General features: G+C 37.9%; 52 protein-coding genes and 1 other RNA gene (1 of these 53 running past the window's edge). 36 read left to right on the forward strand and 17 right to left on the reverse strand.

What is annotated here, in order from left to right; genetic code table 11:
* The 3 genes from I6F65_RS10555 to I6F65_RS10565 all read right to left on the reverse strand — a co-directional run.
* On the reverse strand, window positions 1–215 hold a 215-nt coding region (locus tag I6F65_RS10555), incomplete at its 3' end, for a transposase domain-containing protein (protein WP_197112787.1).
* A 117-nt stretch (window positions 216–332) separates the two neighbouring features.
* Window positions 333–1,601, reverse strand: coding sequence for an HlyC/CorC family transporter (locus I6F65_RS10560; protein WP_024610202.1), 1,269 nt, complete (start codon window positions 1,599–1,601; stop codon window positions 333–335).
* 61 nt (window positions 1,602–1,662) lie between these two features.
* Window positions 1,663–2,469 (reverse strand): inner membrane protein YpjD, encoded by an 807-nt coding sequence (locus I6F65_RS10565; RefSeq protein ID WP_024610201.1) that lies wholly within the window; start codon window positions 2,467–2,469, stop codon window positions 1,663–1,665.
* Between the two features lie 249 nt (window positions 2,470–2,718).
* Here I6F65_RS10565 and ffh point away from each other — a divergent pair, with 249 nt between their 5' ends.
* The 6 genes from ffh (at window position 2,719) to tyrA (ending at window position 7,965) form a co-directional block, all read left to right on the forward strand.
* Window positions 2,719–4,098, forward strand: a complete 1,380-nt coding sequence (ffh, locus tag I6F65_RS10570; RefSeq protein WP_024610200.1) for a signal recognition particle protein — start codon at window positions 2,719–2,721, stop codon at window positions 4,096–4,098.
* A 260-nt stretch (window positions 4,099–4,358) separates the two neighbouring features.
* Window positions 4,359–4,607 (forward strand): 30S ribosomal protein S16, encoded by a 249-nt coding sequence (gene rpsP, locus I6F65_RS10575; RefSeq protein ID WP_002962192.1) that lies wholly within the window; start codon window positions 4,359–4,361, stop codon window positions 4,605–4,607.
* Between the two features lie 17 nt (window positions 4,608–4,624).
* A complete protein-coding gene (rimM, locus tag I6F65_RS10580) occupies window positions 4,625–5,161 on the forward strand; it encodes a ribosome maturation factor RimM (RefSeq protein ID WP_010554631.1) in 537 nt (178 codons plus the stop codon).
* Window positions 5,161–5,928 (forward strand): tRNA (guanosine(37)-N1)-methyltransferase TrmD, encoded by a 768-nt coding sequence (gene trmD / locus I6F65_RS10585; RefSeq protein ID WP_197112789.1) that lies wholly within the window; start codon window positions 5,161–5,163, stop codon window positions 5,926–5,928. Before rimM ends, trmD begins: the two co-directional genes overlap by 1 nt.
* Before the next feature lie 33 nt (window positions 5,929–5,961).
* The gene (gene rplS, locus I6F65_RS10590) at window positions 5,962–6,321 is read left to right on the forward strand and encodes a 50S ribosomal protein L19 (RefSeq protein WP_007581406.1); all 360 of its coding nucleotides are present in this window, start codon (window positions 5,962–5,964) and stop codon (window positions 6,319–6,321) included.
* A 510-nt stretch (window positions 6,322–6,831) separates the two neighbouring features.
* Complete coding sequence (gene tyrA, locus I6F65_RS10595) at window positions 6,832–7,965, forward strand: bifunctional chorismate mutase/prephenate dehydrogenase (protein WP_024610199.1); 1,134 nt, start codon at window positions 6,832–6,834, stop codon at window positions 7,963–7,965.
* Between the two features lie 98 nt (window positions 7,966–8,063).
* Here the strand turns inward: tyrA and I6F65_RS10600 are convergent, their stop codons facing one another.
* Window positions 8,064–9,221, reverse strand: coding sequence for a chorismate mutase (locus I6F65_RS10600; protein WP_024610198.1), 1,158 nt, complete (start codon window positions 9,219–9,221; stop codon window positions 8,064–8,066).
* Between the two features lie 366 nt (window positions 9,222–9,587).
* Here I6F65_RS10600 and I6F65_RS10605 point away from each other — a divergent pair, with 366 nt between their 5' ends.
* Window positions 9,588–12,593: an EAL domain-containing protein gene (locus tag I6F65_RS10605; protein ID WP_197112791.1), complete on the forward strand. Its 3,006-nt coding sequence runs from the start codon at window positions 9,588–9,590 to the stop codon at window positions 12,591–12,593.
* 17 nt (window positions 12,594–12,610) lie between these two features.
* Here I6F65_RS10605 and I6F65_RS10610 read toward each other — a convergent pair whose 3' ends face one another.
* Window positions 12,611–12,940, reverse strand: coding sequence for a stress response translation initiation inhibitor YciH (locus tag I6F65_RS10610; protein WP_197112793.1), 330 nt, complete (start codon window positions 12,938–12,940; stop codon window positions 12,611–12,613).
* A 135-nt stretch (window positions 12,941–13,075) separates the two neighbouring features.
* On the opposite strand from I6F65_RS10610, the gene I6F65_RS10615 reads away from it, so the two are divergent.
* The 4 genes from I6F65_RS10615 (at window position 13,076) to I6F65_RS10630 (ending at window position 17,258) form a co-directional block, all read left to right on the forward strand.
* Window positions 13,076–13,381, forward strand: a complete 306-nt coding sequence (locus I6F65_RS10615; protein WP_024610195.1) for an STAS domain-containing protein — start codon at window positions 13,076–13,078, stop codon at window positions 13,379–13,381.
* Window positions 13,381–15,030 (forward strand): fused response regulator/phosphatase, encoded by a 1,650-nt coding sequence (locus I6F65_RS10620; protein ID WP_197112795.1) that lies wholly within the window; start codon window positions 13,381–13,383, stop codon window positions 15,028–15,030. Before I6F65_RS10615 ends, I6F65_RS10620 begins: the two co-directional genes overlap by 1 nt.
* Window positions 15,031–15,327: 297 nt before the next feature.
* On the forward strand, window positions 15,328–15,987 hold the full coding sequence (locus I6F65_RS10625) for a GAF domain-containing protein (RefSeq protein WP_197112804.1): 660 nt from the start codon (window positions 15,328–15,330) through the stop codon (window positions 15,985–15,987).
* Window positions 15,988–16,067: 80 nt separating this feature from the next.
* Complete coding sequence (locus I6F65_RS10630) at window positions 16,068–17,258, forward strand: amino acid aminotransferase (RefSeq protein ID WP_024610192.1); 1,191 nt, start codon at window positions 16,068–16,070, stop codon at window positions 17,256–17,258.
* A gap of 82 nt (window positions 17,259–17,340) precedes the next feature.
* Here I6F65_RS10630 and tyrP read toward each other — a convergent pair whose 3' ends face one another.
* A complete protein-coding gene (tyrP, locus tag I6F65_RS10635; RefSeq protein WP_197112806.1) occupies window positions 17,341–18,543 on the reverse strand; it encodes a tyrosine transporter TyrP in 1,203 nt (400 codons plus the stop codon).
* Between the two features lie 212 nt (window positions 18,544–18,755).
* On the opposite strand from tyrP, the gene I6F65_RS10640 reads away from it, so the two are divergent.
* Entirely contained in the window at window positions 18,756–19,652 is an 897-nt protein-coding gene (locus tag I6F65_RS10640) for a DMT family transporter (protein ID WP_166114311.1), read from the forward strand.
* A gap of 13 nt (window positions 19,653–19,665) precedes the next feature.
* Here I6F65_RS10640 and I6F65_RS10645 read toward each other — a convergent pair whose 3' ends face one another.
* Entirely contained in the window at window positions 19,666–20,544 is an 879-nt protein-coding gene (locus I6F65_RS10645; RefSeq protein WP_197112808.1) for an OmpA family protein, read from the reverse strand.
* A 207-nt stretch (window positions 20,545–20,751) separates the two neighbouring features.
* On the opposite strand from I6F65_RS10645, the gene rnt reads away from it, so the two are divergent.
* On the forward strand, window positions 20,752–21,450 hold the full coding sequence (gene rnt, locus I6F65_RS10650; RefSeq protein WP_197112810.1) for a ribonuclease T: 699 nt from the start codon (window positions 20,752–20,754) through the stop codon (window positions 21,448–21,450).
* Here rnt and I6F65_RS10655 read toward each other — a convergent pair.
* The gene (locus I6F65_RS10655; protein WP_197112812.1) at window positions 21,434–23,059 is read right to left on the reverse strand and encodes a DUF342 domain-containing protein; all 1,626 of its coding nucleotides are present in this window, start codon (window positions 23,057–23,059) and stop codon (window positions 21,434–21,436) included. The two genes, rnt and I6F65_RS10655, sit on opposite strands and share 17 nt — an antisense overlap.
* A 280-nt stretch (window positions 23,060–23,339) precedes the next feature.
* Here I6F65_RS10655 and ssrA point away from each other — a divergent pair.
* From ssrA to I6F65_RS10735, 16 genes are all read left to right on the forward strand, one after another.
* Window positions 23,340–23,696, forward strand: a transfer-messenger RNA (tmRNA) gene (gene ssrA / locus I6F65_RS10660).
* Window positions 23,697–23,911: 215 nt separating this feature from the next.
* A complete protein-coding gene (locus I6F65_RS10665; protein ID WP_197112814.1) occupies window positions 23,912–25,123 on the forward strand; it encodes an integrase domain-containing protein in 1,212 nt (403 codons plus the stop codon).
* Window positions 25,116–26,165, forward strand: a complete 1,050-nt coding sequence (locus I6F65_RS10670) for a hypothetical protein (protein ID WP_197112816.1) — start codon at window positions 25,116–25,118, stop codon at window positions 26,163–26,165. The genes I6F65_RS10665 and I6F65_RS10670 overlap by 8 nt, the downstream gene beginning before the upstream one ends.
* A gap of 312 nt (window positions 26,166–26,477) precedes the next feature.
* Window positions 26,478–26,687, forward strand: a complete 210-nt coding sequence (locus I6F65_RS10675; RefSeq protein WP_165721340.1) for an AlpA family transcriptional regulator — start codon at window positions 26,478–26,480, stop codon at window positions 26,685–26,687.
* Window positions 26,684–26,884 (forward strand): hypothetical protein, encoded by a 201-nt coding sequence (locus tag I6F65_RS10680; RefSeq protein ID WP_165721341.1) that lies wholly within the window; start codon window positions 26,684–26,686, stop codon window positions 26,882–26,884. Before I6F65_RS10675 ends, I6F65_RS10680 begins: the two co-directional genes overlap by 4 nt.
* A gap of 138 nt (window positions 26,885–27,022) precedes the next feature.
* Window positions 27,023–27,643 (forward strand): inovirus-type Gp2 protein, encoded by a 621-nt coding sequence (locus I6F65_RS10685; protein ID WP_197112818.1) that lies wholly within the window; start codon window positions 27,023–27,025, stop codon window positions 27,641–27,643.
* A 578-nt stretch (window positions 27,644–28,221) separates the two neighbouring features.
* The gene (locus I6F65_RS10690; RefSeq protein WP_197112820.1) at window positions 28,222–29,145 is read left to right on the forward strand and encodes a restriction endonuclease; all 924 of its coding nucleotides are present in this window, start codon (window positions 28,222–28,224) and stop codon (window positions 29,143–29,145) included.
* 1 nt (window position 29,146) lies between these two features.
* Complete coding sequence (locus I6F65_RS10695) at window positions 29,147–31,336, forward strand: type I restriction-modification system subunit M (RefSeq protein WP_197112822.1); 2,190 nt, start codon at window positions 29,147–29,149, stop codon at window positions 31,334–31,336.
* Entirely contained in the window at window positions 31,336–32,379 is a 1,044-nt protein-coding gene (locus I6F65_RS10700; protein WP_197112824.1) for a YhcG family protein, read from the forward strand. Before I6F65_RS10695 ends, I6F65_RS10700 begins: the two co-directional genes overlap by 1 nt.
* The gene (locus tag I6F65_RS10705; protein WP_197112826.1) at window positions 32,372–33,757 is read left to right on the forward strand and encodes a restriction endonuclease subunit S; all 1,386 of its coding nucleotides are present in this window, start codon (window positions 32,372–32,374) and stop codon (window positions 33,755–33,757) included. Before I6F65_RS10700 ends, I6F65_RS10705 begins: the two co-directional genes overlap by 8 nt.
* Window positions 33,750–34,757 (forward strand): virulence RhuM family protein, encoded by a 1,008-nt coding sequence (locus I6F65_RS10710; protein ID WP_197112828.1) that lies wholly within the window; start codon window positions 33,750–33,752, stop codon window positions 34,755–34,757. Before I6F65_RS10705 ends, I6F65_RS10710 begins: the two co-directional genes overlap by 8 nt.
* Window positions 34,758–34,872: 115 nt before the next feature.
* A complete protein-coding gene (locus I6F65_RS10715; RefSeq protein ID WP_231613150.1) occupies window positions 34,873–38,097 on the forward strand; it encodes a type I restriction endonuclease subunit R in 3,225 nt (1,074 codons plus the stop codon).
* A gap of 207 nt (window positions 38,098–38,304) precedes the next feature.
* Window positions 38,305–38,784 (forward strand): hypothetical protein, encoded by a 480-nt coding sequence (locus tag I6F65_RS10720; RefSeq protein ID WP_166111017.1) that lies wholly within the window; start codon window positions 38,305–38,307, stop codon window positions 38,782–38,784.
* On the forward strand, window positions 38,777–39,016 hold the full coding sequence (locus I6F65_RS10725) for a hypothetical protein (protein WP_197112830.1): 240 nt from the start codon (window positions 38,777–38,779) through the stop codon (window positions 39,014–39,016). The genes I6F65_RS10720 and I6F65_RS10725 overlap by 8 nt, the downstream gene beginning before the upstream one ends.
* A gap of 276 nt (window positions 39,017–39,292) precedes the next feature.
* Window positions 39,293–39,862 (forward strand): hypothetical protein, encoded by a 570-nt coding sequence (locus I6F65_RS10730; protein WP_166111023.1) that lies wholly within the window; start codon window positions 39,293–39,295, stop codon window positions 39,860–39,862.
* Window positions 39,863–40,021: 159 nt separating this feature from the next.
* Window positions 40,022–40,291: a hypothetical protein gene (locus I6F65_RS10735; RefSeq protein ID WP_166111026.1), complete on the forward strand. Its 270-nt coding sequence runs from the start codon at window positions 40,022–40,024 to the stop codon at window positions 40,289–40,291.
* 464 nt (window positions 40,292–40,755) lie between these two features.
* Here I6F65_RS10735 and I6F65_RS10740 read toward each other — a convergent pair whose 3' ends face one another.
* From I6F65_RS10740 to I6F65_RS10750, 3 genes are all read right to left on the reverse strand, one after another.
* The gene (locus I6F65_RS10740) at window positions 40,756–41,859 is read right to left on the reverse strand and encodes a hypothetical protein (protein WP_206018147.1); all 1,104 of its coding nucleotides are present in this window, start codon (window positions 41,857–41,859) and stop codon (window positions 40,756–40,758) included.
* Window positions 41,860–42,030: 171 nt separating this feature from the next.
* Complete coding sequence (locus tag I6F65_RS10745; protein WP_166111029.1) at window positions 42,031–42,327, reverse strand: hypothetical protein; 297 nt, start codon at window positions 42,325–42,327, stop codon at window positions 42,031–42,033.
* Between the two features lie 2 nt (window positions 42,328–42,329).
* A complete protein-coding gene (locus I6F65_RS10750; protein ID WP_197112832.1) occupies window positions 42,330–43,364 on the reverse strand; it encodes a YHYH protein in 1,035 nt (344 codons plus the stop codon).
* A gap of 191 nt (window positions 43,365–43,555) precedes the next feature.
* On the opposite strand from I6F65_RS10750, the gene I6F65_RS10755 reads away from it, so the two are divergent.
* Window positions 43,556–44,314: a sulfite exporter TauE/SafE family protein gene (locus I6F65_RS10755; RefSeq protein ID WP_197112834.1), complete on the forward strand. Its 759-nt coding sequence runs from the start codon at window positions 43,556–43,558 to the stop codon at window positions 44,312–44,314.
* 51 nt (window positions 44,315–44,365) lie between these two features.
* Here the strand turns inward: I6F65_RS10755 and I6F65_RS10760 are convergent, their stop codons facing one another.
* The 3 genes from I6F65_RS10760 to mnmC all read right to left on the reverse strand — a co-directional run bounded on the left by I6F65_RS10760 (window position 44,366) and on the right by mnmC (window position 47,588).
* The gene (locus I6F65_RS10760) at window positions 44,366–45,001 is read right to left on the reverse strand and encodes an SDR family oxidoreductase (RefSeq protein WP_197112836.1); all 636 of its coding nucleotides are present in this window, start codon (window positions 44,999–45,001) and stop codon (window positions 44,366–44,368) included.
* 184 nt (window positions 45,002–45,185) lie between these two features.
* A complete protein-coding gene (locus I6F65_RS10765) occupies window positions 45,186–45,509 on the reverse strand; it encodes a hypothetical protein (protein WP_197112838.1) in 324 nt (107 codons plus the stop codon).
* A 66-nt stretch (window positions 45,510–45,575) separates the two neighbouring features.
* A complete protein-coding gene (gene mnmC / locus I6F65_RS10770; protein WP_197112840.1) occupies window positions 45,576–47,588 on the reverse strand; it encodes an FAD-dependent 5-carboxymethylaminomethyl-2-thiouridine(34) oxidoreductase MnmC in 2,013 nt (670 codons plus the stop codon).
* Between the two features lie 181 nt (window positions 47,589–47,769).
* On the opposite strand from mnmC, the gene fabB reads away from it, so the two are divergent.
* Window positions 47,770–48,981: a beta-ketoacyl-ACP synthase I gene (gene fabB / locus I6F65_RS10775; protein ID WP_024610177.1), complete on the forward strand. Its 1,212-nt coding sequence runs from the start codon at window positions 47,770–47,772 to the stop codon at window positions 48,979–48,981.
* Window positions 48,982–49,113: 132 nt separating this feature from the next.
* The gene (locus I6F65_RS10780; protein WP_024610176.1) at window positions 49,114–49,623 is read left to right on the forward strand and encodes a GNAT family N-acetyltransferase; all 510 of its coding nucleotides are present in this window, start codon (window positions 49,114–49,116) and stop codon (window positions 49,621–49,623) included.
* A 41-nt stretch (window positions 49,624–49,664) separates the two neighbouring features.
* Here the strand turns inward: I6F65_RS10780 and I6F65_RS10785 are convergent, their stop codons facing one another.
* Window positions 49,665–50,051, reverse strand: coding sequence for an MmcQ/YjbR family DNA-binding protein (locus tag I6F65_RS10785; protein ID WP_024610175.1), 387 nt, complete (start codon window positions 50,049–50,051; stop codon window positions 49,665–49,667).
* A 195-nt stretch (window positions 50,052–50,246) separates the two neighbouring features.
* On the opposite strand from I6F65_RS10785, the gene yeiP reads away from it, so the two are divergent.
* Window positions 50,247–50,819, forward strand: coding sequence for an elongation factor P-like protein YeiP (gene yeiP / locus I6F65_RS10790; RefSeq protein WP_008168547.1), 573 nt, complete (start codon window positions 50,247–50,249; stop codon window positions 50,817–50,819).
* A gap of 110 nt (window positions 50,820–50,929) precedes the next feature.
* Here yeiP and I6F65_RS10795 read toward each other — a convergent pair whose 3' ends face one another.
* Together I6F65_RS10795 and I6F65_RS10800 are read right to left on the reverse strand one after the other, a co-directional pair.
* The gene (locus tag I6F65_RS10795) at window positions 50,930–53,185 is read right to left on the reverse strand and encodes an EAL domain-containing protein (protein ID WP_197112842.1); all 2,256 of its coding nucleotides are present in this window, start codon (window positions 53,183–53,185) and stop codon (window positions 50,930–50,932) included.
* Window positions 53,186–53,238: 53 nt separating this feature from the next.
* Window positions 53,239–55,962, reverse strand: a complete 2,724-nt coding sequence (locus I6F65_RS10800) for an insulinase family protein (RefSeq protein WP_166111049.1) — start codon at window positions 55,960–55,962, stop codon at window positions 53,239–53,241.
* Window positions 55,963–56,152: 190 nt separating this feature from the next.
* Between I6F65_RS10800 and sixA the strand changes: the two genes are divergently transcribed.
* The 3 genes in view from sixA to I6F65_RS10815 are tightly spaced (at most 25 nt apart) and all read left to right on the forward strand, a layout consistent with a single transcriptional unit that may run on beyond the window.
* Window positions 56,153–56,623 carry a phosphohistidine phosphatase SixA gene (sixA, locus tag I6F65_RS10805; RefSeq protein WP_166111052.1) on the forward strand — a complete coding sequence of 157 codons (471 nt, stop codon included), beginning with the start codon at window positions 56,153–56,155 and terminating at the stop codon, window positions 56,621–56,623.
* Between the two features lie 25 nt (window positions 56,624–56,648).
* The gene (locus I6F65_RS10810) at window positions 56,649–57,005 is read left to right on the forward strand and encodes a RidA family protein (RefSeq protein WP_197112844.1); all 357 of its coding nucleotides are present in this window, start codon (window positions 56,649–56,651) and stop codon (window positions 57,003–57,005) included.
* Window positions 57,006–57,012: 7 nt separating this feature from the next.
* Window positions 57,013–57,671, forward strand: partial view of an SDR family oxidoreductase gene (locus I6F65_RS10815; RefSeq protein WP_197112846.1) — the 5' portion only. Its footprint extends 79 nt past the window's final position; the window shows 659 of its 738 coding nt (coding positions 1–659); its start codon is at window positions 57,013–57,015; its stop codon lies off the right edge, out of view.

Genomic DNA, 57,671 nt, shown 5'->3' on the forward strand with positions numbered 1-57,671 from the left:
ATACTCCACAGTGGGTCTTCACGATAAAACGACATACAAATGACTGTCCAAACGGCCATCTCAACAGGAAGCCTTCTTTTTCTTATCGTCGCGACACCAGCTGTTTCTGCGCATTGTTTGATAAACTCAGGGCATAAAAAATCACTCAGCTGACCTAAGCCTTCTGAATTGGGTGCGTAGCTATTGGCTAGAGAAAGTGCGGTAGTGAGTTGCAAAATAAAAGGCTCCTAAATAAATTCAGAAGCCTTTATAAACTAACCAGAAGATCGGTCAATGGATCGTTAAATATTTCTTAACTGATCGGCATTAGCCATTGGGCTCCTTTTTTAGTTTTAATGCTTTCGTTTATTAGGCAGTATTTTAACCTGTTTTATCATGTTCTCTTTTACTTCGAGTACTTCAACAGGATAACCCGCAATACGTAAACTGATATTAGCATCAGGGATGTTTTCTAGGTATTCGATAATTAGTCCGCTAAGTGTTTTAGGTCCATCAAGTGGGAAATCCCAGCCCATCTCTTTATTTAAATCACGAACGTTTGCACCGCCATCAACAATACACGAACCATCTGTTTGAGTTGTAACCTCTTCACTAGGTGTACGTGTTTGTGTTGTTGTGAAATCGCCTACCACTTCTTCCAAAATATCTTCGAGTGTTACAAGACCTTGAATGTCACCATATTCATCAACAACTAAGCCAATACGTTCTTTGGATTGTTGAAACTTTAATAGCTGGGTGTTTAGTGACGTACCTTCTGGAATAAAGTAAATTTCACGTACGGCACGTAGTAACGAAGGCTTATCAAATTGCTCTTTTGTAAGTAAACGAAGTGCGTCGCGTGAGTGAATGAAACCTACAGCATCATCAATATTATCTCGGTAGAGTAATACACGAGTGTGTTGTGAGTATGTAAGTTGTCTGCTAATTAATTTCCATTCATCGTTAATATCTATCGCCACAATTTCATTACGTGGGATCATAATATCTTCAACGGTTACTTGTTCTAAATCTAAAATCGAAGTTAGCATGCTTTGATGGCGAGCAGGAAGTAGGGCACCTGATTCGTTAACCACTGTTTTTAATTCTTCTTTACTTAAGCTGTGCTCTTCTATTTGTGCTGTTGTTATACCAAACAATCGTAATAAACCATTCGTTAACCAGTTAATAATAAGCACAAATGGGAATAATATTTTTAATAGACCTTTTAAAACAACAGAGCTTGGAAATGCCACCTTTTCAGGATACAAAGCTGCAAGTGTTTTTGGTGTTACCTCAGCAAATATAAGTATAACGAGAGTTAATACCCCGGTCGCAATAGCAATACCTAAATCACCATACAAACGAATACCAATAATAGTAGCTACTTGAGCTGCAGCAATATTGACTAAGTTGTTACCAATTAATATTAAACCTATAAGCCTATCCGGACGGCTAAGTAGTTTACTGACTCGTTTAGCTGCACGATGATCTTGTTTAGCAAGATGTCGCAGACGTATACGATTGATTGACATGATTCCGGTTTCTGAACCCGAAAAATAAGCAGAAAAAAGCACCAATAAACCTAAGATGATAAACAGGGTACTTGTCGATATGTCGTCCAACGATGGATCCTTTTCTTATAAATCAATGCGTATTAAGCTAGAGTGAGCAAGCAGAGTCAAGTTAAAACTTATTAAGTACTACTTCTTGTATGAAACGGCTACCAAAATAAGCAAGTGTGAGGATAAATGCTGCGACCATGATGGTAATAACGACTGGTTTTCCTCTCCATCCTTGTTTCATATGTCCTAATGCAGCTATCGCAAAAATTGCCCATGCGATTAATGACAATATCGTTTTGTGTATAAACTCTTTTGCAAACATTCCATCAAGAAATATAAACCCTGACAACAATGCTAAGGTAAGCAATATAGTGCCCAAATTAAGTAATTGATATAATTGGCGTTCAACTACCATTAGAGGAGGTAGATGACTATGCACTATAGCAAGGTCTTTACGTTTTAAGCGTTTATCAATAAAGTAAAACTGTACACCATATAAAGTAGCAATGATTAAAATACAGTAAGCAAGTAAAGATAATGAAATATGAGTAACGAGACCTACTTCAACATTAATACTTTGCAATAAAATATGGTGAGGAATAAATAAGCTGGCAATACTTAACAGAGCTGCAAAAGCATATACCACAGGCAACAGTAACGTAGCCGGAAACTTTAACGAGACGGTTGTAACTGATACAACAATGACCCAACAGGTTAATAAAGCCACATTAACAATACTTAAATCTTGACCGTCGGAACGAAATACAGAATTTACCAACAACAGCATATGCGCCACTATTGCAACCGTACTTAGTATTACAGTTACTTTTTGGCTAGGACCTTGTTTATGAAACAGTCGTGATAGCACGTGAGACGTTGCTAACACATAAAATAAACTGGCAATAATAGTTAAACTAATAATCAGCATTGTGCTTGGCCACTTAATTTGAGTCAAAAAAATCTTGTTGTTATACAACCATTGTATTTTATAGCAAAGCAAATGGATAGACCTTAAAAAAAGAAACTCAACTAGCTGCACTTGAACACTGTATTGTCCGGCACCATTTACGGTATACTGTTTTTAATTCAAATTTAATAATATCAATCTCATCAATTAAGTGTCTGCATATAAAGACCTTTGATTAGGTTTGATATAACGTCTTATCGGAACCGATTCATGTTTGAGAACCTCCAAGAACGATTAGGTAAAACCTTAAAAAATATCAGTGGTCGTGGCCGCCTGACTGAAGATAATATTAAAGACACTCTTCGTGAAGTGCGTATGGCTTTTTTAGAAGCCGATGTGGCGTTGCCTGTTGTACGCGATTTTGTAAAACAAGTTAAAGAGCGTGCTGTAGGTGTAGAAGTTACAAAAAGCCTAAGCCCTGGCCAAGTATTTGTAAAAATAGTACGTGAAGAACTCGAAAAAGCCATGGGTGAGGCTAATGAAGAGCTAAGCCTAAATGCACAGCCGCCAGCTGTTGTTATGATGGCCGGTTTACAAGGTGCAGGTAAAACAACCAGCGTAGCTAAACTAGCGAAGTTTTTAAAAGAACGTAAGAAAAAATCTGTACTTGTAGTGAGCGCCGACGTGTACCGTCCAGCGGCAATCAAACAGTTAGAAACACTTGCAGAAGAAGTTGGTGTTGATTTTTTCCCAAGTGATATATCGCAAAAGCCAGTAGATATTGCTACAGCAGCAATATCTCATGCGAAAAAGAAATTTATTGATGTTGTATTAGTTGATACAGCCGGTCGTTTACATGTTGATAGCGACATGATGGACGAGATTAAAGATCTTCACAAAGCAATCAATCCAATTGAGACCTTGTTCGTTGTTGATGCAATGACAGGTCAAGATGCGGCAAATACAGCAAAAGCATTTGACGAAGCATTACCACTTACCGGTGTTATATTAACAAAAACCGATGGTGATGCACGTGGTGGTGCTGCTTTATCTATTCGTCACATTACGGGTAAGCCTATTAAGTTCATGGGTGTTGGTGAGCGTACTGATGCACTAGAACCTTTCCATCCAGACCGTATAGCGTCGCGTATTTTAGGCATGGGTGATGTACTTTCATTAATCGAAGAAGTCGAGATGAAAGTAGATAAAGAGCAAGCTGCCAGAGTTGCTGAAAAAGTATTTAAAGGTGCAGGGTTTACCCTTGATGATTTTGCTGATCAATTAAAGCAAATGAAAAGCATGGGTGGCATGATGTCTATGCTCGATAAGCTTCCAGGTATGTCTAACTTACCAGATGCAGTTAAAGGTCAAATGGGCGATAAAACATTTATTCAAATGGAAGCCATTATTAGCTCGATGACTAAAAAAGAACGTGCTCGCCCAGAAATCATTAAAGGTTCGCGTAAAAAACGTATTGCAGCAGGCTCTGGTACACAAGTACAAGAGATTAATAAGTTGCTTAAGCAATTTACGCAAATGCAAAAAATGATGAAAAAAATGAAAGGTAAAGGCGGCATGACCAAAATGATGCGTGGTATGAAAGGCATGTTACCACCTGGAATGATGGGTGGCGGTGGTCCTAAATTTTAAAAAGTACCATTAAGTTACTTTTTAAAATAATAGCGAATCATATTTAAAGGAGCAAATAGCTCCTTTTTTGTTGAATAAATTATGCATGTAATACACCTTTAACCCTTATTTGTCGTTGAGATCACGGTTTAACCTACTAAACTGCCTTTTAGGTTCACTTCTTACTTGCGTTATTGCCAAAAACTCGTACAATTCCCCAGCTCCCCATTCTGGGGAGTAAATCTTATTAATGAAAACAGTCAATCTTTATAGAGGACGGTATGGTAACTATTCGTTTGCAACGTGGTGGCGCTAAAAAACGCCCTTTCTATCAAATTGTGGTTGCGGATAGCCGTTTCTCGCGTGACGGTCGCTTCATCGAGAAAGTAGGCTTTTTTAACCCAATTGCTTCAGGTCAAGAAGAAAAAATTCGTTTAGATTTACCACGTGTTGAACACTGGGTAGGTCAGGGCGCATCTCTTTCAGATCGCGTAGCTAAGTTAGTAAAAGACGCTCGTAAAGCGGCTTAATAGGCGTAAGTGTAACCATGAGTCAAGAGAACACCTCATCAATAATTGTCGTAGGAAAGCTCGGTGCCCCATATGGTATAAAGGGCTGGCTTAAGGTACATTCATTTACTGATGATCCCGTAGGGATCTTCGATTTCAGCCCGTGGTTGATAGGGCAGCAAGGTAAATGGCAGTCCTTAGAAGTGGTCGACTGGCGTCGCCACAACAAAGGCTTTATCGCTAAATTTGCGCAGGTAAACGACCGAGACGAAGCAATGGCTTATACCCATGCTGAAATCTCAATGGATGCAGCGCATTTACCAGAACTCCCGCAAGGTGAGTTCTATTGGCGAGATCTCATTGGCATGTCTGTTGTAACCGATAAAGGTTATAGCTTAGGTATTGTTGATGACCTGATGGAGACAGGATCAAATGACGTACTGGTTGTGAAAGCAAACAGTAAAGACGCATTTGGTCAAGCTGAGCGTTTGATTCCTTTTTTAACTGATTCAGTTATTAAAGAAGTTAAATACGACGCAAGAGAAATTACCGTAGACTGGGATCCTGGTTTTTAATGACGCAAATTAGTTCATTATGGGTAGGGGTGATAAGCCTTTTTCCAGACATGTTTGACGCTATTACAGACCAAGGTGTTACCGGTCGCGCAGTAAAAAATGGCTTAATTGATTTTAACTGCTGGAATCCACGAGACTACGCTTTAGATAAGCATAGAACCGTAGATGACCGTCCTTACGGGGGCGGACCTGGTATGTTAATGATGGTTGAGCCATTAAAAAAAGCGATTGCCGAAGCTAAAAAAGCAGCTGGTGATGGTGCTAAAGTAATTTATATGTCCCCGCAAGGGCGCAAACTTGATCAGCAAGGCGCTAGCGAACTCGCTAACTCTAAAAAACTGATTTTGATTGCCGGTCGCTATGAAGGTATAGATGAGAGAATAATAGAGTCATACGTTGACGAAGAATGGTCAATTGGTGATTTTATTTTGAGTGGTGGTGAACTACCTGCCATGACATTAATTGACGCAGTAGCGCGATTGGTGCCAGGTGTGTTAGGTCATAACCAGTCAGCAGAACAAGATTCATTTTCGGATGGCTTGTTAGATTGTCCACACTATACACGACCAGAAACATTGGACGACAAACAGGTGCCTGCTGTATTGCTCAGTGGAAACCACCAAGAGATAGCAAAATGGCGGCTTATGCAGTCATTAGGTAGAACTTGGCTACGACGTCCTGACTTGTTGCATAACCTAGCTCTGACTGAGGAGCAAGCGGTATTACTCGCGAAATTTCAGCAAGAGTACCAAAAAGCTTGTGGCTAGAAGACAGTTACACCTAGGAAAGTGAGAAACATAATGGCAAAAGTAAACCAAAATATTATTAAAGCGCTTGAAGATGAGCAGCTTAAAACAGACGTACCTGCATTTGGCCCTGGTGATACAGTGGTTGTACAGGTAAAAGTAAAAGAAGGTGCAAAAGAGCGTCTACAGGCCTTTGAAGGTGTTGTAATCGCTAAGCGTAATCGTGGTCTTCACTCAGCATTCACAGTTCGTAAAATTTCGAACGGTGAAGGCGTTGAGCGTGTATTCCAAACGCACAGCCCTCTTATTGATAGCGTAACAGTTAAGCGTCGCGGTGCAGTTCGCCGTGCTAAGCTTTACTATCTACGTGAGCGTTCTGGTAAATCTGCACGTATTAGAGAAAAGCTTAACTAATACGCGTTATTTATCAACGCAAAAAAACGGGTTGCATCCTTTGGGATGCAGCCCGTTTTGGTTTTTATAAATAAATTTATAATTAATAAAGTAGTCACATTAAACTGTATTTATATTAGTTGTATTTAATACCAGTTTTATTCCTGCATTAGATGTTCTAAAAAATTAAATAGCTCACCGCATTAAAAGTCACTTATTTACTCAACCTAATAACATCATAAGTATCTAGTTATGATTTAAGAGGTGTAGAGCCCAAAATATAACTGCTTTATATAAAACTACTTAAAGATTGTAAGCTTTAATCTGTAGAGCCAATATTTCAATTTAATTAGAATTATAAGTAATAACATCCATTAAATACGGCTTTGCCTTTTTACCTCACTTTTTGTTTACTAAACTAGATCTGCTCTTTTAACAGCTAACGTATCCTGTTAGTATTTATCGTATTGATTAGTTTACTTATATGTAAATTTAAATTTACGATTTAATGTTTTAAGGTGGGACAAGAACGTGGCAGATATTATAGATTTAGCCCAGTTAAGAGATGGTATAGATGAATGCGATACTCAACTGGTTGCCTTACTTGCAAGACGTAATGGAATCACTCAAAAAATAGGTGCGTTTAAACAACAAACGGGTGCGCCATTGCATGATCCAGAGCGAGAAGCTCAGTTATTAGCAGCAAGACGCCAAGAAGCAATAAATCAAAATGTAAGCCCAGATTTAGTTGAAGATATACTTAGACGAATGATGCGCGAAGCGTATCAAAATCAGCAGTCTAAACTTGCTTGTGTTGCATGTGATCTTTCACCAATTGTTATTGTTGGTGGGGAAGGTGTTATGGGTAAATTGTTTGCTAAACAATTTGAGCGTTCTGGTTATGAAGTAAAATCCCTCGATAAACATAATCAATCACAAGCAGTAGATATTTTAAAAGGTGCAAAGCTCGTTTTAATTAGTGTGCCAATTAACTCATTAGAAAAAGTGGTTAACGATTTACCTAAACTCGACGATGATTGTCTATTAGTAGATATTACATCGGTTAAACAAGCGCCAATAAAAGCATTAAAAGCAGCACATAGTGGTCCCGTTGTTGGACTTCATCCTATGTTTGGTCCAGATATATCACATTGGGTAAAACAAACTGTAGTGGTTTGTGAAGGACGAGACCCTAGCGCAGCTAAAGGGTTATTAAATCAGTTACAGGTATGGGGTTGCCAACTTGTAGAGCTGAATGCAAAAAAACACGATGAAGCAATGCAAATAATCCAAGTAATGCGCCATTTAACAACGTTTGTTTACGGACAGTTTTTAGCAAAGCAAAGCCATACACTAGAAGAGTTACGCAGCTGTTCGTCACCAATTTATCAGCTTGAATTAATGATGGTAGGGCGTTTGTTTGCTCAATCTCCAGAGCTGTATTCAGATATTATGTTGGCGCAATTTGACGATGTCGAAAATTTACTCGCGCAATACCAAGATACATTTGCACAAACGCTGGATAAACTAAAAGCAGGAGATAAAAGTGCACTTATTGATGCTTTTGCTGACGCTAAGGTATATTTTTCAGATTCAACTGAGCACTTTTTAACACAAAGCAGAAGCCTATTAAATAAAGCTAATGATGCAAAAGTGCTTGATTAAATTGGTAAGCTAATAGTATTGCTAACTCGTTTGAGTTATTAAAAAGGTCTATTTATTACAAATAGACCTTTTTAGTATGCGGCAATGCTATATAGATTCTAAGTATTAACGCTAACTGCTTGGAGTGATTCACTCTGGTAACACCCAAGTATACGAACGTATTGCGTGTATTCTTTTAGCTCTTCTAGGGCTTCTTTTACTTGGCTATCGGCTAGGTTTGCTTCTAAGTCCACATAAAACACTTCTTCCCATGGGTTACCAGGCATAGGACGAGACTCAAGCTTAACCAAGTTTATTTTGTGCTGTTTAAAAATCATTAAGGCATCAGCCAATGAACCAGCTTGTTGCTTTGTTGACATAATTAAACTTGTTTTAGTTGGTATCTGATTTGAAACTTGTAAAGGCTTACGAGAAACAACAATAAAGCGACTATGATTTTCGCTTTGATTCGCAAGGTTTGACTTAATTACTTCTAACCCTACGTTTTTACCAGCCTGTGCAGAGCCAATTGCTGCACTATTTGGTGTAGTTAATGCCGACTGTAGTGCGCTTGATGTTGAGTCGCAGGTTTCGTGTTGTAAATCGCCAAGCCCTTGTAAAAAACGGCTACATTGCGCAAACGGCTGAGGGTGAGCGAATATTTTAGTAAGTTGACTTAGCTCTGTGTTTGGTACCGTTAGAAGGCAGTGTTCAACACTATGAGTTACTTCACCTACAATCGAAACTTGAGCATGTTGTAATAAATCAAATACTTCATTGATACTACCTGAGCTTGTATTTTCGATAGGAAGTAACCCAAAGTCAGCTTGACCGTTCTCTACTTTACTCGTTATTTCGTCAAACGAGGTACAGCCAATTTCAATGAGTTTTCCTGGGCGACGGCTAAAATATTTGTGACATGCTAATTGACTATATGAACCTTGACCGCCTAAATAAGTAACACGATGGGTTTCAGTAAGTGCATCTGGGTTTAAGTTTTTTTGCAGCATCGCTTGTTGATGTAAAACAGAGTCTTCCAAAATAGTTTGAAAAACATTGTTTACGTAGTAAGCATCTAAACCAAGTGATTTACCGTAGCCAATTAGCTTTTCTAATAATGCAAGTTCACGTGCTTCATCGCGAATTGGTTTGTTATTGGCAATTTTGTATTCAACCACACCGTGACTAATCCGGCGACGTTTAGCTAATAACACAAGCAGGTCGGAGTCTATCTCATTTATATCGTGTCTTAGGGTATTTAATACATCATTTGTCATTTTGGTTTCCTCATTCCAAAAAAATAAGCCGTGATTACACAGCAAAAACAAAAAAGCCTCCCAGTTGGGAGGCTTTACTATTCGATTGATTTTATCTCACAAACAGATCAGCCTCTTTTATATAAAGAAGCTAAAAAACGAAAAAAATATGTTTGAGTAAATAATATTCATCGTAGCAATGTATGTAGAGTTGCAAGTAATGTCAATAAAGAGTTTGTACTTAAATAATACGTTAAGTCATATTTATTTTTTAACGAGTGTGATTTTTTAAAAAGTTAACAAAAAATTTATAATTAAGGTCTGGATCTGGTATATTTCCTAACTACAAACTCAAATAATAACAATTACTAATAATAAGGTTCGCCTGTGGTGTATCGACGCCCTCCATCGCGTTTTGGATTGAATTCTTTAAGTGTAAAATTATCGCTGCTTATTTCTGCAATTTGTTTGATTGCGGGTGTGTGTGCTGCTGCTTTAATGCTTAAATCAGAAGAAAAGCAACTCGTATTTGAAGAGCACGAAGTACTAAAAAGCTCTACTGATTTATTAATAAACCAATTTAATGAACGCATTAAAACAAAAGAAAATATTGCTCAGCAAGCTAACAATGTAGTAACAGAACAACTTTTTTCAAAACAACAATCAATTGACCTTAAAAACAAAGCGCAATTACAATTTAATAACGATGGCTCAATTAGAAGTGCATCACCAGACGGTTTATCTGCTGCTTACCTACCTCAAGAAAATTATTCACCATTTTATAAACAGTTAATAAATGATTCAGAGTCGTTATGGCGAATAATTGCACCGACCTTAGTACACGACTTTTTTAATTTTTACCTTATTACACAAGACAATTTTATTCGCATATCGCCACCCGATTGGGCATTAAATACACCTGCGGGATATAAATTTAAAAGCGGTTCTAGTTTTAACTATGCAACAGGTGAGAGTACTTCAACTCGCGAGCCTAAGTGGTCGCAAGTGTATTTTGATAAAGTGTGGCATAAGTGGGTAATTAGCTTACTTGTTCCTGTTTATGTTGATAACGAATTATTAGGTGTAACGGGCAACGATATAGCACTTAATACTTTAATATCTCATTTGCCTGTTGGTGATAAAGAAAAGCATCTGCTGGTATTTGATAGTAAAGGTCAAGTGTTAGCACATCCAGATATAACCCCTGAACTATTAACAAGTTATGGAGTTAAAGGCAAAGCACTTAATTCAAAGGATTTTGTTAATGATGAGCTACAGTCAATCATTAATGAAGCAATAAAAATGCATCTTCCTGAATATGCCAATTCATTTAAAGAAAATGATGAGGCACATATTATTAATATTCGTAAGATTGACGATTTAGATTGGTATATAGGTGTTTATAAAAAGCGTTCTTCCACACTATCAGCTTTACAAGATTTGAAGCTGAAGTTTTTTGGACTTTTTATTCTATATGCAATTTTAGTTGCTTTGTTACTACATCAAGCGCTTTATCAACTTGTACTTCGCAGGCTTCATACCTTGGTTTATGCAGTTACAAGCTTTGGTCAAGGGCAGTTACAAATTGAATTTCCACCAGAAAATAAAGATGAGATTGGTACTCTTAATGGCTCATTTAGAGACATGACTGTAGAAATTCGTAAACTTATAAATGGTTTAAATCAACGTATTACTGAAAAAGAAATTGCTGAAAAAGCGGCAAATCGTCTATCTAAAGCCGTTGCCTTTTCAGGTACTGGGGTGGTGATAACAGATGAAAACTTTATTATTGAGTACGTAAACCCTAAAATGCTTGAAATGACTGGTTTTCCAGAAAAACACTTTAACAGAGCGCCTTTGCTAAACATTATAGCGACAGAAATGGCTATTTTAGTTGACGATATAGATATTGATTTACGCAGTAGAAATTATTGGCGAGGCGATACACTTATTCAAGGGTTAGATAAACAGCCTATATGGGTGTCGCTTAGTGTATCTCCAATTCATGAAGATGACGGTAAAATAACGAGTTATGTAGCTTCTGCACAAGATATTTCGTTTGTAAAAGAAAGCCAACGTAAAATGGAGCAACTTGCATACTTTGATACGTTAACGGGTTTAGCAAACAGAACATTTTTTAGAATGCAATTACGCAAATCAATGGCACTTGCAGAGCGAGGGCATTATGCCTTTGCGCTGTTTTATTTTGATTTGGATGAGTTCAAACGCATAAATGACACGCTTGGACATGATGCTGGCGATCAACTATTAGTCGAAGTTGCTAACAGGCTGAAAAAACGCCTTAGAGCTGAAGATACCATTGCACGTTTGGGTGGAGACGAATTTGCGGTTTTACTCAGTGGAATAGAGAATCAAACACACGCAACAGATGTAGCCAATACAATTCAGAAAACGTTAAATGTTCCAATTAAGCTTGGTAGCAATGAAGTTATTGTGAGTGCGAGTATAGGTATAACAATGGCTCCTTACGATAGCCTTGAAGAAGACCAGCTATTAAAACATGCTGATTTAGCGATGTACGAAGCAAAAGCAAAAGGGCGTAATACATTCCATTTTTATAGCCAAGAACTTAATGCAGCCGCTAATGAGCGGTTGTTTATCGAAAATGAACTTCGACAAGGCTTAAAAGAAAAACAGTTTGTTGTTTATTATCAGCCTCAGGTTGATAGTCGTAATAATAATGTAGTGGGTTATGAAGCGTTATTAAGATGGTTTCATCCAACCGAAGGCGTTATTTGCCCAACTAAATTTATTCCGATTGCAGAAGCAACAGGTTTAATTGTTGAGTTAGGTGAATGGGTATTACAAGAGTCATGTAATTTTGCTGCCAGGCTGAAAGAGCAAGGGCGAGAAAATAATATTTCAGTTAATTTATCTGCACGCCAATTTAAAGACGCAAGCTTAGTTCCAACACTAAGTAAAATGATTATTAGATCAGGTGTATCAGCTAAACGGATTCATTTAGAGCTTACAGAAAGCATGCTAATGGGAAATGTAGAGGCTGCTATAACGCAATTACATGAACTTAAAGCATTAGGTATTTCAATCTCTATAGATGACTTTGGAACCGGTTACTCATCATTAAGTTATTTGAAACGATTCCCCGTTGATATATTAAAAATTGACCGCTCATTTGTAAAAGATATACCAGAAGACAGTAACGATATGGAAATTACAGCGGCTATAATTGCTATGGCACAAAAATTAAAATTAAATGTAGTTGCTGAAGGTGTTGAGACGATAGAGCAGGTTCAGTTTTTGCAAAATAATAATTGTTTCATTGTGCAAGGTTACTATTTTAGCAGGCCAATTCCTGAAGGTGATTTACCACACCTGTTTGAAAAATTAGGTGATCCCCTCACTTTTTCATAAATATAAAAATTGCGGGATTAACCTCCCGCAATTTTCACTTTAAATTTTAAGCTTTCTAAAATCGCTTTCAATTTATCTCGGTCATCACCTTGAACTTCAATTACGCCCTCTTTAACAGCGCCGCCTTGACCCATTTTGCTTTTAATTGTTTTGGCCAATTTTTTTAAATCATGTTCCTTTGGTTCTATACCTACAACCAGCATAACACCTTTACCCTTACGACCTTTTGTTTGACGCTCAATACGTACAAAACCATCTTTAAAAACTTTACCAGACACTTCTTTTTCTGGTTTTGGCTGGGTTATACGCCCCATATCCGTTGAATATACTAACTGACTATCACTCATACCTAACCTGTATAGATAAAATGAATTAAACAATGCCGTAAATGATAGCAAATTTGCGCTTGTGTGTTTTTATTTTTGCTAATTACTTTTAACAGGTTATATTTAGTTCAAAGGAAATATTATTAGGAACCGTATATGAGTTTAACTAAAAATGAATCAGTTGATGGCACTACGCTAACAATCCAAATTAAAGGTAAGTTTGATTTTAATTTAGTGCAGTCTTTTCGCCAGGCATACGCGCAAATAAGTAAAAGCACAGTTAAGGTAGTTATTGATTTAAGAGAAACAGAATACATGGATAGCTCAGCGCTTGGCATGTTACTAAATATGAAAAAAACGATAGAGAGCCAAGTTAGCACAATTGAGATAAGTAACTGCCAACCACAACTTAGGAAAATATTACAGATTTCACGTTTTGATAAAAAGTTTGATATTTCCTAATGACCCATGTGCTAATTGTAGATGATCAGGCGCTTAACCGCATTTTGCTAAGCAAAATGCTAGAGCTTGAAGGGTATAAAATATCTATGGCTTATAATGGTCTCGAGGCTTTAAAGGTACTTGAGAAAGAGCCTATAGATATTGTTTTACTCGATGTATTAATGCCTGTAATGGATGGGTTTGAAACAGCACAAAAAATAAAGAAATACTTTAGTGAAGTATATCTACCCATTATTTTTATTACATCATTAGATGATCAAGCTAGTTTTGAGCGTTGTTTAGAGGTTGGTGGTGATGACTTTATTCGTAAGCCTTTTGAAAAAGTCATTTTATATGCAAAAATCAAAGCCCACAGTCGTACTCGCGAGCTAAGTAAAAAAGCGAATGAGCAAAAAAAGCTGCTTGAATATCATCATAATCAAACCGAGCGTGAACATGAAATTATTGAACATATTTTTAATAATTCATTAGAAAATCAAGGAAAGTTCAAAGAGCATTTCGATTTTAATTTATCACCAGCTTCTATGTTTAACGGAGACATGTTTTTAGTCGCACAAAGCCCAATAGGGAACTTGTATTGCATGCTTGGTGATTTTACAGGTCATGGTCTTGCTGCAGCGATAGGTGCGTTGCCTGCGTCTCGCGTGTTTTATACAATGGTACAAAAAGGCATGGCAGTGAATGATATTGCCAGCGAAATAAACATCCTTTTATATAACTTGTTACCAGGACATATGTTTTGCGCTGCAACAATTGTAGAGCTTAGTGCTTCAGGTAAAAGTATATCAGCATGGTTAGGTGGGTTGCCGGATGCTTATTTAATTGATAGAGAAGGTAATGTTAAACAAACATTAGAATCTCAACATATGGCATTGGGGATTTTAGATGAGCATGAGTTTGAATATGAAGTAATTCACTTTGAAACAAACCCGCAAATACGCTTAGCTTTAGCAACTGACGGCATTATAGAAACAAGCAATAAAGATAATGTTTTTTTTGGCGAAGAGCGTTTTTTACAAATATTAAAAAGTAAACCCATGGTTAGCTGTGAGGACATTGTTGATAATGTTAGTGGGTTCGCAGATGGGAGTAAGCAAGAAGATGATGTAAGTATTGTTTTGCTTAATTGCTTACCTTTAGCACCAGAAGAAAAAGCACGAGAAGCTTTTTCTACATTGGCATTTAATTTATCACTAAGTTTAAACGCCAAACAAATAAAGCAAACGGATCCTGTTTATGATGTGGTTAATATTTTAAGTAGTGTAGGGGGGTTAAATGCACATCGTTCAAATATATTTTTACTTCTCTCGGAAGCTTATAATAATGCGCTTGATCATGGCGTATTGGGACTAGATTCGAATATTAAACAACAAGATGATGGTTTTTTCAAATACTATGAAATGCGAGAAAAAGCACTCGCCTCATTAGCTGACGCAATGATTATTATTGATATGCGTTATTGCCCAGACACACTGAGTTTATATTTTATTATTTGTGATTCAGGACGAGGGTTTAATAGCAAACCACATGAACTTTCAAGTAGTAACAATGAGTTTGGTAGAGGTCTTTCTCTATTAGAGGAAATTGCAGAAAAAGTGACGTATAACGCAAGTGGGAATCAAGTGGAAATGTGTTACAAGCTAAGTTAGAGGAGTTAGTGTTTCGTAGTCTACTTAATAGTTATATGCTTTTGTACAGCAAGGGGTATGTAAGCTCCTTATAAAGAGACAAAAGCGCCACATAAATAATACAGCGACTGTTTAAAGACCTTTCTTACGAGCATGGCTTTTTTACTCCCTTTTAATTATGCATTAGGTTACAAATTACTCGCCATTATTTAATTACTCTAAATATAATAAATTCTGATCCTGAAAGCTCAACATGCTCTAGCTCTCTAAAAATATCCATGCTATTATTCTTGAAACTTTAGAAGTATGGATGGCTAAATGATTTCTTCTTACCTACAAAAAGCACAACTTAGTATTGACTCAAACCTAATTGTAACTGAGCTCGAAAAGCTTGAGCAATACCTTGCAAGCTCATCTTTGCCAGAAGTTTGTTGGCAGTATCAAATCCCAGAGCTAGGGGAGGGCGGAGCATGTAGTTTATTTGGTTACCTTCAAGATGAACCATTTAAGTTAACTGACTATGTAAAGAAAGATGAGGCAACACAAGCTAAGCTTGCTAACTTACAAAACATAGTTAATTACATTGAACAACAAACAGGTGTTGATTGGTATGGAATATATCAGTCAACAAACACAAGCGATGGTAAGCAGTTATTAAAGTTGGCTTATCATGGCGTGCCAAGTCGTTCTTTATTTCCTTTAACTGAAGCATTTGCAGCGGGTAGTAATAATGTTCAAGTTGCTTTATCAAACACAGGGCGTGTTATTAATAATGTTGAGCAATATTTAGCTCAAGGTGGCGAATACTATACGTGCGATCCAAAAGTAAAGTCAGAAGCATGCTTACCCCTTTTTAATTCACATAACGAATGTGTAGGGATTGTTGATGCAGAGGCATTTAAAAATGACTTTTTTGATGAAAAGTCTCTAGCGATATTAATCGCATGCTGTATTAAAATTCCTCACTTTCTAGTGTAAATAACACTAGTCAATATGATGTGCTTTTATGTTAAGCTTAAACCAACAGCTAACCCCTAAATAACGATAAGAGATAGCCAATGTTCTCAGTATTAAAACCATTACCAACAGATCCTATTCTTGGCCTTATGGCGGCCTATAAACAAGATACCAACCCTAATAAAATTGACTTAGGTGTAGGTGTTTACAAAGATGAGCAAGGCAATACGCCGGTATTAAAATCGGTTAAAAAAGCTGAAGCGTTTCGCCTTGAAAACGAAACTAGCAAATCTTACATTGGTTTAGCGGGTAATTTAGATTATTGTCAAAAAATGGAAAGCCTGTTACTTGGCGAGCATAAAGCATTATTAGCTAATCGAGTGCGTACAGCACAAGCTCCTGGTGGTACTGGTGCACTTCGCGTTGCCGCTGAGTTTATTAAGCGCTGTAATAAAGATGCTACAGTGTGGGTAACTAATCCAACGTGGGCTAATCATATTAGCTTATTTGAAGCTGCTGGCTTAACGGTAAAAGAATACCCATATTACGATTACGAGAATAAAGACTTACTGTTTGACGAAATGATAAACACACTTCAAAAAGTGCCAAAAGGTGATGTGGTTTTACTACATGCGTGTTGTCATAACCCAAGCGGTATGGATTTAAACGAAACACAGTGGAACACAGTTGCTGAACTTGCAAAAGAAGTGGGCTTTACACCACTTGTTGATATTGCATACCAAGGCTTTGGTGCTTCACTTGAAGAAGATGCACGTGGCTTACGTATTTTAGCCGATGCAGTAGAAGAACTCATTATTTGTTCTTCATGCTCTAAAAACTTTGGTTTGTACCGCGAGCGTATTGGTGCATGTTCACTTATTGCAAAAGACAGTGCGACAGCTGATATTTCAAACTCGGTAATGTTAAGTGTTGTACGTAGTATTTACTCAATGCCACCAGCGCATGGTGCAGATATTGTTAATACTATTTTAAGTAGCACTGAGCTTACACAAATGTGGCATTCAGAGCTTGATGAAATGCGTAGTCGCATAAATGGTCTACGTACTTTAATTAAAGAAAGCTTAGCAACTAAAGATATTGCTCAAGACTTCTCATTCATTGAGCGTCAAAATGGTATGTTTTCTTTCTTAGGTATTAATAAAGAGCAAATTGCTCGCCTACAAAAAGAATACGGTATTTATATTGTTGGTTCTAGCCGTGTAAATGTAGCTGGTGTTAGTAAATCAAATATTGAATACTTTTCGAATGCTGTAGCTGACGTTTGTAAATAAACGCAGTTAATAAAAAAACCGCACATCATTAATAATGATGTGCGGTTTTTTTTAGCGAAATTTAAATAAAGAGAAACTACTTCTAACCAATTGCAGGAATAAGCCCAGCCATTTGCATAAACTGCGCAGCAATAATTGTTATACCGCATACAGCGGCTATACCAAGCCCTATATTCCCGCTTTTTACTTTATAACCTGTTTTTTCTGATGAAGCTCGTTGTTTATAAACCATTGCCACAGGTAAGAATATCGCAAGTACTACTAATGCAATTGCAGCGTATCCCAGTGCCATAATAAATCCTTGAGGATAAAATATTGCAAAACCGAGAGGTGGGATAAAGGTAATTAATGCAGTTTTAATACGGTCTGTTTTGTTATCACCTTTTTTAAAGGCATCAGCAAAAAAGTCGAATAAACCCAAACTCACACCTAAAAATGAAGTTGCGAGCGCTAAGTCTGCAAAGAGTTTAACGGCAATTGCCACATTAGGGCTATGAGCAATACTCGCAACACTTGCAACAAATCCACTGAGTCCTTCACTGTTAAGTAAATCCTCTTGGCTCATAACTCCTTGGCTTAATAACTGCCAAAAAATATAAATCACCAATGGTAATGCAGCACCTGCAATCATTACATTACGTAGTACTTTTATTTCAAGACCTACGTACTTAACAATAGAAGGAATAGATCCATGAAAACCAAACGAGGTAAATATAACCGGAATAGCCGAGAGAATTAAACCTTGCTCTACAGGCATTTCTAATAAATGCGTACTTTGCACATACGGCGATAGCATATAAAACAGGCTGCCTAATACAATCATTTTTATAGTAAAAAGCACTCTATTAAATTGATCCACCTTACTTGTGCCAAGTGTTACTACACTCGCAATTACAATTGCTAGTAAAATTGAGCCAAATTGTGGAGCTATACTTACATTAAAGCCAGTATTTATTCTCTCTTGTAGTTGCGCGCCTCCACCTGCAATATAAGCAGCGCATAGAGCATAAAATAAAAATACCATCGAAAAGTTAGCAATATATTGCCCGCGTTTGCCAAGCCATAACTTTGCTAAGGTATTTAAAGTTGCATCGCGTGGTGCATATTGGTGTAGTTCTAACATAAGCAATGCTGTGTAGGTCATTAGCATCCAACTTCCTACAATGAGTATAAGCGCAGTAGTAAAGCCTAAGCCCGCAGAAGCGATTGGAAGTGCCAACATGCCTGCACCAATGGTTGTTCCTGCAACAATTAACATGCTACCTATTGTTTTATTTTTAAGCACTTAATAATCCTGATAAATCGTGAGAGATATGCACGATATAACTAGTTTGCCAAAACTTAAATAGTTTTGTAATAAAATACTGCAATTAAACCGCAGCTTCTAATTTAAAACTGTTTTTTAACATATTAAAAAGTGATTAAGTAAGTATCAATCAGCATTTTAAATGTATAATTTAACATCATTTATTTTAATTACTTAGCAAGGAATGGCGCGTGCCAATTAAAGCATCCTATTTTTTAATGGTTCTTATATGGTCTACTACTCCGCTGGGTATTGTATGGAGTAGTGAAACTGTATCGCCAACGCTTGCTGTATTAATGCGTATGCTGGTGGGATTGTTTTTGGGTGGCTTAATTGTTGCCATTACAAACATTAGAGTACCTTGGAGTAAAAATGCATGCCTACTTTATTTTTATTCGAGTATAGGTATTTTTGGCGGCATGTTACTGAGTTATATGGCAGCTAAAACAGTCCCTTCAGGTATTATTTCGCTTATGTTTGGCTTGGCGCCTATTTTGTCGGGGTTGCTTGCTCAACAGTTATTAAATGAACCTAAATTTAGCCCAATTAAGTTAGCTTCGTTAGCGTGCGCTTTAATCGGCTTATATTTTGTAAGTTATAACCAAGTACAAAACTCACAAACTCAAGGGCTAGGCTTACTGTATGTGTTTATGGCTGTGTGTTTTTTTAGTCTAAGTGGCGTGATGATAAAACGTGTACAAATAGCAATTCATCCTATGGCGACCACATTTGGTGCTTTAGTTTTTGTAACTCCTTTATTTTTTATGGCTTGGTGGTTGCTTGATGGTGAATTACATATAGATAGTTGGAGTGCTAAGTCTTTATGGGCTATTGGTTACTTGGGTATATTTGGGTCGCTAATAGGGGCATTAGCTTACTTTCATGTATTGCAAAACCTAAATGCTAGTACGGTATCGCTTACTACACTTATTACGCCAAGTTTTGCTTTAGGCTTGGGTGCTTGGCTTAATAATGAATCACTTAGTAAGGAGTTAATTATTGGTGCTGTTATTATTTTAATTAGCTTAGGTGTATTTCAATTTGGTGATAAATTTTTTAAGCGAAATAAATTAAACATTAAGGGCTAAATGCCCTTAAGTATTACATTTTAGCTATTTGAATAATTAAACGGCGGTTTTTGTCGCGACCTAAAATATTGTCGTTGGTATCTACAAAGCGTTTTTCGCCTAAACCGGTTGTTTGAACTTTTGCTTCATCTACACCTAAACTCACCATGTAATCTTTTATTGTTTTAGCACGCTTGCGCGAAAGATCTAAGTTATTCCAACGTCCACCGTAGCTATCGGTATATGAATCAATACTAATAGATTCAATGCTCACGTCATTTTTTAAATATTCAGCAATTTTATTTAAACGTTGTTGAGATGACTTAGTTAATTTACTGCTGTTCGATTGATAGTTCATAACAGTAAATGAAATATCTTCGAAGCTGTAGGGGAGTAACTCATCCCGACACTGTAAAAATGCCCAATAAGCTTGTTTAAAATTAACGCTCGATATACCAACGGCAATTTTATCGGCACTGTTTTGCCAGTCTTGATAGTAAAAAGTAGGGTAGTAGCCCTTTTCTAGTTCGGTTAGCATTTCCCAAGCTGTTTTGTTGCCAAGTTCACCGTCAAACTTTTTAAGTAGTTTCATGTTAGCAATATCACGGGCCGGTAAGCCTGCTCGCCAAGACGGTGGAACTGCTTTTAAACCAGCAATAGCGTAATTATCTGGGCGTACAACCATATCTAAATTAAAGGTTAGGTTTTTGTTTTTACTTGCTGAAGCTTTAAAAATGGCTTCGCCGTAATATGGAACTTCATGATTTAATTGGCATTGTAAGCGCGTTGTTTTAACTACTTCCCAATTTGAGTTGTCTTGGTTTGCAGTGTATTGGCGCATAGCAGCGTAGGCACTACTGCTTAACAGTACACCAGTAATACTTAGGCTAATAAATAACGACTTAAATGTCATGGGGTATTCTCCAATAAATCAGGCATGCCAATAATTTGGCAAAATGCAGCGTAATTACTATTAAAAGTAAATTATGCTTAGCTAGCTATGAATGTAAAGCAAATTACATGCCTATAATTTTAGGTGTAATTAATCTTGCAAGCTACTAGCCGAAAGGCCCTCACTTTTGACATAATAGAGGGCTTATACCTACAAACCAAGAATACTATGGCAAATACTGAGCAAACACTTTTCGCAAAACGCTTTCGCGGCTTTTTTCCAGTGGTTATTGATGTTGAAACCGCAGGTTTTAACAAAAACACCGATGCTTTATTAGAAATTGCTGTTTCTGTTTTAAAAATGGATGACGAAGGGTTGCTTAGCATTGATCATACCGTGCATTTTCATGTAGAACCTTTTGAAGGCGCAAACATAGAACAAGCAGCTATAGAGTTTAATGGTATAGACCCATTCTCGCCACTGCGCGGTGCCTTACCTGAAGATGAAGTTATTAAAGATATTTGTAAAGTTGTGCGTAAAGCACAAAAAGCAGCCGGATGTCAGCGCTCTGTAATTGTGGCGCACAATGCCGCATTTGATCATGGCTTTTTAAATGCTGCAATAGAGCGTAATAACATTAAACGCACGCCATTTCATCCATTTGTAAGCTTTGATACAACCACACTTGCAGGGCTCGCGTTAGGGCAAACAGTATTGGCTAAAGCTTGTCGTGCAGCGGGCATTGAATTTGATAATAGCCAAGCTCATTCGGCGCTTTACGATACAGAGCGTACAGCTGAACTTTATTGCTTAATCGTAAATCGTTGGCAGCAACTTGGTGGTTGGCCATTAGCGCCACTAAAAGATAATGACGCAGAGCTAGACGCTGACGATATTAATGGCGACGATGCTAAAACGACTGAGTAATTTTACCTTCACTTAATTTTACTAAATGGGGCGGATAAATACGCGAAAACTGCTTTGATTCTTTCGCTATTTTAAGCTCCACGCCCGGATGCATCTGTTCATTCACTTTTAAACGACTGGTGGCTAATAACTGAGTCATTTTTTGTTTAACCAGTAATTTTTGTTTTTTCACTTGAATTGAACGAGTTTGTATATGGTGCTCATTAGCAATTATTTTATCTAAAAAAAGCTGACGTTGAGCAGGAACTTGTATTTTACTCGCTTTTACTCGCGCAAGTTCTAGGGTGGTAGATTTATTCGCAAGGACTTTTTCAAAATCTGCAATTTGAATTTGTTTTTGACGAAGTTCGTACCAATGCTGAGCCAAAAAAACACGTGTTTTAGTACCAGCAGGAGCACCTAGTTCACCAAGTTCTATATGCATTGCATCTAAAATATTTCCGCCAATAATTTTACCTCGTGGATTATTTGCTTTTCCTACACGTATTAATCGTTTAGCGCTTAAATCACAATGTAGAGATTGGCGCTCTATAAATAAATCTTGTTCTGTTTTTATATTGCAGTACTGAGCATAGCCAATCGAAATTGTACGTTTAGCTGTAATTAGACATGTAAATGCGTCTTCGTTTTCACGCTTGCGACCAATCGCACCTAGCATTATTGTTACCGCACTTTCACTCTCAACAATACCTGATTCAACAAATCCTAAAACGGTAATATCTCCATTTGCCTTAACACGCATACCATCTTTTATATCGCCGCTGATAATTACACTGCCATCAAAATCAACATGACCAGTACTTACATCAACATTATCAAAACATAAAACATCATCAACACGCATACCACGAGGAAGCGCCACGGGCACACCTTTGCAATCAGCAATCAATATACTAGAGTTGTTTGGATCTATTTTAGTGCCTTCAAATGGTTGTAATTGAAGTTCTTTACCTGGGCTTGCAGGAATTAAGTCACCAAATACAGTGTAGCCATCCTCCCCAAGGGTAGCTGCTACTCGTTGCATGAGAGGAGCACCGGGTTTTACTGTGATGATTGCACCAAGGTTTTTCATATCAACCTTGCCGCCTTCTTTAGCTTGAGGGCTGAGTACTCGGTCTTGGGCTGTTGAACACAAACGAACAAATTTGGCATCGCTGCCTTTTTTAGGATTACGCCCATGGGCTATTACAGCACTGTAAGAGCTACCAGCTGGTTGCTCAAATTGTTGCCCTAAAAATGTATCTAGTGCACGAGGGCTAATACCTTTTTTTACACCGGCATGAGCAAGCGCTTTTTGGGCGTCTTCCATTGATAACAAAGCACCACCTTTTGCCGTCGTAATTGTTGCTTGCGCTATCATGTTGTTTTCATCAACATTAATAGTTATTGAAGCTTTAACGGCTTTGGCAACAATTAAAGACTCTTTTTGATAGTTTTTACTCTGAGCAAAAAGCTTTCCAATATTGATTGAAATAACTTCAAATTCACAATAAGGCGATTGTTCTAGTAACTCAATTAATTGTGTACCAGTTACCGGAAAGCCACTATCTACAGGGTGCTGTATTAAAGATAAATCCCCTGAATTCTGATCAAATGAAAAAACCGACATTTATTTATTCCCTACTTAATATGCCTGTTATTATTTTTATATTACCCCTGTTGCTTTAATACAAAAGTTCTACCTACTATTAAAAAAGCAACTCCCTATTTGAGCATAACTACGTTGTTATGTTAAGCAAATGTTGTTTAATTACCTTGCTATTTACAGGTTAATGGACGTTTATTGTCCAGTTGACGTAGATCAGTAAAATAAAAGCGTCTTACCCCTTGAGTATCAGTACTTTACTCGGTTATACTAATTGCACGCTCTGAATGAGTTTACTGATTCAGGGGCTGATTAGGATTCGACGGAATTCAAGACGCCCAAGGTGCATGTCGAGGTGCGGTTTGCCTCGTTAAACAGCCGCAACCTAAAGTAATCGCAAACGACGATAACTACTCTCTAGCAGCTTAGGCTCGCTAGCGCTCCTTCTACGTATTCTTGTGGACTAGATTTTGGAGTGTCACCCTAACACCTGATCGCGACGGAAACCCTGGCCGGGGTTGAAGCGCTAAAACCAAGCGGCCTCGCCTTTACTTACCGTGTTTGTCCGGGACTTAAAGGTTAATTAAATGACAATACTAAGCATGTAGTACCGACGGTCGAGGCTTTTCGGACGGGGGTTCAAATCCCCCCAGCTCCACCAATTTGCTGTTCGATAACATCCGAGCAGATACAGGAAACCCGCTAGCCACATAGGCTAGCGGGTTTTTTATTGCCTGTAATATCCCAAGAGGTTTACCTACATCCAGTATTTTTAGTACCATGGTTAGTACCAAAGCCCTCACTTGTGAAAATGCTGTGGTACTAAAAGTAAGAAAGCCTTGAATTCACAGGGCTAGAGCATGGTATATAAAATAAATGGCCAGAACTGTAAAACCCCTCAACGATACTCAAATTAAACAAGCTAAGCCTAAGGAAAAGGAATACTCACTTTCTGATGGTAGTGGACTTCAGTTATCAATAAGGCCTAATGGTACTAAAAGTTGGTTATTTAAGTACTACAGACCATTTACTAAAAAAAGAACTAACCTCTCTTTTGGGCAGTACCCTCAAATTACCCTTGCCGCTGCTAGAGTAAAAAGAGAAGAGGCTCGCGGGCTTCTTGCTAATGAAATAGACCCAAAAGAGTACAAAGAGCAGCAATATACTCAAGAGACGCAATCACGTTTAAATACTTTAGAGAAAGTAGCGCTCGACTGGTTTGAGCTTAAGAGGAGTACGGTTTCACCTAATTACGCAGAAGATGTGTGGAACTCACTTGAAAGGCATATATTCCCTACTTTAGGCCAACGTCCTTTAAGTGGCCTAACGGCAAAGCTCGCTATCGATACTATTAAGCCTATTTCAGCCAAGGGTGCGCTTGAAACTGTTAAAAGGTTATGCCAGCGTTTAAATGAGATCATGGTCTATGCGGTTAATACAGGAGTCGTAGAGCATAACTCTTTGGCGGGTATTAAAGCTGCGTTTCAAACTCCGATCAAAAAGTCTATGGCCACTATAGGCAGTGAAAGGTTACCTGAGTTTATGGAGGCTCTTTCAAGAGCAAGTATTAAGTTTACAACTCGGTGCTTAATCGAATGGCAACTGCATACAATGGTAAGGCCTAGTGAAGCTGCTATGGCTGAGTGGTCTGAAATAGATTTTGAAAGCAAGGTATGGATATTACCCGCAGAAAAAATGAAAATGTCGAAAAGCCATAAAGTACCGTTAACGCCAAGTACATTACGTATACTAGAATTAATGAAGCCTGTAAGTGGTCATCGCCAGTATATTTTCCCTGCCGACAGAGAACCAAGAAGTCATACTAATCCTCAAACTGCCAATGCTGCAATTAAGCGCATGGGTTTTAAAGGTGAGTTGGTTGCTCATGGTCTCAGATCACTTGCTAGTACAATACTAAATGAAACTAAACAGTTTGATTCAGAATTAATAGAAGTTGCATTGGCTCACCAAGAGAAAAACGAAATTAGGGCTGCGTACAATCGTGCTGAGTACGTTGAAAATCGTAGAGAAGTAATGAGCTGGTGGAGCGATTATATCAATAAAGCTAAGGTGGCAACGAGTGTTTGACAAGCTATCTCAATTCAATGCCCTTGATATTACTACTGCAAGTCTAATTTCAAACGATAAAGAGCTTATTGAGTCAGGCTCTTTGTTGGCTTTTTTAGATAAGGTAAGGTATTCACTATCAGCAATAGAGGATAATACAACCTTAACGACTTTTGATGAGTTGCATATCCTTGGTATTACTCGCGTAGAGATAGAGAAGAAGCTTGATAAACTCTACGATTCTGCTTCCGCTAACGAAGAGTTGAGGCCTTCAGAGCTTTTATCACTAGGAGAGCTTATAGGTGAGCTTAATGCGTTGAACCGTTACTCCAAGAGCTTGTTGTATCATCAAGGGATTGCCTTAAGAAATGAGAAAGTTGCCAAGGTAAGGCAGTTAAAAACTCTAACATATCAACGTGTAGCAAAAGAGCTGTATCAAATAGTAGTCTCGAAGGAGTCTTATAGTACTTTTGATGCTTGGAGTATTATTTCAAGTATAGACCTATTCCTTAGGCAGTACTTAAATGTGAAACTAGTTATATCTGAGCATAAAGCCACACAAAGCTTAGCCAAACATATAGGCTTAAATTTAAGCAAAGGAAAGAGAAGCCAACAGCAGGTAAAGCAACGAGATATTGTATTTAGTTATCTTGAAAAACACTTTACCAGCGATTGTATTAACTTGTATGAGTCGATTCTTAGTAGTGGGTATCAAGACATTACGGGCATAAGTATGCCTCAAGACGATAGACGTCTCATGTTAGCGTACGCTGTAACTGATAAGCTAGTTAAGGAAAAGGCATTTCAAAGCCTGAAAGCCCATATTAGCCTTGACGTGTTAGTTAATAAAATAATAAAAGGCTTAGCCAGGAAATTTCGTATTTCATCGTTTGATGGCTTTAACGAGGCTATTTATATTAGTAAGCTTTATTCAAAAATCCCAAGTTCAGAGCCATTTTACTATCAGAAAGGTAATAGGGCGCACAAAAAACTAGGCTCAATTCAAAGCGGCAAGCTTGATGAGATGATTAGTAACGCTTTTGAAAAGACAGCGTTTATATAATGTTTGATACCTTTGATAATAGCTTATTAAAAATACCACTTCCTCAAATCGTTGATTACATGAATAACGGCTTGAATAGTAATCATCCTTAACAACTCTGCGGCCTAGAACATTAACTTTTTCTAACCCGTTAATACTATTTTACAGTGTTTAATAGGCTTTTTTGGCTCTGATTTAAATGGAGTTTAGCCAATTAAACTCCATTTAATGTGTCTGTTTTATTACTCATAATCCTTCCCGTACTTAAGCGAACGTCTTGGTTCGTTTTAATAACTTATGGGATTTAACCCCCTCAATAATTGGAATGATATTATGAACTTAAACAGCTTGTTAACTGATAGTAAGAGAATTCTTCGCCTTAAAGATGTACAAACTTTAACTGGTTTATCTAGGACAATGATTTACGACTTACAGAGTAAAGGCGAGTTCCCGCAGAGTATCAAGCTCGTACAAAGTGGTCGTGCTATGGGATGGCAATATAGCGATGTTATCAACTGGATTGACTCAAGAGTGCAAGCATGAAGTTTTTGGCTAAACGAGAAATCGAAGTCGCAGATGAAGAGGTGTTTATTTCAAAAGTAGCGATACAAGCTCACTTTGGTATTTCGTCTTATTTAATAGGTCAGCTGGTAAAAGAAGGGACATTATCAGAGCCTGCGAAATTGGCACAAAAAGTCACAGGTTGGCCCTTAAATGAAGTTAAAAAACTAACCTTATAGGTACTATTTAGGACGTCAGGGGATGTTATTTAAACGAAATGACCCTTTTATATAATCATTACTTTCGCACGAGGCTAGTCATAGCATGGCTAGTAGAGTCATTGAACTGCAGGTTATTTATATTATTTAGAGAAAACTATGGCATCACAGTTAGTCGAAGAGTTAAAAGAAAAATATGGCGTAGAAATACATTATCACAAAGTATCAGAAGAGTCTTACGTGGCTTTAGAGGTAATGAATTTCCCAGATGGTTATCATAATGAAATTGTTGAGTCGGCGATTAAGCAGTTAGACATAATGCTATGTTATTTTTCAAAAGTACTGGTTTTAAGGCTGGACTTGAGGTTAAAGAGTTATAGCCAAAACAACAAGGTAATGTCGCAATTTGGTAATTACATGCAGCAAAAAATAAAGAAAACATATGGCAAGGTCGCCTTCATATGGGTAAGAGAGCAAGTTAAAGCTGATCACCAGCATTATCACATAGCTTACTTTTTAAATGGCCACAAAATAGCGCATCCTAGTAAATTAATAGAATTACTTAAAGTAATGTGGAAAAAGGTGGCTTATGGAGGCTCGATTTATGTCCCGACTAACTGTTTTTACCACCTGTACACTAATCAGGGGAGTTGCTACGAAACTTTTAAGGAAACAGTTTACAGACTTAGTTACCTTGCTAAATGCTATTCTAAACGGCGTGTCTCGCAGTCAGTAAAAAACTACTCTTCAAGTAGACTTGAATATATGGAGGGTAGTTAAATGGCTAGGGGTGGTAAAAGAAAAGGAGCTGGTGCGCCAAAGGGTAACAAAAACGCTTATAAGCATGGTGGCAGAGCTAAAGTACTACATGGTGTACCGTTAGACAAAGAGCTGTCTGAATTTGAGTATAAAGCCTTATGCTTAGTCCAGCTGGAAGCACTAAAAAAAATGGATAAAAGGCACGACTGTGAGTTCAGGCTATTAATTTACAAACACCTCAAGAGGTATGGAGGTGCTTTGTCGTTTAAACTCTGAGCTTAAAGGGGGTCTTGCCACACAGCAAAGCAGCTACAGCAGCCCCACTTAAAAAATAGGAACGCAACCGATCAAGCTACCAAATAATCAAACGGTAAGTTTATTATCATTTAAAAACAGTGGCTTATGGGTTTTGTTGATTTTAAGAGTTTAATGCTTAAAAGTGATCGCTCTTTAAACGATCACCTTTGATGCGTAATTTAGTCAATTCACTGATTTTAAAGAGCCTAGGCATGGCTGTTTGCTTTGATAAACGGGTCAGTTTTATATAATATCTTTTACTTAATAACGGATTATAACTACTTCACCAGTAAAGGAATTATATGCGACTCCCTGACTACCAATCTTTCATGACCCCATTACTTGCATGCTTAGCCAATGGTAAAACCGTTAAACTGCGTGATATTGATGCCGATGTTTACTGTAAGCTTGGGCTTAGTGCCGAACAATTAAAGCTCCGCATACCGAGCGGCAAGCAAACCTATGCCTATCATCGTTTGGGGTGGGCTAAAACTTACTTAGTTCAAGCGGGTTTAATAGAGCAGCCTAAAAGGGCTTTTTGTAAAATCACTCAAAAAGGGTTAGCTGCAATAGAGTCAGGCGAGCCAATTAATAACCAATACTTAAGTAAGTTCGATGCTTTTCTCGATTTTAAAACACGCTCTAAAGACGCAAACGAGCCCGCACAAGTAAACACCACCAGCATAGTAAGTAATAACTCAGATAAAACCCCTGAAGAGCTTATAGAAGCCGCAGTAGATACGCTCAATACCAACCTAAGTGACGAAATACTAAAAGCGATATTAGCAGCATCCCCCGTATTTTTTGAAAACCTAGTGGTCGATTTAATGCTCGCTATGGGTTACGGCGGTTCACGCAAAGATGCAGGCCAAGCCACTCAATACACGCAAGATGGTGGTATCGATGGGGTAATCAAAGAAGATAAACTTGGCCTTGAAATGATATACTTGCAAGCCAAGCGTTATACCAATAAAACAGTTGGTCGCCCAGATATACAAGCCTTTGCTGGTGCGCTTGATATGCACCGTGCTAAAAAGGGCGTATTCATTACCACCAGCAGCTTTAGTAAGGATGCCCTCGAATACGTAGGCATGATAGAAAAACGTATAGTGCTGGTGGATGGCGCACAACTAACCGAACTCATGCTTACCCATAACTTAGGCGTAAGCACCAAACACGTATTTGAAGTAAAAGCGCTCGATAGCGATTACTTTATGGAAGATTAAAATGACAACTAATAATAACTTTTCTCAAACCGCTGCTTTTATTTGGTCAGTAGCTGATCTCCTTCGTGGTGACTTTAAACAGTCTCAGTATGGCCGTGTTATTTTACCCTTTACTTTATTACGCCGCCTTGAGTGTGTGCTTGCACCAAGTAAAGATGCTGTAGTAGCCGAGTTTGAGCGGATTAAAGCGTTAAACCTGCCAGAAGATGCACAAGAAAAGCTGTTGATCAGAGCTACAAATGGCTTAACCTTTTTTAATATCTCGCCTATGGATCTAGGAAAAATGGGGCAGGGTGATATTAAAGCCAACCTTGAGCGCTATATTCAATGCTTTTCAGCCGATGCCCGCGAAATATTTGAGCATTTTAAGTTTGATGAATTTATAGGTTTGTTAGACGATGCCAACTTACTCTTTAAAGTAGTTAAAAAGTTCGCAACGACCGACTTAAGCCCACAAGCTATATCAAATCACGATATGGGTTTGGTGTTTGAAGAGCTAAACCCAGAGTCTTATGCTATATGTAAAGCCGATATGCTTATTAAAGGGCAAGACGTAAGCCGTATCAAACTAGGAAATACCTTATCGAATGATCAGCTAGCAGTAGATAAGTTTGATTACATGCTGTCTAACCCGCCATTTGGTGTTGATTGGAAAAAGATTGAAGGCGATATTAAAGACGAACATACCTTAAAAGGTTTTGATGGCCGCTTTGGTGCAGGCTTACCAAGAGTGTCAGACGGTTCGCTATTATTTTTAATGCACCTTATTAGTAAAATGCGCGATGCTTCACCCTCTGCAAATGATTCTAACAGCGGCGGGCGTATTGGTATTATTTTAAATGGTTCACCTTTATTTACGGGCGGTGCAGGCAGTGGCGAAAGCGAAATTCGTCGTTATATTTTAGAGTCTGACTTACTTGAGGCAATTGTAGCCTTACCGACTGATATGTTTTACAACACAGGCATTGCTACTTATGTGTGGGTATTGTCGAACAAAAAAGCGCAGAAGCAAAGCGCTGAGCGTAAAAATAAGGTTCAGCTAATTAATGGCACTAACCTATGCGGTAAAATGCGTAAATCTCTTGGCTCTAAACGAAATATAATGAGTGAAGACGACATAAAACTAATCACTCGTAGCTTTGGTAATTTTGAACAAGTAGAAACAACAACGCTTGAAGAGCTAGGCTTAGCCAAACCAACCGAAGCTAAAAGTAGCCGAGGTCGCCAAGCGGCTAACCCTAAAGCTGATGTAGCAAAAACCTTTACCAGTAAAATATTTAATACCTATGAGTTTGGTTATCGCCGTACCACCATAGAGCGCCCACTTAGGTTGTCAGCTCAAGTAACTGATGAAGCTATTGCATCCCTGCGTTTTGCACCTAAGCCTTACAATGCAGCCATGATGGCACTATATGAAAAATTTGGCACACAGTGGACTACTGACGATCAATATGGCGATTTAAGCGCTGTTGAAGTTGAAGCCAGAGCTATTATTAAAGCGGACTTCCCTGAGTTGAAAGAAAAGCAAATTAAAGATGTACTAGAGCCTAAGCTATGGTTATTCCAAAAAGTCCTTATGGGTAAAGCGCAGCAACTACAAACACAATTAGGTGATACTGCTGGTGGTAAGCAGCTGCAATCAGACGACTTTAACCAGTTTGACATCACCTATACACAAGCGCTTAAAGCCTTAGATATTAAACTCGACAGTAAAGAGAAAAAACAGCTGCTCGATGCCATTACCTTTAAAAATCCAGCAGCAGAGTGCGTGGTTGATAAATTATTCAAAGATGCAGCAAACCCAATGTACGGCGCATTTGAATATCAAGGCAATGTGACAAAGTGGCAAGGTAAAGTTGTTATTTATAAGCAAGATGGCGACCTGTGCGATAACGAAAACGTTCCGTTAAAAGAGGCCTATTTAGATGGCTCAGCTCAGCCAAGTATTAGCACAACCCAAATGGTTGAAAACTACTTTAACCGCGAAGTAGCCCCGCACGTAAGCGATGCATGGATAAACGACACTAAGCGCGACGATAAAGACGGCGAGCTAGGTATAGTTGGCTACGAAATCCCCTTTAACCGCCATTTTTATGAGTACCAACCACCACGCGATTTAACCGAGATTGACGAAGAGCTTGATGCTGTGAGTAGTGACATAATGAAGTTGTTGCAAGAGGTACACTCGTAATGAGCGACAAACACCCAGCATTACTGCAAAGTGCAGAATACAAACAATGGCTAACAGAGCTTAAACAAAAAGTGGCATCAAGCCAGCAAAAAGCCGTTGTTAAAGTGAATACCGAGCTTTTAACTTTGTATTGGCAATTGGGCGAAGAAATAGTTACCCGCCAACAGCAAGCCGCGTGGGGCGATAAGTTATTAGCCCAACTCAGCCAAGATTTAATGGCCGAATTTCCACAAATGAAAGGCTTTTCACAGCGCAATCTAAAATACATTCGCCAGTGGTATCAATTTTTCTCCAGCGATGCAATTGGGCAACAGCTTGTTGCCCAATTAGTGCAAATCCCTTGGGGTCACAATATTCAAATTATCAGTAAGTGCAAAACCACTGACGAGGCGGCCTATTATGTTAGCAACACATTAGCGCATGGCTGGAGCCGTAATGTTTTGGTGCACCAAATTGAAAGTGGCTTGTGGCAACGCGACGGCCAAGCCTTGCACAACTTTGAGCAGCGTTTACCTGCCGCGCAATCTGAGCTGGCAATTCAAACCTTAAAAGACCCGTACATTTTTGACTTTTTAAGCCTCGCCAAAAATCATTCAGAGCGTGAATTAGAGCAAGGGCTGGTAAAACATATTACCCAATTTTTGCTCGAACTAGGCGCAGGCTTTGCCTATATCGGCAAGCAATATCCGTTGCAAGTGGGCGAGCGTGACTTTTATATCGACCTACTGTTTTATCATGTGCATTTACATTGCTATATAGTGATTGAATTAAAATTAGGCGACTTTGAGCCAGAGCACGCAGGCAAGCTTAATTTTTATATTAAAGCGGTTGATGAACAACTGGCTAAAGCAGGCGATGCGCCCACCATTGGCCTGTTACTGTGCAAAACGAAAGATAAGTTAGTGGCCGAATACGCCCTTAGCGGCATGGACAAACCCATGGGCATTGCCGAGTATCGCTTAACTCAACAACTCCCCGATTCATTGAAAAATGAATTGCCCAGTGTCGAAGTATTAGCACAATTAGGGAACGATCATGAGTGAGTTAAAAGCTAGTAAGTATCAGGAGTATCCAGAGTATAAGGGTTCGAATATCGATTGGTTAGATGCTATTCCAGAACACTGGACGACAAGTAAGCTCCGTTACACATTTAGTTTTGGAAAAGGACTAACTATAACTAAGGAAAACCTTGGAGATACAGGGATTCCTTGTGTTAATTATGGTGAAGTTCACTCTAAATATGGCTTTGAAGTTAATCCACAAAAACACCCTTTGAAGTGTGTAGATGAGGAGTATCTTAAAACATCACCTTATGCGCTGCTAGGAAATGGAGATATTGTATTTGCTGATACTTCAGAAGATATTGATGGCTCTGGAAACTTTACGCAGCTGGTTTCAGATGAGCAGATATTTGCTGGTTACCATACTATTATAGCGCGTCCATTTGATAGAGAGTGCAGTAGATTTTATGCATACTTACTCGATTCTAAAGAGCTAAGAACACAAATCCGACATGCTGTAAAAGGGGTTAAGGTATTTAGCATTACTCAAGCAATATTGCGTGGGGTTAATATTTGGTTACCTCCAATAGACGAGCGGACTCAAATCGCCAATTTCCTCGATCACGAAACCGCTAAAATCGATACCTTGATTGAAAAGCAGCAGCAACTGATTAAGTTACTAAAAGAAAAGCGCCAAGCGGTGATTAGCCATGCAGTGACTAAAGGCCTAAATCCAAATGCCCCAATGAAAGATTCAGGTGTGGAGTGGTTGGGGGAGGTGCCGGAGCATTGGGATGTTAAAAGAAATAAACACTTAATGGAATTTGTTACGAGTGGTTCTCGTGGTTGGGCTGAGTATTATTCTGATGATGGGCCGTTATTTTTTAGAATTACTAATTTAACCAGAGATACCGTTGAACCTAAATTAGAATCAATCCAGAATGTAAAGCCTCCAGCTGGATCTGAAGGTGAACGTTCTAAAATTCGGTCAGGTGATTTGTTAATATCAATTACTGCTGATTTAGGTTCTGTTTGTGTTGCTGATGACTCTGTTGTGGGTGGTTTTGTAAGCCAGCATGTTTCTCTATGTCGACCAAATTCATTAGTTATATCCTCAAGATGGCTTGCATACTTTATTCTCTCTGATGCTGCTAAAGAGCAGTTCATTGGCTCAGGGTACGGTGGTACAAAAATACAACTTAGTTTGGAAGATATTCGAGAGTTAAACATTGCTTATCCTCCTGTAAGTGAACAAGGAGAAATTGCTTTATACATTGATACAAAGCTTGAAAAATTTGCGTTGTTAATGAATCGAGCAGAGTCACAGGTAAACTTATTACAAGAACGCCGCACCGCCCTAATCTCAGCCGCTGTCACAGGCAAAATTGACGTACGGAACTGGGAGCAGCCTAATGACTAACAAAGTTACGCCACCACTCGGGCAGTTCATTTTGTTCGAAACAGATGAAGGCCAAACTAAGGTTGAGTGCCGTTTTGAAACAGAAACGCTATGGTTAACCCAAGCTGATTTATGCCTGTTGTATGGCAAGTCAAAAGCGACTATCAGCGAACACATAACCAATATATTTAACGAGCAGGAATTGGATGGAAATGCAGCTGTTCGGTTATTCCGAACAACTGCAGAAGATGGCAAAAACTACAATACTAAGCACTATAATTTGCAGTTAATTATTGCGGTTGGTTACCGCGTACGTTCTAAGCAGGGTACAAAGTTTCGCCAATGGGCAACAAGAACATTACAAGAGTACCTAACTAAAGGCTTTGTAATGGATGACGAGCGTCTTAAAAACCCAGATAACATGCAGTACTTTGACGAACTATTAAATCGCATACGTGATATACGCTCGTCAGAGAAGATATTTTGGCGCAAGGTATGCGACATATACGCCACCAGCATTGATTACGACGGCAAAGCACAAACCAGTGTTGATTTTTTTGCTAAAGTTCAAAACAAAATGCATTGGGCGGCTCATGGTAATACCGCTGCAGAGCTGGTGTTTAAACGTATTGATGCCGACAAACCTCATTTAGGCTTAACTAGCTTTGCAGGCACAGAGCCAACCCGCAAAGAGGTGGTTACAGGCAAAAACTATTTAGACGAGAAAGAACTCGATACTTTAAATAGATTGGTTAACTCCTACTTAGAATTTGCAGAGCTGCAAGCGCGTAATGGTAAGTTAATGAAAATGGCAGACTGGGCGAGCAAGCTTGATGACTTTTTACGCTTAAGTGACTATGAAGTGCTTAACCATGCTGGCAATATTTCACAGGCACAAGCCACTGAAAAAGCAAAACAAGAATACGATAAATACCGCAGAGTAATCGATGCACAGCCATCCAAGGTTGATTTAGATTTAGCTAATGCACTCAAGCAGCTGCAGGATAAACCGAATAGTTAACGTTAATTGATTTCAGGTTAAAAACCCAACACGTTAAATAAGTCACGTATAAGGAATAATAAAAGTGATAGATACAACGTAAGAACGTATTTTTCAAGACGACATAATTAGCCAAATGGTAGCCAATGGTTGGGTTGAAGGCACAGGTGCAGGCTACAATTGCGAAACCGCTTTGTATGAACAAGATGCACTGGCCTTTGTTAAAAACACCCAACCAAAAGAGTGGCAAAAGCTGTGTAAGGTGTTCCCCAATGAGCCTGAACGCCACTTTTTAGAAGCGCTGGTGGCACAACTTAAAAAAGCCGATATAAACGCCACAGATAAAGCATCACGCACGTATGGGGTATTAGGTGTATTGCGCCATGGTTTAAAAATTCGTAATGCGCGGTTTGAGCTATGCCAATTTAAACCAGAGCATAACCTAAACCCCGAAACCCTAGCACGTTATGAGCAAAACACCTGCCGTATAGTGCAAGAGTTGGTGTATAGCCCGTATGCCAATGCTGAGCACTTAGCTGCAACAGGCAGCAAAGCCAAGAGCTGGCGCATAGATTTAGTATTGTTTGTAAATGGCTTACCCGTATCAACCCTTGAGCTTAAATCAGAATTTAAGCAAGCGGTTGAAAATGCAATTAAGCAATACAAACAAACCCGCTTACCTAAAGACCCTGCGACTAAAAAGTCAGAACCACTACTTACCTTTAAGCGTGGTGCATTAGTACACTTTGCTGTAAGCCAGTACGAAGTGTATATGACCACTAAGCTTGCTGGTGATGACACCTTCTTTTTACCCTTTAACAAAGGTACAAGCGAAGGTGGTGCAGGTAATGATGTACCTGAAGATACTAGCCGTTATGCAACCGATTACTTGTGGAATGAAGTATTAGTGCCTAAAAATCTGCTTAATATTTTAGGCAGCTTTGTACACTTACAAATAGAAGACAAGGAAGATTGGGAAGGACGTAAATACAAAAAAGAAACGCTTATTTTCCCGCGCTATCATCAGTGGGATGTAGTAAGTAAGCTGATTAATGCGGCAATAGAAGAGGGCACAGGTAACAAGTACTTGGTTCAACATAGTGCGGGCTCAGGTAAATCAAACTCTATTGCATGGACAGCCCACCAGCTTTCTACTCTGTATGACGAGCAAGGTAATAAACAATTTCATTCAGTGATTGTTGTAACAGATAGAACAGTACTTGATGATCAGCTGCAAGATACTATTTATCAGTTTGAGCATGCAGACGGTGTAGTAGGGCGTATTAATAATAAAGAGGGTGATGGTTCTAAATCAGAAAAGCTTGCTAGTGCACTTGAAAACGCTCAACCTATTATTATTGTAACCATTCAAACCTTCCCGTTTGTATTACGTGCTATAGAGAACAGTACTAGCTTAAAAGAGCGCAGCTATGCGGTTATTGCCGATGAAGCTCATTCATCACAAAGTGGCTCTACAGCTCGCCAGTTAAAAGAAGTATTAATGACTGAAGAGACTGATGACGACATTGAGTTGTCGTCAGAGGATATACTCGATGCCACTGTTGCAGCCCGCCGTGGTAGTGCGAACCTTAACTACTATGCGTTTACCGCCACACCTAAAGCCAAAACAATAGAGCTATTTGGTCGGTTACCTAATCCAGAACTACCTCCATCAAAACAAAATAAGCCAGTGGCGTATCACATTTATTCAATGCGCCAAGCAATAGAGGAAGGTTTTATATTAGATGTACTTAAAAATTACACTAACTATAAGGTGATGTACCAACTTGCTCAAAAAATAGAAGCGGCAGATGAAGAGGTTGATAGCAAAAAGGCAGCGGTAAAGCTTAACCAATGGGTGCGTCTACACGACCATAATATATCGCAAAAAGTTAAAGTGATTATTGAACACTTTAAAGATAATGTAATGGGTTTATTAGGCGGACAAGCTAAAGCAATGGTAGTAACTGGCTCACGTAAAGAGGCTGTACGTTATAAGCTAGCATTTGATAAATACGTGGCAGAGGCGCTTGCAGAGCAAAAAACAGGTTACTCGACAATACGCGCTATGGTGGCATTTTCAGGCGAAGTTGAGTTTACTAAAAGCGACCCTGACAGCGCTGCATTTTTAGATAAAAAGTTTACTGAAAAAAATATGAACCCTGATCTTAAAGGCCGCGATATGCGCAAAGCCTTTGATAGTGACGATTATCAAGTAATGCTGGTGGCTAATAAGTTTCAAACGGGGTTCGACCAACCAAAGCTATGCGCTATGTATGTAGATAAAAAGCTAGGTGGCGTTGAGTGTGTACAAACCCTGTCGCGATTAAATCGTACTTACCCAAGTAAAGCTGAAACTGGCACGTTTGTATTGGACTTCTTTAATGCCCCTGAAGACATACTAGAGGCATTTCAGCCTTACTACCAAACCGCAGAGCTTGCTGATGTTACTGACCCTCAGATTGTTTTTGATTTGTTTGAGAAGCTGCGTGCTAGCGGTATATTTTTGTGGTCTGAGGTTGAGCAATTTTGTGCAGCCTTCTTTACCAAGAACAAGTCAAACGCGGCTATCAGTAATATTATTCACCCCGCTAAAGAGCGTTGGCAAAAGCGTTATGCATCTGCAATTGAGGCGTATATAAAAGCGAAAGAAATGTTTGAACGCACCAAAAAGACTGAAGACGCTGTATTAATAGCTAACGCAGAAACAAGCTTTAAAGAGTGCAAACAAGAAAAAGACCGCCTAGAGATATTCAAAAAGGATTTAGGCAGCTTTACCCGCTTTTACGAGTTTATGTCACAGCTGGTGGAGTACGATGATAAAGAGCTTGAAAAGCTAAGCTTATTTGCTCGCCACTTGCGCCCACTGTTACGTGAAAAAGTAGTGACTGAAGATGAGCTTGATTTAGACAACGTAGTAATGAGCCATTACCGTCTATCAAAAATACGCCAGCAAGATATACAGCTAAAAGAAGACGAGCCTGATTACAAGCTAGAGCCAAGTAATGATGTGGGTAGTGCTAAAGCGAAGGATAAAAAAGAAGCGTTTTTATCACAAATAATCGACAAGCTTAATGAGGTTTTCATCACTGATAACCTAACTAATAAAGACATGCTTAACTATGCCTTTACAGTGCGCGATAAACTAAGCGAAAACGCCTCTGTAATGAGCCAGATTGCAAACAACAGCCCAGAGCAAGCTATGCTAGGTGATTTCCCTCAAGCAATGGACGACGCCATTTTAGGAAGCAGTGACGCACATCAAGAACAAATGATGCAGCTACTGTCAGACCCCGCAAGAAACCAACACTTTCAGCGAGTGATATTTGACATGTTGAGTGGGTTAAATAGTAGAAAGTGATTTTCTGTATTTAGCTAAGAAAGCTGAATTATTTAAAGAAAGGTTTAATGCTAAAAATATTTTAGAACACTTCATTATCAAAGTACTTAACTGGATAAACCAATAGTGGGCTTTAGTCTAGAAATAAACTATACAACACAAACCCCGTATTGTATAAATGCTGTGCAACTAGATCAAACATGACTATTCAGAATAAGGGAATTAATTATGATTACATTGGAGCAAGTTATAATCAGTCGGGGCGATATTGAAAAAATTTATCGCGCAGAAAAAAAACTGACGCTTTGGCGAGGGCTTCATAACTCTGAGGTCGACAATAAGCTTAATCCTTTATACCCCGATTTTTACAGTAAGCAGCTGCCTAATGGCGATATTAGAGCACCTGATGTTACTATTATTAAAGAGGGAGTGAAGGAAGTAGTACTTTCAGAGGAAGGGGTAGGCACATCTCTGGTAGACAAAGAAGGTATTTTTGGCTACAAAAACTGGGAGTACTTTGTAATCCCTAAAGGAACCCATATTCCCTCAGAATTAATCATTACCAAAGATCATTATATGGCAAGGAAAAAGTGTTGGCATTACTCAATATCTCCGAACTTTGAAATGCCGTTAGATAGATTCATCGAAGCTCTTGATAAGTTGGCATATAACGCCGGAATTAAAATAAAAGGAGCAAAGCATGCCTAGCATTGAGACAAGAACTCTATCTGTCTGCATCCAAGCTTTACAGGCTGCAATTAAGCATAATGATTTTTTATCTCAATCTGAGACCGTAGATAAAGATGACTATGAAGAAAGTTCGTACATGTATGAATTGGAGTTAGTGAAATTAATAAAATTGTATAAAAAAGCAGAAGAAAATGGAGTTCCAATTCCACTAAAAGATCTGCTCAAACCTCCTTTCGAAGAACTTGGCTAAAAATGATAGGGTAAGCTCAGCATATTTTGTGGCTTACTCGCTCTTTCTAAATATGCTACCAATGATATAAATTGGCAACAGTAGCCATAATCGAGTGATAACTTGGTATTTAGTAGCAATAAAGCTATTTGTGGCAAAGTTAAAAACTTTTCTCTAACAATGCTTGGAAATGAGCGAGAAGCATTTTGCTACGGGGAATGGGACGCTTTAAGTGTAAAAAATGCACTTATTCAAACAACAATGCATGCAGAGTAAGATCATGAGATTTTAATAGTCATGAAAGTATACAGAATAAACAATAAGAATGACCAAGGGGACATATTAGATTTTGACCCTTATTCAATGTATCAATCATTAAAAGGCTATACAGACATTGCTGAGGCAGAGTTTATGGTTAAAATTTTTGATTTACATGCAAATAATGATTCTATTCTTAATATATGGCCAGATGTTATGCCTATTAAGCCGTTATCTATTGATTATGATAAAGTTGATATTTATATCCAAGGTGGCTTTTTATTATTATCTAAGGAAGCTTATGATTACCTATATCACTTTTTAGATGCATATGGCGAGTTCCTTAAAATAGACGTAAACGGCTCAGAAATGGTACTTTTTAACTTGCGTGTTTTTGCGCAAGAAGATCTTGATAAATGTATAGAGGACTACTCTAAAGGGTTGAGAAGTGGCTTTAAAAGCTTTGCATTTATTGATTCAGATATAGATAGTAAATTGCTATTTAAATCTAAGTTGTTAGATGGGATAGGGCTATTTTGTGGTGAAGAATTTAAGCAATTAGTTGAAGTGAAAAGTTTAAATGGTATTGAGTTTAATGAAATTAATTAGCTTAGTATTTCACTTAATTGTTTGAGCTCGATTTTGAGCATAATAATTATGATTGGCAGTAGTTTTATATTCTAAGTATGAGCTAGTTAGTTTTTCATATTTGAATACTTAGCTAAAAGAGCCGAAGTGTTCAGAGGACAATTTAAATCGAGAGTATTAATGAAAAGCATCAATTGGTTTACTGATGAACCTTCAGAGATAGGTCTTTATTTTGTGGCTGTAAAATATGGTGAAGGGGCTGGGACATTCGATTTTATAGAGTGGGATGGCAATAAATGGCTAACTAAATATGAAGGTAACGTTATTGCATACACTACACTGGAAGGTTTAATAAGAGATAGTAATATAGAATGGCCAGAAGAAACTAAAAAAGTAGAGCTGAAAAAAGACCCAAATATAGATGCTGATAATCTATGGGAAGACATGTAGGACAAAAAGTTATAAAAGTTTTATTAAACGAATTTAGCGTAAAGATTCGAATGTGATATTAGCTTTTAGTACCACAGTTAGTACCTGCCGTTGCAGTTGTTGATATTAAAGCTCTTTTAAAACAGCGCTTTACACTCCCTGTTAAGACTCCCCCAGCTCCACCAATAAAGGTTTTTAGACTCGTTATCTTAAAACCATAATAAACCCGTTTATTTGATAACTCAGATAAACGGGTTTTTTTATGAAAACGGTTTAAACTGTCGTTTTACTATACAAAACACACTTTTAGATGCTAGCTTAGAGTTGTTATAAAATATCAACTTCAGGTGAATAAGTATAAATAATGCCTAAATACACCCGCCTTTTACTCTTACCAATAAAATACTAACTTTAGTTGCCAAAATCACTGTACCACTACAGACTACTTTTACACGTGGCTCTAATAAGCCATTCCATTCTTATATTTAGTTATATGAAATTCTTCGCAATTTACCTTTTAATAAAATAATTAGCAGCGTTAAAAACGACATTAAAGTAATTAATAATACTAAGTTGAGTGTAAGGGTACTGTTGTTCTGTAAAGCAACAGGCAAAGGTTCTGCTTGTTGTGTGAGGTTTTGGCTTTTATCTTGATTTTGTCTTATGTAGCCCTGGCTTATCCAGTCAATCGCATTTATCCACTGGATTTGAGCGGGATCTGTTTTTTCAAATTGGCTCATGTACGGTGCATCATCATTTAAGTTTTTTGCTAAGCGTGTTAACTGCTGCCAAAACATAAACTGTGGGCCTAAATCGTCTATTTCTTGTAAATGCTGTTTTAGTTTGTCGCCACCCATTGCTTCAATATTTAATTGCCCAACGGTGTCTGCGTAGTTATTTATTGAATGTGAAAATAAAATAAAGTAATCGTTTATTTGCTGCTGATCTGTTTTTATTTTCTCGTCACTGTTGTTATTAACGGGTGCAATGCTTTGGTAGTTTAAGTATTGCTTATAACGGGTATAGCTAAAATTTTCGATTGTTTCATTTGAACTGTTTTTTGTAGCTAAGTTACTGGTAATAAGTTTTGAAGCGATGACTATAGAACTTATTACTAAAATAAAAAGTATGATGTAGTTAATATAAAGCGACGTTTTTAGTGTACGAGTAAGCCATTTGTTTTTAGTATTTGTTGCTGCAACCGTATTTGATATTGGCTCTTTAATTACTGAATTTGTTTGTTGATTATGTTGTTCACTATCTGTTTTTTCACGATTTAAATTGTCACTATCAACAGATGCTTTATGAAGAATGATTTGTTTACTGTCAGTGTTTTTTTCAGTTGGGATCACACTTGGGAATTGCGGTTCTACTTTAGTTATTAAACCGAAGGCTTTAAGTTTTGATTCTGTTTTTACAGCATCAATACTCGTTAAGTTTTTTACTAAAGCATAGGCTTTTCCATCAAATAACTTTATGACAATATAATGAGGAATACTCAAAAACTCACTGAGTTTGCTTTGAACATTTGATATGTCGGCATCATCATTTAGTTGCCCACTAAAAACTATTTTGAACGTTGTGCTCACGTTATTTCCCTGACGTGCCGGTCCCGTTTTACGGGATCTCGTTATTATTATTTAACTAAATAATTTAACAGATAAATAAAGGGGTTTCTACTACTCCCGCTAATCATTTTAGATAAAAAGCCTTAACATACTATAGTTAAGGCTTTTAACGTGTAGCTAATACTATTTTACTTATTGTTTGATAGGCAAAATTGATTCACTTTTATTTTTACTTGGCTTTTGTGTCGCTTTTTCTATTATATTTTCAAGAGGTTGATTACGTACACACATAAGTACTTCATTCATGGCCTGGCAAGTGCCTGTTGCTTTTTGATGATGTATTGAATATGTACAATCGTCGTTAAGTTTTTTGTCTGCACATGCTTCCCATGGGGCATTACTGCCGTGTCCTGCATGGCTTAATGCAAAAAATGAAGTGCTAATAAATATCCCAGCAAGAAGTGACTTTATAAAGTTAATTTTTTTCATTGTTATCGTGGTCCTGTTTCATCTTCGGTAAGTGCAATTTCACCTCTAAAGCAGCCAATAAACATGTTTTCTGATACGCTCGCTGCATGATAGTGATAACCACGTGTTTCATCTGTATGTCCACGGCACGAGTCTAAATCTGTAGGCTCTGTATTTGTATCATCTAGCATTCCAAATATGCCATATCCATCAAGTGCGTAGCCCATCATTGCAGAATGACCATCTGATTGAATTTGAGTTTGACTGCATCCGGCTTCGCCGTGATAGTGATAACCTTCATTTAAGTTTATATGACCCGCGCAATCGTCAAATGCTGCAATGGTATAAGCACTTAAAATAGCGTCAACGGGTGCTGGTGCTGCTAGTTCAACACCATTAAGTGCTAAACCAATATTAACTCGACCCACATTAATTGTTTGCGCTGCGGCAATCGGCGTTATAGGAATTAAAAATGATGCAGATATACCACCATTAACATAGTCTATTGAGCATTCAACACAGTGGTTTTGGTATTGCTCTTCTACGTCTGGTCTGGCGGCGCCTTCACATGATTCCTCTGTGTCGGTTATATTAACCAAACCAGTACTTTCGTCATATAACTTCCAATTACTGTCGTTATATAGCGTAGGTAGGCTTAAAATAAAGTCACCAGTAATATCATAAACTTCACCGCTTCCGTCAAACCAAATACCAGCTTCATCAGCGGTTGAGGTAATATTTTTAGGGCAAAACGAACTAATTTCATAATTTGAAGGTGCTCCAGCAATATCAATTCGATAACAAGATGCTTCATCGCCATTACTTAATGTACATGTTTCGGTTGTGATTGATGAAACGAGTGCGCCACTTTCAAAGTTAAATGGATCTACCTCTACAATGGTTTCGGTTGTTGTGTCTGAATCGCTTGAACTGTCATCAACAACAATGCTGTCTTCTTCTATTATTGTTTCTTCGCTGTCGCTATTACAGGCAACTAAACCTATTGTAATAAAGCATACTGTTAATGCTTTTAATAAGTGTGGTATTGGTTTAAGCATGGGGTAAATCCAAATAAATTAAGTTGAATGTATAATATTTGTTAAATGTGCAAACAAAGTGCAAGAATTAAGAAACATTACGCAGTGCAAAAGCGGTCGTTACCAATAAAAACAATAAGCTTAAAAAATAGCGGTAGACCGAGTTATTATTAATCTTCATTATTGTGGTTCTATTAAATTAGGGTTTAAACATGGATTTATTTACTAGTGATTTAATTTCGCCACTATTTGCCTTGCTCCTTATTATTCTCTCTGGCGTTACTTCTTTTATATCGGCTGCGTTTGGGGCTGGTGGTGGTTTGATGTTGTTGGTCGTTATGGCATCAGTAATGCCTATGTCGGTTGTTGTGCCTGTGCACGGTTTGGTGCAGTTAGGTTCAAATACAAACCGTTTATTATTGAGCTTTAAGCATATAGATAAAAGTATGTTTGTTTATTTTACATTTGGAGGTATAGCAGGTGCTTTATTATCAAGCCTTGTAATGACCGATATAAAGCTTGATGTAATGAAGTTGATTGTTGGTATTTTTGTTATTTATTTACTCTGGGGTAAAAAAGCTGTAATTAAAACCGACTCAATTATCTGGCGTTTTGGGGCAGGGTTAGTGACTACTTTTATTTGTATGTTTGCAGGGGCGAGTGGTCCGTTAGTTGGCAGTTGTTTGTATGTTAGTGACTATAGTAAGTTAAAATATACAGCAACATTTTCTAGTATTATGTCTGTTCAACATCTACTTAAAGCGATTATATATGGGGCGGTTGGTTTTAGTTTTTGGCAATGGCTACCTTTAATTAGTGCAATGGTTTTGAGTGGTGCAGTGGGGACGTGGTTAGGAATTAAGTTATTACACAGTATGCCAGCAGATAAATTTAAGCGTGTTTTTAAATTTATTTTGACACTACTCGCATTACAGTTAGCTTGGCAGGGCATTGGTGTAGTACTAAGTTAATGCAAAGCATTCCTTTGCATTAACTAGCAGTTTTATTAAGCTTCCATCAGCTTATTTAACGGCAGCTTTAACAGGCTTGTCGCCATCAAATAGTTCAAATATACGGCTGCTGCTTGGGCTGTTGGTTGCTATGTGTAGCAATCCATTTGCTACGTTTTCACGGCTTATTTTAGCTTTATCTCGATCTTTAGGGCGCTCTGTTGTTACTTCTAATGAAGCTTTGTCGTTAGTAAGTGCCCCAGGGCGAACAATTGTATAATTTAATCCACTATTAATTAAATACTGATCAGCCATATGCTTGGCAACTAAGTAAGGCTTTAAATCGCCGGTAATTGAATCTGGATCTTCTGCACCAATAGAGCTCACCATAATAAAATGTTGAATGTTGTGCTCTTTTGCATAATTAGCGGCTTTTGTGGCAGCCCATAAATCAATTAAAACAGTTTTATCATCACCCGTGTTTCCACCAGAACCCGCCGCAAAAATAACTTGGTCACAGCCACTTAGCGCATTACTAAAATCACCTTCAAGGTCTTGCTCTACAATATTTAAAAAGGGGCTTTCTAAGTCACTTAACTTACTTTTATCACGTACAAGAGCAACTACATTCTGCTCGTTTTTAAGCAATAGTTCTGTTGTCATTTTACCAATTTGACCGCTTGCACCAATAATTAGAGTCTTGTTCATAATTAATTCCTTCTTAAAAGAGATTGAATATTAATGTTTCTTATAACAAGACTTTGGGGTGCTAATTTATTTTTAAAGGGTAAAAAATCTGTTTAGATAGATTAATCTAAAAAACACCTCATATAAAAGTAAATACTTAACAGGGCATTAAAATAATTTTTTATTTACTGTTTTTTAGAACTTTTTATTCAATCATAATACTAACTTCAGTCACATAATTGTGGTGGTACAAACTAATTTTTACTTTATGCTCTTTGTAGTTATAAAAAAGAGTGTGATGAGTGCTGTTACCTGTGTTTTTTAAAGGCTCTCCTAACTTTTCTTTATAAAAGGCAGTAATAGTGTCAATTGAATCAGTTAAGTAACCAGTGCGGATCATTGGGTACTCATCGGTAACATCCATTGTTATGACAAATTCTTCAGGAAGCGGAATTTCGGTTACGTTTTGGCTTAGTGCATTGAACGATATAGTGGATAGTAATGTGATTAAAACAATTAAAATTTTCATGAGGGTCCTTTTTATAATAACTTCCTTAATTGATGCCTATTTTACTGGAATAAGCATTTATGTCATTTAAATTTTATTTCGCATTAAATTTCGCACTATAAAGCGTGCAGGGTGTATAGCTTGGCTTACCCGTTCGCTAAATGGGCGAGGCTCGTTATTCAAACTACTTATTAAGTGCTCACAGCTAAGTGGCGCGCTACATAATGCGCGTGCTCCAAAACCGGTAAAAATGTGTAGCCCTTGCTGTGGTTTATTTAGCGGTTGATATTGATAACGTTTACCTAAACGTAAATTAGCAAAAGCAGTTATATAATCACTCTGTTGCGCCCATTCTCCAGCCATTGGCAAGTGGTCAATAAAGCTGCAGCGTACAGCGGCCTTTGCCGACGTTATGTTACCTAAGCTGGTGGCAAACTCGCTTTGATCATAAAAGCTCAGAAGTTGTTCTTTGTTGGTGATGTTGTCTTGTTCGGTAACTTGTCGGCTTTTACTGTTTTTTTCAAATGTGGCACCCATACAGTGATGGTCTAAATAAGCTGGGGTAAAATAACCTTTATGGCAAAGCACTGTTTTTAGTTTGCGAGATTGCTCACTTGCTTGAACATGCGACACTTGACCTCGTACGCCTACAATGGGTAGTGATTTTGTTTGCTCAAATGCGTCACTGTGCTCGCCTGCACAAATAATTACATCACTAAAAGGACCTAGCCGTTCACCATTAGTTGATAAAAACCAGCCGTCATCGGTTTTTTCTAGCTGTTCAATATTACAATTAAACGAGCTTTTAAATGGCGTTAAGTTGTTTGCCGCATTTAGCATCGCATTTACTAATTGCGGTGGGTTTACCCAGCCACCTTGTTCAAAATAAACACCAGAGTAACCCGTATTTATACCTGCAATTTCGTCACCTTGTTGCGCGGTTACGTTTCGCATAAGCGATTTTGGCCATAATTGCTTTTGTGCTAAATTTTGATGTTTATCGGCTAGGGGTTGCTTAACTGCATGCTGCAATACGCCGCACCAATCGTAATCAAAGCTAAAACCAGTATTGAGTAAGTGGTTATAGAGCCTTTTAGCATATAAAAAACTGTGAGCAAATAATTCGCTGTGTGGCGAGTTTTTAGCTTGTAAATGTGGATATATAGCACCTTGTACGTTATGCGATGCGCCCATTGCTGGTTTTGAGTCTTGACAAAATAATTGGCTTTCGATCCCACGCTTTGCCAAGCTATATAAAATACAACTACTAGCAATGCCGCCGCCAATAACCGCTACACTTTTAAGTGAACTGTTGCCGTGGCTAAAGTAATCTGGAGCCGATTGTATATTATTGGCTTTATTAAGCGTACCTACTAATATTTCATTTTTTGTAGAAGCAAAATCTTTTACTTTTTGTATTGTAAAACCGGCTTTAACTAGTTCATTGTTAAGGCATTCAGTTGTTTCGTATGTGGCTATTGTTGCGCCCGTTTTTGTTATATCGGTAATGGCGTTAAATAAGCTCTGCTGATAGTGCTTTGGTATGGTGTTTGTAGATGAATTATTTAAAAACCAAGCATCAACAATACCTATTTTTGGATAACTCATTACTTTGATTAAATTGGTTATTTCTCCAAAGTATAAATCGAGTACAACAAGGCCATTATTAAATTCTAGGCGATGGCAGCCTTCTAAGTTAATAGGGTATTGCTCAATTAGTTGCTTACTTAAACTATTAATTGCTGGATGCATTTTTAATATTTTTGATAAGTCAGCTACAGTTAGCGCACAGGTGTCAAAAGAGATGAAATGTAGTCGCTTAACACCTTTATCTAATTGATTTTGAACTTGTTGCCGTGCAAGGTGGTCAGTAAAGCGTTGCCATACATTTAAAAAATTTAAACCGTTATTAAAACAGGTTTCGGCAACGACAAAATATGGTTGGTCATGATTTTGTAATCGTGTGTCTATATTGTTTTGCTCATACAATACATTATGAGATTTGACTAAGACGTCACTATCATAAAAAGAAGCAGAATCAAGATCATTAGTAACAGGTTTACTAAAGTGATTAGTGTGTGTTTGAGCGTTTTTGATCATGATTAATTAAATTTTACAAATAATATTTTTTAATTATTTTACGCGTTTTCTTTGAAATAGTCCGGCGTTATTTATAAGCTAGCAGTTCAGAGTACAAGTGTACGCTAGAAAGCGGACCACTTAGGTGATTAAATTCGCGTAAAATAGAACACAATTTAGTATTAAGCTAAGGGAATTACCCATGAGAAGAGCTGTAATTACAGGTATTGGTGTTGTATCAAGCATTGGTAACAACAAAGAAGAAGTATTAGAATCGTTAAAAACTGGCAAAAGTGGTATCGCTTTTAACCAAGAATTTGCTGATTATAAGTTACGCAGTAACGTATCAGGAAAAATTGATATTGATGTTAAAGCGCATGTTGACCGTAAAGCAATGCGCTTTATGGGTGATGCTGCTGCCTATTCTTATATTTCAATGACGCAAGCAATTGAAGACTCAGGTTTGTCTGACGACCAAGTATCAAATGAGCGCACTGGTATTATTGTTGGTTCTGGCGGTGGTTCGTCTAAATGGCAAGTAGAAGCTGCAGATATTTTACGTGAAAAAGGCGTTAAACGCGTAGGTCCTTATATGGTACCGCGTACTATGGCAAGCACCACGTCTGCATGTTTAGCAACACCATTTAAAATTAAAGGCGTTAACTACTCAATTAGCTCTGCATGTGCTACATCGGCGCATTGTATTGGTAACGCGGTAGAGCAAATTCAACTTGGTAAACAAGACGTTGTATTTGCTGGTGGCGGTGAAGAACTACACTGGACACTTGCAATGGAATTTGACGCTATGGGCGCACTTTCTACTAAGTATAACGAAACACCAGAAAAAGCATCTCGTACGTATGATGCAAATCGCGACGGTTTTGTAATTTCTGGCGGTGGCGGTATTGTTGTGGTTGAAGAGCTTGAGCATGCACTTGCTCGTGGCGCTCACATCTACGGCGAAATTGTTGGTTACGGTGCAACATCTGATGGCTACGATATGGTTGCTCCATCAGGCGAAGGTGCAGCACGTTGTATGCGCCAAGCTATGAAAGATGTAGACAGCATTGATTACTTAAATACGCATGGCACATCAACACCTGTAGGCGATGTTAAAGAGTTAGGCGCGATTCAAGAAGTATTTGGTGGTAAGTCACCAATGATCAGTGCAACTAAAGCAATGACAGGGCATGCACTTGGTGCTGCTGGTGTTCACGAAGCTATTTTCTCATTATTGATGCTAGAGCACAGCTTTGTAGCACCTTCAATTAATATTGATGAGTTAGATGAACAAGCTGCTGGTCTTGATATTGTGACTGAACGTCGTGATGTTGAAATAAATACAGTTATGTCAAATAGCTTTGGCTTTGGTGGCACAAACGCCACTTTAGTTATGAGTAAATACAAAGCGTAATAAGTTTTTATAAACTAATTACTAAAATACCGCTCACTTGCTAAGTAAGCGGTATTTTTTTGCTTGGAATTTGTAAAGCCTCGTTGTTATGGTGTTTCAGGTTATTTAAGTTTTCTGGAAGGTAAAGGGTATATGCAGTTATTTACAGAACGATTAAGTATGCGTCAAATCAATGAAGTCGATTGGGCTATTTTTTTACAGCTCCATCGAGAGCCTAAAGTACTTTTACATTGTTTTGATGAGCCAAAGGAAGTATTTGTTAGGCAGCGGTTTGAGCAGCGTTTACCAGCATGGTATCCGAGTGAACAGCACCCGTTATGTTTAGCTGTTATAAATAATGAAACCGAGCAAGTAATTGGTGTTAGCGGTTTTACGTATGATGGAATTACAGCTGAGTTAGGGTATTTATTTTTACCCTCATATTTTGGTAAAGGTTATGCGACTGAGTCATTAAGAGCGGTTATAGAGTGGGCGTGGAAGCAATGCGGTATTACACAGTTTAAAGGGGTAGTTACTCGCGGTAATAAGGGCTCCGAAAATGTACTTAGCAAGTGCGGATTAACACTTACCGACACGCTATTTCAGGTGCATACAATTAATAATGAATTATATGACGACCTTATTTATACACTCAAGGTGTAATTTAATTGGGCTAGCGTACTAGCCCAAATAGTAATAGGCGTTTACAAGTGCTGTTCTATTGTTTTACGGTCTTTTTCTGGCATGTTTTCTACTACTAAATTGAACGAATTATCAATCATACGTTCAATTTCGCCTTGAGGAATTGAGCCATCTAAAATGACTGTGTTCCATAAACGTTTATTCATATGGTAGCCTGGAATCACCGCAGGAAAAGTATCGCGTAATGAAAGTGCTTCATCGGGATCGCACTTTAAATTAAGCCACCAAATAGTCTCTCCATCATCATTTGTTTCGCCATCATTGCCAATAGCAAGGGTAGCAAACATTTTATGATTCACTTTATAAACATCAACCTCTTGAGCAAACGGTTTAGTAACCTGAACAAGTGGTTTTTTAATTAAATACTCATGTACATTTATTTGGTCCATGATCCATTCCTTGAAGTCATACTCGGTTAAGCTACAATAGCAGTTTTTTACACATTTGATTATATGTATTTTAGTCTAAATTATAATTTTACAAGTTAATACAATGTATAACGAGGTTTGAAGTAACTTTTTTGTTGAACAAAGTCCAGTTCGTGGTATGTTTCTGGCAATCAAAAAAATAATAGGAATTTCCACATGCCAAAGGCGAGTGATGTTAAAAAAGGTACTGCCATTGATTTTAATGGTCGCGTGTTAGTTGTAAAAGATATCGTACGATCAGTACCGCAAGGTCGTGCTGGTGGTAGCTTGTACCGCATGCGTTTATACGATGTAGTAACAGGTGGTAAAGTAGACGAAACCTTTAAAGACAGTGACATGTTAACGCTTGCTGATTTAACGCGACGTGAAGTAATGCTTTCTTATGTTGATGGTGATGAATATGTGTTCATGGATAATGAAGATTACACACCATACAATCTAAATAAAGAAGCCATTAGCGAAGAAATTCAATTCGTTAATGAAGAAACGCAAGGTGTTCACGTTATTGTAATTGACGGCGCACCAGTTGGTCTTGACTTACCGTCAAGTGTTGAGCTTGTTGTTGAAGAAACAGACCCATCTATTAAAGGCGCGTCTGCAAGTGCTCGCTCAAAACCAGCACGTATGTCGACTGGTTTGAATATTTCGGTACCTGAGCATATTTCAACAGGCGATCGTATTCGTATTAATACGGTTGAGCATAAATTTATGGGTCGAGCTGAAAAGTAAACTAGTAAGCTATAAGGCCCCAATTTAAAAAGCCGAACTTATATAAATTCGGCTTTTTTGTATGTAAAAGTTTATTGTTTTAACTTATAAACTTGAGTTAAAAGGTCGTCTTAATTTATTGATGCTGCATTGTTAGTAATTCTAATTAAGCTTGGCGCTGCTTTACTTTGTTGCTGTTTTAAAAACTCAGTAAATTCTTTTTTAGATAACGGCTTGGAATAGTAATAGCCTTGCACGGTTTCGCAGTTAAGCTTTTTAAGTATTTCAATTTGGCTTGCTTGCTCAACGCCTTCAGCTACTACATGTAAATCAAGGTTATGTGCAATCGTGACAATTGAGTCAACCATATTACGACCGCGTTCATTTTTCATATCATCAATAAACGCTTTATCCACTTTTAGTGTGTTCAGTGGAAATTGTTTTAGATACGCCAAAGAGGAATAGCCAGTACCAAAATCGTCCATAGCAAGATGAATTCCTCGGGCACTTAACGAGCGCATAATTGCAATGGCTTCTTTAGGGTCATCCATTACAGTGCCTTCGGTTATTTCAAGTTCTAAAAAGTACGAAGGTAACTCACTTTTTTGTAAAATAACGTCAATACGAGAAGTTAAATCCGGTAGGCTAAATTGTTTTGCGGATAAATTAACGGCTACTCTGCCACTAAATAAACCGCTATCAAGCCACTCTTTAACGTCTCTACATGCTTTATTTAATACCACTTCACCTATCTCGATTATTTGTCCGGTTTCCTCTGCTATGGGAATAAATACACCTGGACTTATAATGTCTTTTTTAGGGGTGATAAAGCGTACTAATGCCTCCATACCCGTTAATTTACCGGTTCGAATATTCATTTTAGGTTGATAATAAACTTCAAAATGATCTCGTTTTAAACCAAAGCGCATTAAGTTTTCTATTTGTAGGCGCTTAACCGCTTGGCGATTCATTGTATCGTTAAAGAATAAGTAGCTATTACCTTTCTTTTTAGCATGATACATAGCAGTGTCAGCGTTTTTTAAAAGTAGCTCTGGGGTATTACCATCTTCGGGGAACAGTACAATACCAACACTTGAGGTAATTGCGAGTTCGTGACCAGCCATTTTAAACGGTGTAGCAATAGCCGCTAAAAATTGTTTCGCCATACGTGTTATCACGTGTATGTCGTTGGTGTCAGACATCACCAAAGCAAACTCATCGCCCCCTAAACGATAAAACATATCATTCTCACGGGTTAGCTTATTTAAGCGCATAGCGAGCTTGGCAAGTAAGCTATCGCCTAACTGGTGCCCTAAAGAATCGTTTATTTTTTTAAAATTATCTAGGTCGAACACTAACAACGCATGGTGGGAGTTAAGCTTAACGAGTTTATGTAAATCAGTAAAAAATAAATTACGATTAGGTAAGCTAGTTGTACGATCGCGGTTAGACAGATTGTGTAATTGCGACTCTGCTTTTTTACGCTCGGTTAAATCTGAGTAAACAATAACGTAGTTAGTAATTTGGTTTTGATCGTTTTTAATTTCATCAATAGATATTTCAATAGGTAACAACACTCGTTCGCTATTACGCAGTTTAACTTCTTGTTGAATATGGTCGGTTTGTTTAACTATTTCTATAATATTATTTACGTAACTCTGATCGTAACCAGGAAGGTTAAAATCTTTATTAAGGTATTGCTCACGCACGCCGCCAAACAATGTTAAAAAGCTTGGGTTTATATCTATTAATTTAAAGTTTTTATCATAAATGGCTAAGGCATCAGTAAGGGATTCGACACATTTAGCAAATAAATTTAGGCGCTCTTCTGTCGACTTTAATTGTGATATATCGCGTACAGTGCCAGTCATTCGAAGTGGTGATAAGTTGGCATCTTTTTCAATTATTTTTCCGCGGTCGAGTACCCAATGCCAACGCCCAAATGTGTCTTTAATTCGATAAGTTGCTTCAAAAAAAACGGTTTGCTCGGCAAAATGCTTTTTAAGTAAGTGCTCAACATTCATTAAATCATGAGGGTGAATAAGGCTTTTATTAGGTGGAAAACCAATTAGAGTAGTAGAATTCATCATGTATTTATCATTAATACGAATGACTTCACCTGTTTTTATATTCCAATCCCAAAGGGTATCGCCGCTGCCTTCAACGGTGCTTTTTAAGCGTTTTTCAGACAAGCTTAACTGACGACGAGAGCGCCTCAGTTTATGGATCACAAATAGCAGGTAGGGCAAAGCAAGTGCAATTACTGCACTTGCTAGTATTAGTATTGTATCGGAGTCGTAATTAAATGATAACTCAAAAGCATAAAGCTTAAATGAGCAAGCAAGTAATATAAGTGACAAGCTTATTTTTATTATTATTTTTATCATTTTTTATTACTTCAAATTTACAAATGATAATTTAAAACAAGGCTGATCAAGAGTCAAAGAGAATGCGAATAAATCTGCGTGTTTTGTTGTTTATTAACCTTAACTGAACTTAATAGCTCATATCTTGACCGGTTCTCATCAAAAAGGTTGAGTGCATACTTTTTTAGATCTTGGAGCGTTAACTCATTTAATGCATTAAGTAACCTTTGCTGCATATTAAATTCATGATCTCTATTACCTATAGCAAGCCATAAACGTTGAGAGCGCAGACGTAAGTTTTTATCTTTTTCGGCTATATGTGTAGTTAACCCATGTTTTTGTTGTTGCCAATTTTCTTCATCAAGCTTATCTATATTATTTAAATATTGATTAATAAAGCTGTTATGCCTGTGTATTAGTGTTTTAGCATCAAACTTAGGTGATTGTATGTAAAAGGCAATACCCGCTCGAGTATTAAAAGGGGCATATCCGGCACCCACTAAATAGCCTAGCTGCTGAGTTGTTCGCAGTTCGTTAAAGTAGTCTTGGTTCATTAAATGATTAAGCGCCATCATTTTTACTTTTTCGGTTACGTCTCCTGTTTTTGCTTGGTAATAAATAACCATGGCATGATCGCTACAAGGAAGCTCTAACTCATAACGTGTTACTTTATTTATTTCAAAGAGGGGGCGTCTTAAATCATCAATTGTTGTCGCATTTTTTAAATGGCTCGCTACTTTTTTCTGAAACTCAAGCGCGTCATTTTGTTGCCAATTACCATGTAAAAACGATTCGACATGCAGCGCTTTAAAAAAGTCGCGTCTAAATTCGTTAAATTGCTGAAAGCTTGTATTTTTTAATGCAGATGCAAGTTCCCCTGGTTGCGGGTTCCAAGGCATAACTTTGGCACTTAAAATACTAAAGAGCTCACTAACAGGTTTATTTTGATTACTGTTACGCCAATGCCTTACTAGTTGCTTTTTATATTCTGCAAAACGTTTGGCACAAATTTCGACATTGAAAAGCGCATCGATGAGTTGATCTACTAACTCAAGCTGGCTAGAAGATAGCCCAGCAGTATGCAGCGTTAATCCGCCTTGGTGTGAGGTTAAGTGATAACTTAAGCCAGCAAGCTCTGCAGGATAAAATTGCTCACCAACACTATCCATAAATAAATCTGTAAATAAACGTGTTAATGCCATGTGCTTTACATCTTTTACTGCAAAGTCTGAGTCCATTGCTAAGTAAAAATGACCTTTTGCTACTCTAAATGTGTTGTCTTGTTTAAACCAAAACTCAAAGCCAGGTTCATTTACTAATAGCTCAGGTTTTGTTTGTGGTTTTTCAACATCGAATAACACCACTTTTTTTGTTAAATAAGGGTTTGCTGTAGGCAGTAGCATTTCATTAAGCGGTTTATTTATATCACTTAGTGCATCAAGCCAGTGAGGCGACACTTTTTCTACTTTATAGGGCGTGTTGTACCATGCTGTTTTATGCTCTGGTTCTACATCTGGGTGTATTAACACAATGCGCATATTGTTTGGTGTTAACCATTGCATCGCCATTTCGTGGGTCGCTTTTTTAAAGCCTTCCATTAAATAGTCGCCTTGCACGTAGTTAATTTCATCGTAATGCTGCATGTTTACACTTAAATTACTAACCCAATCAATAAGGCGTGACTTTTCTTGATTGTCGAAAGCAATTTGTAATAGATTTTTTTTATCTTGATACAGGCGTGGTAATTGCTCGGTGTTATCGTTAATTAAACAAATATACTCAAATACCATTTCAATAATATCTTCAAAGTACTCAATACCTTCGTCGGTAAGCGCCATACTTATATTAAAGTCTTTAAAGTTACTGCCATTAATACCGCCACCGGCAGAAAGCGCGTTTATCCAACCTTGCTCTTTTAAAATAGAATAAAGTGAACCAGCACCTTCATAACCTAATAAATGAGCAATAAAACTTACTGTTTTATGGCGATAAAAATCATCAATATTTGGCATTGCAAAGCTAACGATAAGCTTTTGCATATGTTTATGTGGCTCAATATGGAGTATTTTTCCAATATCTTGTTTGCGATATAGTGGCTCATTAATTTCTGGTTTTTTAAGGTTTTTACTGCCATTAATCTCGTTAAAGTATGTGTTAGTCCAGCTTTGTAATGTATCAAGCTCTTCGTTTGCACAAATAACTAGGGTCATCCATTGGGCTTGATAAAAAGTATTAAAAAAATCACGTAACTCATCACTTATGCAGCGCTCTCTATCTGCGAGAGTTTGTAAGTTACCCACCGAAAATTTAGCAAAAGGGTGAGCTGGATTAACGGTTTCTTTGTGAGCTTGGTAGATGCGGCGACCGTCGTCTTTAATTTTGAGCTTAAATTCAGCTTCAATCGCATTGCGTTCTTTTTCTGTTTCGGCTGGATTTAAAAGTGGTGCTATAAAAAAACGGCTAAATTGCGTTAGCGCTTCTTCAAACTCTTGATTATTTATATCAAAAAAGTAGCAGGTATGCTCTGTACCAGTCCACGCATTTGTATTACCGCCGGCTTGAGATACAAAATTATTAAAGCTACCAGAGTCTGGAAATTGGTCAGTGCCTAAAAAAAGCATATGCTCTAAAAAATGAGCTAAGCCTTGTCTATCAATAGGGTCGTCAAAATGACCAGCATTAACAGCCATAGATGCAGCTGCTTTTGTTGAATCTTTATCTTGCACTAATAGTACTTTTAGACCATTGTCCAGTGTGAGGGCGCGGTATGCTCTGTTATCGTTACGACTGATATTCAAATGATGCTCCTGAAACTAAACGTTTACTTGTTAACAACAAATGATAGCTTCAGGATAGCGAAAGAGTGCTAAAAGATTACCTGAATATCATGAAAGAACTATTTAGAAATAAATAGGTTTATGTTGTTAATATAGCGGACAAATGGGCAGACTGGCTACTGTTTTATATTCTTTAATCGGTTGATTTTTTATGAAAACAATCCTAATAATGCGCCACGGCGAAGCAACACCTATGCAGGCTGACGATGCAGCTAGAAATTTAACTCAAGTAGGGCATGTAGAAGCTGAAAAAATGGGCATATGGCTTAGCAAAAATCATTCACCCGATGCTTTGTTAGTTAGTCCTTACATTCGTGCACAACAAACTGCACAGGGTGTAGCAAAAAATAATATCTTCAAATTTAGTGAAACCACCAACGATATAGTACCCGAAGGCAAACCACACATTGCTGCCGACTATCTAGAAACTTTAATAGCTTTACACCCAGAATGTGATTCTTGGCTTGTAGTAGCGCATATGCCTATTGTTAGCTATTTGGTTGATCAGTTAAGTCCGGGAAATATGCCTATTTTTAACACTGGTGCAATCGCAGTAATTAATTACGATGAGAAAACTCAGCGTAGTCAATATATGAGCATAAACGCTCCTGAAAATGTATAACCCTAAATAATATAGAGTAAAGAGCATGACAATCGAACGGCTTCAAACCGGTGCGCGCATGAGTCGCATTGTAAAACACAATGGTACAGTTTATCTATGCGGACAAGTATGTGCTGATGCTGAGCAAAACATTAAAGATCAAACCCAAACTATGCTCGACAAGGTAGAAGTACTACTTAATGAAGCCGGCAGTTCAAAAGAGCATATGCTAAGTGCTACTATTTACGTTAAAAGTATGGATTATTTTGCTGATATGAACGCAGTATGGCATGCGTGGGTACCCGAAGGGTATGCTCCTGCTCGTGCTTGCGTAGAAGCAAAAATGGCTCGAGATGCTTTACTTGTTGAAATTTCAGTTGTCGCCGCTTTAAAAGCACTATAGAGCTTTAATGACTCGTTCTCCTGTTGTACTTATTACTGGTTCTAGCCGAGGAATTGGTGCGGCTACGGCACTCTATTTTGCAAAGCAGGGTTATGACGTTTGCATTAACTATAAGTCTGATTTAGCAAGTGCGCAGTTAGTTGCAAGTAAAGTAAAAAGCCTTGGTGTTAGAGCTCAAGTTATAAAAGCAGATGTATCGAAAGAGGCGGATGTTTTAGCTTTATTTTCTCAGATAGATAAAGAGTTTGGTCAACTTGATGTATTAGTAAATAACGCCGGTATTTTAAAACCACAAATGCCTTTGTTAGATATGAATGCTGAGCGAATAAACGAAGTTTTGACAACAAACATTACCAGTGCTTTTTTGTGTAGCCGTGAGGCGGTAAAGCGCATGGGAAATGGCGGCAGTATTGTTAATGTATCCTCTGCGGCTGCTAAAACGGGATCTCCTAATGAATACATAGACTATGCTGCTTCAAAGGGGGCTATAGATACGTTGACTGTTGGTTTAGCAAAAGAAGTTGCAAGTAAAGGTATTCGTGTTAATTCAGTCAGACCAGGGCTTATTTACACTGATATGCATAGCGATGGTGGCGATAAAAATCGTGTAGATCGGCTTAAAAACAAACTACCACTTGGCAGAGGGGATAAGCCTGAAGAAGTTGC

The organism is Pseudoalteromonas sp. SWXJZ94C (assembly GCF_015864385.1).
Classification (GTDB): Bacteria; Pseudomonadota; Gammaproteobacteria; order Enterobacterales; family Alteromonadaceae; genus Pseudoalteromonas.

What these genes read in the sequence shown, in the direction of transcription:
- I6F65_RS10785 (WP_024610175.1), bottom strand. Translation starts at nt 50,051, where the DNA reads ATGGACCAAATAAATGTACATGAGTATTTAATTAAAAAACCACTTGTT.
- I6F65_RS10810 (WP_197112844.1), top strand. Translation starts at nt 56,649, where the DNA reads ATGACAATCGAACGGCTTCAAACCGGTGCGCGCATGAGTCGCATTGTA.
- I6F65_RS10725 (WP_197112830.1), top strand. Translation starts at nt 38,777, where the DNA reads ATGCCTAGCATTGAGACAAGAACTCTATCTGTCTGCATCCAAGCTTTA.
- I6F65_RS10750 (WP_197112832.1), bottom strand. Translation starts at nt 43,364, where the DNA reads ATGCTTAAACCAATACCACACTTATTAAAAGCATTAACAGTATGCTTT.
- I6F65_RS10625 (WP_197112804.1), top strand. Translation starts at nt 15,328, where the DNA reads ATGATTTCTTCTTACCTACAAAAAGCACAACTTAGTATTGACTCAAAC.
- I6F65_RS10735 (WP_166111026.1), top strand. Translation starts at nt 40,022, where the DNA reads ATGAAAAGCATCAATTGGTTTACTGATGAACCTTCAGAGATAGGTCTT.
- sixA (WP_166111052.1), top strand. Translation starts at nt 56,153, where the DNA reads ATGAAAACAATCCTAATAATGCGCCACGGCGAAGCAACACCTATGCAG.
- rnt (WP_197112810.1), top strand. Translation starts at nt 20,752, where the DNA reads ATGGCAAATACTGAGCAAACACTTTTCGCAAAACGCTTTCGCGGCTTT.
- I6F65_RS10620 (WP_197112795.1), top strand. Translation starts at nt 13,381, where the DNA reads ATGACCCATGTGCTAATTGTAGATGATCAGGCGCTTAACCGCATTTTG.
- I6F65_RS10680 (WP_165721341.1), top strand. Translation starts at nt 26,684, where the DNA reads ATGAAGTTTTTGGCTAAACGAGAAATCGAAGTCGCAGATGAAGAGGTG.
- I6F65_RS10730 (WP_166111023.1), top strand. Translation starts at nt 39,293, where the DNA reads ATGAAAGTATACAGAATAAACAATAAGAATGACCAAGGGGACATATTA.
- I6F65_RS10565 (WP_024610201.1), bottom strand. Translation starts at nt 2,469, where the DNA reads ATGCTGATTATTAGTTTAACTATTATTGCCAGTTTATTTTATGTGTTA.
- rimM (WP_010554631.1), top strand. Translation starts at nt 4,625, where the DNA reads ATGAGTCAAGAGAACACCTCATCAATAATTGTCGTAGGAAAGCTCGGT.
- I6F65_RS10695 (WP_197112822.1), top strand. Translation starts at nt 29,147, where the DNA reads ATGACAACTAATAATAACTTTTCTCAAACCGCTGCTTTTATTTGGTCA.
- I6F65_RS10715 (WP_231613150.1), top strand. Translation starts at nt 34,873, where the DNA reads ATGGTAGCCAATGGTTGGGTTGAAGGCACAGGTGCAGGCTACAATTGC.
- yeiP (WP_008168547.1), top strand. Translation starts at nt 50,247, where the DNA reads ATGCCAAAGGCGAGTGATGTTAAAAAAGGTACTGCCATTGATTTTAAT.
- mnmC (WP_197112840.1), bottom strand. Translation starts at nt 47,588, where the DNA reads ATGATCAAAAACGCTCAAACACACACTAATCACTTTAGTAAACCTGTT.
- I6F65_RS10760 (WP_197112836.1), bottom strand. Translation starts at nt 45,001, where the DNA reads ATGAACAAGACTCTAATTATTGGTGCAAGCGGTCAAATTGGTAAAATG.
- I6F65_RS10665 (WP_197112814.1), top strand. Translation starts at nt 23,912, where the DNA reads ATGGCCAGAACTGTAAAACCCCTCAACGATACTCAAATTAAACAAGCT.
- I6F65_RS10710 (WP_197112828.1), top strand. Translation starts at nt 33,750, where the DNA reads ATGACTAACAAAGTTACGCCACCACTCGGGCAGTTCATTTTGTTCGAA.
- I6F65_RS10675 (WP_165721340.1), top strand. Translation starts at nt 26,478, where the DNA reads ATGAACTTAAACAGCTTGTTAACTGATAGTAAGAGAATTCTTCGCCTT.
- fabB (WP_024610177.1), top strand. Translation starts at nt 47,770, where the DNA reads ATGAGAAGAGCTGTAATTACAGGTATTGGTGTTGTATCAAGCATTGGT.
- I6F65_RS10645 (WP_197112808.1), bottom strand. Translation starts at nt 20,544, where the DNA reads ATGACATTTAAGTCGTTATTTATTAGCCTAAGTATTACTGGTGTACTG.
- I6F65_RS10780 (WP_024610176.1), top strand. Translation starts at nt 49,114, where the DNA reads ATGCAGTTATTTACAGAACGATTAAGTATGCGTCAAATCAATGAAGTC.
- I6F65_RS10610 (WP_197112793.1), bottom strand. Translation starts at nt 12,940, where the DNA reads ATGAGTGATAGTCAGTTAGTATATTCAACGGATATGGGGCGTATAACC.
- I6F65_RS10685 (WP_197112818.1), top strand. Translation starts at nt 27,023, where the DNA reads ATGGCATCACAGTTAGTCGAAGAGTTAAAAGAAAAATATGGCGTAGAA.
- rpsP (WP_002962192.1), top strand. Translation starts at nt 4,359, where the DNA reads ATGGTAACTATTCGTTTGCAACGTGGTGGCGCTAAAAAACGCCCTTTC.
- I6F65_RS10765 (WP_197112838.1), bottom strand. Translation starts at nt 45,509, where the DNA reads ATGAAAATTTTAATTGTTTTAATCACATTACTATCCACTATATCGTTC.
- I6F65_RS10795 (WP_197112842.1), bottom strand. Translation starts at nt 53,185, where the DNA reads ATGATAAAAATAATAATAAAAATAAGCTTGTCACTTATATTACTTGCT.
- I6F65_RS10630 (WP_024610192.1), top strand. Translation starts at nt 16,068, where the DNA reads ATGTTCTCAGTATTAAAACCATTACCAACAGATCCTATTCTTGGCCTT.
- rplS (WP_007581406.1), top strand. Translation starts at nt 5,962, where the DNA reads ATGGCAAAAGTAAACCAAAATATTATTAAAGCGCTTGAAGATGAGCAG.
- trmD (WP_197112789.1), top strand. Translation starts at nt 5,161, where the DNA reads ATGACGCAAATTAGTTCATTATGGGTAGGGGTGATAAGCCTTTTTCCA.
- I6F65_RS10705 (WP_197112826.1), top strand. Translation starts at nt 32,372, where the DNA reads ATGAGTGAGTTAAAAGCTAGTAAGTATCAGGAGTATCCAGAGTATAAG.
- ffh (WP_024610200.1), top strand. Translation starts at nt 2,719, where the DNA reads ATGTTTGAGAACCTCCAAGAACGATTAGGTAAAACCTTAAAAAATATC.
- I6F65_RS10690 (WP_197112820.1), top strand. Translation starts at nt 28,222, where the DNA reads ATGCGACTCCCTGACTACCAATCTTTCATGACCCCATTACTTGCATGC.
- I6F65_RS10745 (WP_166111029.1), bottom strand. Translation starts at nt 42,327, where the DNA reads ATGAAAAAAATTAACTTTATAAAGTCACTTCTTGCTGGGATATTTATT.
- I6F65_RS10655 (WP_197112812.1), bottom strand. Translation starts at nt 23,059, where the DNA reads ATGTCGGTTTTTTCATTTGATCAGAATTCAGGGGATTTATCTTTAATA.
- I6F65_RS10615 (WP_024610195.1), top strand. Translation starts at nt 13,076, where the DNA reads ATGAGTTTAACTAAAAATGAATCAGTTGATGGCACTACGCTAACAATC.
- I6F65_RS10700 (WP_197112824.1), top strand. Translation starts at nt 31,336, where the DNA reads ATGAGCGACAAACACCCAGCATTACTGCAAAGTGCAGAATACAAACAA.
- I6F65_RS10755 (WP_197112834.1), top strand. Translation starts at nt 43,556, where the DNA reads ATGGATTTATTTACTAGTGATTTAATTTCGCCACTATTTGCCTTGCTC.
- I6F65_RS10600 (WP_024610198.1), bottom strand. Translation starts at nt 9,221, where the DNA reads ATGACAAATGATGTATTAAATACCCTAAGACACGATATAAATGAGATA.
- I6F65_RS10720 (WP_166111017.1), top strand. Translation starts at nt 38,305, where the DNA reads ATGATTACATTGGAGCAAGTTATAATCAGTCGGGGCGATATTGAAAAA.